This is a genomic window from Pseudomonas bubulae (assembly GCF_900618535.1).
GTDB classification, from domain to species: domain Bacteria; phylum Pseudomonadota; class Gammaproteobacteria; order Pseudomonadales; family Pseudomonadaceae; genus Aquipseudomonas; species Aquipseudomonas bubulae.
The window spans coordinates 1,381,153-1,436,292 of the sequence record NZ_UYJA01000001.1 but is presented as its reverse complement, the minus strand read 5'-3'; the positions used below and the strand labels follow the sequence as shown (position 1 = coordinate 1,436,292).

Genomic DNA, 55,140 nt, shown 5'->3' with positions numbered 1-55,140 from the left:
TCAAGGCCGATGCCCTGGAGCGCGTGCCGGAACCGCTGATGCTGGCTTTTGGCAAGCCGATCCACGCCTTTGATCTGGTGCTGACGCCCGAGCGCAAGCTGTCGCGCGAAGACATCACCAAGGTTCTGGAAAACCTCGAGAGCCAGGGCTATCACCTGCAAATGCCGCCGGCCGAAGACGAATACATCGAGCACTTGCCTGAAGAGCTGTTGCGTCGCAACGACCCGATGTAAGTGCGGCGCCAGGTGCCCGGTTCCGGGCGCCTGTCTGAAACGGACTCATTTTGATTGGCGCTGGCCGAACGCGACGGGGCAAACCTCGGCGACGGGCGCTGGCAGTGTTTTGGAAAGGTTAGAAACATGCGCGTCCTGATTGCCGAGCACGATTACCCGCTGTACACCCAACTGCTGCAGCGCCTCGCCCCGGATCTGCAACTGCAGTCCAGCGGCGATTCCGAGGAACTGTCGCGCATGGCCGGTGAATGCCCGGTGTGGCTGGGCCAGCCGGACCTGCTGGCGACCCTGCTGCGCCAGGGCCACAAGCCTGCGTGGTTGCAGTCGACCTGGGCGGGCATCACGCCGTTGTTGGCCGAAGGCCTCAAGCGTGACTATCGACTGACCCGCGCCGTGGGTATTTTTGGTCAGGTGATGGCTGAATACGTGCTGACCTACATGCTCGGCCACGAGCGTGAAGTCATGGCCCGGCTGGTCAGCCAGGTCGAGCGAAAGTGGGATAACCGCATGGGCCAGAGCCTGGTCGGGCGTAAGGTGCTGATCGTCGGGGCCGGGGATATTGGCCAGACCGTGGCGCAGTTTCTGCTGCCTTTTGGCGTTGAGTTGCATGCCATCGCCACAACCGCCCGCGAGCTGGCACCGTTCAAGGAAGTGGGTGTGCTGAGCGACTTGCCGCGCCTGGTGGGGCAGGTGGATTACGTGATCAACCTGTTGCCCAACACCCCGGACACCCATGATGTGTACGATGCCGAGCTGTTTGCGCAGTTCAATCCCAATGCCGTATTCATCAATGCCGGGCGCGGTGTGTCCGTGGTTGATGCCGATCTGGTCGAGGCTTTGCGCGTGGGGCATCTGGCGGGCGCGGTGATTGACGTCTGTCGTCAGGAGCCGCTGCCGGCCAAGCATCCGTTCTGGACGGCCTGGGGCTTGCTGTTGACCGGGCACAGCTCGGCGCCGACCTCGCCACCGATGATGGCCCAGCTGTTTGTCGACAATTTGCGTGCGTATCAGGCGGGTGAGGCATTGCGTGGCGAAGTGGATTTCGACCGCGGTTACTGATCCTGTAGATACTCTGTTGCCGGTCAAACCACTCCTGTGGGAGCGAGCCTGCTCGCGAAGGCCATTCGCGAGCAGGCTCGCTCCCACAGATGAAGTATTCCTGTAGCCGGGTTACAGGCTGAAATCGCCTTCAGCCACCAGCTTGCTCAGCGGTTCGCGCTGGCTTGGCACTTCCTTGGCTTGCAGGTAATCCACCAGGCTCGACTTGTCACCGATCTTGCCGATCGCAACCATTGCCTGAACTTGGTAGCCCTCAGGGATTTTCAGCTCCTGGCGCGCCCGTTCAAAATCCAGCCCGCTCATGCCGTGGGTATGCCAGCCGCTCAGGTGGGCCTGCAGGGCCAGGTGGCCCCAGGCGGCGCCAGTGTCGAAGGCGTGGGTCGGTGCGGGTTTTTCTTCGGTGGTGCCCGGTGCCGCGAAGGTGGTCTTGGACACAATCACCACCAGTGCTGCTGCATGCTTGGCCCAACCCTGGTTGAACTCCACCAGCAGGCTCAGGTAACGGTCGAACTCCGGGGTGCGGCGCAGGGCGAACAGAAAGCGCCAGGGTTGTGCGTTGTAGGCCGACGGTGCCCAGCGTGCCGCCTCAAAAAAGCTCAGCAGGGTGGCTTTGTCGATGGTCGCATCGGTAAAGGCGCGGGGCGACCAGCGCTGGGTAAATTGCTCGTGAATGCTGTGATCGGCTTTACGGCTGCTAGCAGGCATGGCGGTTTCCTGAGGTAAATGTAACGGCTCAATTCAGGGGCTAAAACTACTGGGATGCCGTCAAGCTGACAAGTCTGACGACAAGCCCTTGGCCCGCGGGGTCTTGGGCACTAGACTGGCGGCCTTTTCCACTCCCTGATGTTGATGTTTGAACCATGGCCGCAATCGTTGAACCGTTCTGGATCCGCAAAACCCTCGATCAACTTGATCAGGAGGAATGGGAGTCGCTGTGCGACGGCTGCGGATTGTGCTGCTTGCAAAAGCTCGAAGATGAAGACGACAACAGCGTCTACTACACGCGCATCGCCTGCAAACTGCTCGATCTGAAAACCTGCCAGTGCACCGACTACCCTAATCGTCGTGATTCAGTCCCTGACTGCATTCAGCTGTCGCCGGGCAAGGCCGAAGAGTTCAAGTGGCTGCCGCCGACTTGCGGCTACCGGCTGGTGAGCGAGCGCAAGGACTTGCCGCTGTGGCATCACCTGGTGTGTGGCGACCCGGACGCTGTCCACCATGAGCGCATTTCACAGTCCGGGCGCATGCTGGCCGAAGGCAGCGTGCCTGAAGATGACTGGGAAGATCATTTGATTTTCCGCGCCGGTTAAGTGCCGGAGCGGTTTGCAAGGAGTGTGTATGCCGCTGCGTTATCGATTGCCCCTGGGTTTGCTGCTGTTGCTAGCGGCGGGCCCGCTGTGGGCTGGGCAAAAAGTGGCGCTCGATTACCACGTACAGTTGTTGCCCAAAAGCGATCAGGCCGAGGTGCGGATCACCCTGGCCGAGGGTTCTGCTGTGCGCAGCCTGGATTTCGACCTGGGCGCGCCGGGCAGTTACAGCAACTTCAAGGCCGACGGGCAATGGCAACTGAGCCCCGACCCGGTCCATAGCCGGGGCCTGTGGCATCCGCCAGCGGGCAGTGCCAGCCTGAGTTACCGCGTCCGCCTGAACCAGCCGCGCAAGAACGGCACGTACGACACCCGGATCACGCCTGACTGGGCGTTGTTTCGCGGTGAACAACTGATCCCGCCTGCCAGCCTCGATCAGCAGGATGGGGTCGAGCTGGTGTCGCGGCTTGAATTCGAACTGCCTAAAGGCTGGAAAAGCGTTGAAACCGCCTGGCCGCGTATCGGTAAAAACCGCTTTCGTATCGATGATGTGTCGCGTCTGTTTGATCGCCCCACCGGCTGGATGCTCGCGGGTAACCTGGGCAGCCGCCGCACCACCCTGGGCGAAACCGAGGTCACGGTGAGCGCACCCAAGGGGCAGGGCATGCACCGCATGGATGTGCTGACCCTGTTGACCTTTGTGTGGCCGCAGGTGCAGGCGGTGTTTCCGCGCAACCCGCCCAAGCTGCTGATCGTCGGCGCGGGCAGCCCGATGTGGAAAGGCAGTGCAGCGGGGCGCAACTCGATCTACCTTTATAGCGGTTTGCCGCTGGTCAGCGAGAGCGGTTCAAGTCCGTTGTTGCGCGAAGTGGTGCAGTTGTTCAGCGGCATCAACGATGAGCCGGGGCATGACTGGATCGGCGAGGGCCTTGGCGAGTACTACGCCATCGAACTGCTGCGCCGCGCCGGCGGCATGAGTGATGAGCGTTACCAGACCCTGCAGCACAAGCTCAACGCTGCCGGTAAAAACGTGACCCGCCTGCGCGGTGAACAGGCAAACGCGGCCATGGTTGCGCGGGCAGTCACGCTGCTGCAGGCACTGGACCGTGAAATCCGTTTGCAGACCCACAGCAAGCGCTCGCTGGATGATGTCAGCCAGGCGCTGATGCGTATGGACAAGGTCAATACCGCGAGCTTTATCCAGCTGAGCGAAAGCGTGCTGGGCGGCGCCTCCGAGGTACTGGACAGCCCGCTGTTGCGCTGATCCTAACCCACGTGTAGCAGCTGCCGAGGGGCGAAGGCTGCGTCCGGCGGCGTAGCCGTCGTCAATTTGGCCAATGCGGTTTGTCAGTTACACCGCATCTAGATGATTTACGACCGCTTCGCGCTCGAACGCAGCCGCGTTCCTTCGCCAGCTGCTACGGCAGGCATCGCTGCTTTTTTACACCTTCTTTACGCCCCCGCATCCCTCTCGATCTCGATCCTTTACGCCCTGATTCCCCACACTCTCTTCCTACGCGGCAGGTGCCGCCTGGGGAGAGTTGTCATGGGCATTCTGGATGGGGTGTCGCTGCTGCTGGCAGTGGCGCTGTTCGTTTATCTGCTGGTTGCGCTGTTGCGCGCAGACCGGAACTAGGAGCGGGTATGCACAGTTATGACTATGGGCTGATGCTTGCCTTTTTTGCCCTGGTGCTGTTGCCCGCACCCTGGCTGGGGCGTTTTTACTACAAGGTGATGGAGGGACGGCGGACCTGGCTGAGCCCGGTATTGGGGCCCGTCGAAAAGGTCTGCTACCGCATCGCCGGGGTTGACCCGGGCAGTGAGCAAAGCTGGCAGAAGTACACCCTGGCCCTGCTGGTTTTCAACCTGACAGGCTTTGTGTTGTTGTTCGCCATTTTGCTGTTTCAGTCGTACTTGCCACTCAACCCCCAGCAGTTGCCGGGGCAGGAGTGGACGCAAGCGTTCAATACCGCGGTGAGTTTTGTCACCAACACCAACTGGCAGAGCTACAGCGGTGAAGCCAGCCTGAGCTATTTCAGCCAGATGGCCGGGCTGACCGTGCAGAATTTTGTCAGCGCCGCCACCGGCCTGGCCGTGCTGGTCGCCTTGTGCCGTGGTATCAGCCGCCGCTCGGCGCACACGCTGGGCAACTTCTGGGTCGACATGACCCGGGCCACGCTCTATGGCCTGCTGCCGTTGTGCCTGGTGCTGGCGTTGCTGCTGGTGTGGCAGGGCGTGCCGCAAACCTTTGCCCATTACGTCAATGCCGTAACCCTGCAAGGTGCCGATCAAGTAATCCCGCTGGGTCCGGCTGCCAGCCAGATTGCGATCAAACAACTGGGCACCAACGGCGGCGGCTTTTTCGGCGTGAACTCGGCGCATCCGTTCGAAAACCCGAGCGCCTGGAGCAACTTGTTCGAAATGGCCTCGATTATTCTGATCCCGGTGGCGTTGGTGTTCACCTTCGGCCATTACGTCAAGGACCTGCGTCAGAGCCGCGCAATCATCGCCTGCATGCTGGCCTTGTTCCTGATCGGCGGCGGCACCGCGCTGTATGCCGAGTACCAGCCGAACCCGGCGCTCAACAGCCCGCTGGTCGAGCAGAGCGCACCGCTGGAAGGCAAGGAAGTCCGCTTCGGCACCACCGGCAGTGTGCTGTGGACCGAAACCACGACCTCGGCCTCCAACGGCTCGGTCAACGCCATGCACGACAGCCTCAACCCGCTGACCGGGATGGTGGCGCTGCTCAACATGATGGTCGGCGAAGTGATCTTCGGTGGCGTCGGTGCCGGGCTCTACGGGATGTTGCTCAACGTGTTGATCGCGGTGTTCCTCGCCGGCCTGATGATCGGCCGCACCCCTGAATACCTCGGTAAAAAACTCCAGGCCAGGGAAGTCCAGCTGCTGGTGGTGACCTTGCTGGTGATGCCGGTGGGGGTGCTGGTGCTGGGCGCGATTGCCGCCGTACTGCCCAGTGCTGTGGCCTCGGTCAGCAACCCCGGGCCCCATGGTTTCAGCCAGATCCTGTATGCCTTCACCTCGGCCAGTGCCAACAACGGCTCAGCTTTTGCCGGGCTTAACGCCAACACGCCGTTCTACAACCTGATGCTGGGCCTGGGCATGTTGATCGGACGCTTCGGTTACATCCTGCCGGTGCTGGCATTGGCCGGCAGCCTCGCGATCAAGAAAAGCGCGCCGATTGGCCAGGACAGTTTTCCGACCCACGGTCCGCTGTTTGTCGCGCTGCTGACCGTGACCATCTTGCTGGTGGGCGGCCTGACCTTCCTGCCGACCTTGGCCCTTGGCCCCATCGCTGAACAACTGACCCAGGGCTTCTGAGGAGACGAAGATGACTATGCCTGCTCCTGTTTCAAAGTTGACGCCAACGCCTGAAGCCAGGGCCCCCGAGTCGCCGAAGACTTCGTTCGCCGATATCTGGCGTCCGGCGCTGTTGCAAGCATTCGTCAAACTCGACCCGCGCCAGCTGAAACGCTCGCCGGTGATGCTGGTGGTCGAGCTGACCGCGATTTTTACCACGGTGCTGTGTTTTATCCCCGAGCCTGCAGTGCCCACCGGGGTGGCGGTGCAAATCGCTCTGTGGCTGTGGTTTACCGTGCTGTTCGCCAACTTTGCCGAAGCCCTGGCCGAGGGGCGCGGCAAGGCTCGGGCCGATAGTCTCAAAGCTGGCAGTGTGGGCTTGAGTGCGCGTCGACGCACTGCCACGGGCGGCTTTGAAATCGTCCCGGCCACCCGCCTGCGCAAAGGTGATGTGGTGCGCGTCGAAGCGGGGGAGATGATTCCCGGCGACGGCGAGGTGATTGAAGGGATTGCCGCGGTCAACGAAGCGGCGATTACTGGCGAATCGGCGCCGGTGATCCGTGAGTCGGGCGGTGATCGCTCGGCGGTGACCGGCAATACGCGGCTGGTCAGTGACTGGTTGCTGGTGCAAATCAGCGCCAACCCCGGCGAGTCCACTCTGGACCGTATGATCGCACTGGTCGAAGGGGCAAAGCGGCAGAAAACCCCTAACGAGATTGCCCTGGATAATCTGCTGATCGGCCTGACCCTGATCTTTCTGATCGTGGTCGTGACCTTGCAGCCGTTCGCTTACTTTGCCGGTGGCAGCTTGCCCCTGGTGTTTCTGGTGGCCCTGCTGGTGACGCTGATTCCGACCACCATCGGCGGCTTGTTGTCGGCCATCGGTATTGCCGGCATGGACCGTCTGGTGCGCCTCAACGTGATTGCCAAGTCGGGGCGGGCGGTTGAAGCCGCGGGCGATGTGCATGTGCTGATGCTCGACAAGACCGGCACCATTACCTTTGGCAACCGCCGCTGCACGGCGCTGTATGCCTGCCCCGGCGTGACCGCCAAAGAGCTGGCAGAGGGCGCGTTGCGCGCTTCGCTGGCGGACGAGACGGCGGAGGGCAAGTCCATTGTCGAGTTTGTTCGGGGCCAGCACAGCTTGCCCGAGTTACCCGTGTCGGACTTCACGGCCGTACCCTTTACCGCTGAAACCCGCCTGTCGGGTATCGACCACAACGGTCGGGTGTACCGCAAAGGGGCCGTGGATTCAGTGCTGGCGTTTGTCGGCCTCAAACGCGGCGAGCTGTTGCCGGCCCTGTCCCGGGAAATCGACAAGATCGCCCAGAGCGGCGGTACCCCTTTGCTGGTCTGTGCCCAGGGCAAGCTGCTGGGCGCCATCCACCTCAAGGACGTGGTCAAGCCGGGTATTCGCGAGCGTTTTGCCGAGTTGCGCAAGTTGGGCATCCGCACCGTGATGGTGACGGGCGACAACCCGCTGACCGCCGCGGCCATTGCCGCTGAAGCCGGGGTGGATGACGTGCTGGCCGAGGCCACACCGGAGAAAAAACTGGCGCGCATTCGCCATGAGCAAAATGACGGCCGCCTTGTGGCGATGTGCGGTGATGGTGCCAATGACGCTCCGGCCCTGGCCCAGGCCGATGTGGGCATGGCGATGAACGACGGCACCCAGGCGGCCCGTGAAGCCGCGAACATGGTGGATCTGGACAGCGACCCCACCAAGCTGCTGGATGTAGTGCAGATCGGCAAGGAGTTACTGGTGACCCGTGGCGCATTGACCACGTTCTCGATCGCCAACGACGTGGCCAAGTACTTCGCGATTCTGCCGGCGCTGTTTGCTTCGATCTACCCGCAACTGGGCGTGCTCAACGTGATGGGCCTGCAGAGCCCGCAAAGCGCGATTGTGTCAGCCATCGTATTCAACGCGCTGATCATCGTGGTGCTGATCCCGCTGGCATTGCGCGGTGTGCGGGTGCAGGCGGCCAGTGCGGCGCACCTGTTACGCCGCAACCTGCTGATCTATGGCGTGGGCGGGCTGGTGGTGCCGTTTGTGGGCATCAAGCTGATCGACATGCTGCTCACCGCGTTGCATCTGGTTTAAGCATTGGAGGGTTACACCATGAGCACTTTTTTACGTCCGGCCCTGAGCCTGATGCTGTTGATGACCGCCATTACCGGCGTGATCTACCCGCTGACCGTCACCGGCATTGCCCAGCTGGCGTTCCCCGAACAGGCCAATGGCAGCCTGGTCCGTGACAGTGCCGGCAAGGTGCTGGGGTCGGCATTGATTGCGCAGGATTTCAGCGGTGACAGCTGGTTTCACCCACGGCCATCGGCGGGAGCGTTTGCCACCGTGGCCAGTTCGGCCAGCAACCTGGCACCGAGCAATCCGGCGCTGGCGACACGGGTCAAGGACAGTGCCGCCCAGCTTGCCGTGCCGGGCCAGGGGCCGGTGCCCCTGGCGCTGCTGACCACCTCGGGCAGCGGGCTGGACCCGCACTTGCCACCAGAGGCAATACGCTATCAACTAGCCCGTGTCGCTGCTGCTCGCAGCTTGCCGGTACAGGCTGTTGAACAGCTGGTGGCGGAGCATATCGAGCGGCCGCTGGTGGGGCCGCCGGTGGTTAACGTGCTGCTGTTGAACAGGGCATTGGCGCAGTTGAAGAGCCCCTCTCCCGGAGGGAGAGGGGACTGACCGCACGCGGCTTCAAGAAAACCGCATATCAGCTCCCTCTCCCTCCGGGAGAGGGCTGGGGTGAGGGTAAAGCTTTCAGTCACACAATTTATCAGGAACCCCCCATGACTCATTCCGCCCGCGCCGATGCGTTGCTAGCCGATCTACCGCGCGCAGGCCGTGGCCGGCTTAAAGTGTTTCTCGGCGCGGCACCGGGCGTGGGCAAAACCTACGCCATGCTGCAAGCGGCTCACACGCAACTGCGCCAGGGTGTCGAAGTACTGGCCGGGGTGGTCGAAACCCATGGCCGCGCCGAGACCGAGGCCTTGCTCAATGGCTTGCCCCAGCAGCCCATGCTGCGCTCGGATTATCGCGGCGTGCAGCTTGAGGAAATGGACCTCGACGGCCTGCTTGCCGCCAGACCCAAGCTGGTACTGGTCGATGAGCTGGCCCACAGCAATGCCCCCGGCAGCCGTCACGCCAAGCGCTGGCAGGATGTGCAGGAATTGCTCGCGGCCGGGATCGATGTGTACACCACGGTCAACGTCCAGCATCTGGAAAGTCTCAACGATCAGGTGCGCGGCATCACCGGGGTCCAGGTGCGTGAGACCCTGCCGGACTGGGTTGTGCAGGAAGCCTACGAACTGCTGCTGATCGACCTGCCGCCCCGGGAACTGCTGGAGCGGCTGCGCGAGGGCAAGGTGTATGTACCTGAGCAGGCACGGGCAGCGATTGATGCGTTTTTCAGCCAGACCAATCTCAATGCTTTGCGCGAACTGGCAATGCAGACCGCTGCGGTGTATGTCGACGATGAACTGGACAAGGGCTATCGCCAGCAGGGGCAATCGGCCCCGGCGCTGCGCGGGCGTTTGCTGGTGGGGATCGACGGCGATACCCATGCCGAGCGCCTGGTGCGGCATGCCAGCCGGGTCGCGGAGCGTCGGCATCTGCCCTGGAGTCTGGTGCATGTGGATAACGGCACGGCGCGCGACGAGCAATCACGCTTGCGTCTGCAAAGCGCCCAGCAACTGGCTGAGCGCCTGGGTGGCGAGGTGGTGTTGCTGCGTGCCGGTGAAGTGGCCAAAACCCTGATCCAGCATGCCGGCGAACGCCGTGCCAGCTTGCTGCTGGTGGGTCAGTCGCGGTTGACCTGGCGCCGTCGCCTGTTTGGCGGCGGACTGGCGGCGCGCTTGTTGCGTGACGCCCATGGCCTGGAAATCAACGTGCTCGACAACGAGCAGTCCCCTGTACCTGTCACCAACCGCCCGGAACACTCACTGGTGTGGTTCGACTACGGCCTGGCGCTGCTTGCCACGCTACTGGCCAGTGCCCTGGCCTGGGGAGTATCCAGCGTACTGGCGCTGCCCAATATCTCCCTGGTGTTTCTGGCTGCCGTGCTGCTGGTGGCCGTGCGCAGCAGCCTGGGGCCAGCATTGGCCTGTGCGGCGCTGTCATTTCTGGCCTATGACTTCCTCTTTATTCCGCCCAATTTCTCGTTCAGCATCCAGCGCGAAGAAGATGTGCTGACGTTGTTGTTCTTTCTGTTGATGGCGGCGCTCACTGGCAAACTGGCGGCTCGCCAGCGCCGGCAGTTGCAGGCCTTGCGCGACACTCAGCACGAAACCACCGAGCTTCTCGACCTGTCACGCAAGCTTACCGCCGCGACCGACCGCAAGGCTGTGGTCAATGCTGCCGGGCAGCATTTGAGCGGCTGGAAAGAGCTGGACATATGCCTGCTCAATCGCGATGGCAATGGCGGCTGGGACGTTGAAAGCGGCGGGCCGTTACAGTTCTGCGAAGCGGAGCGCGCCGCTGCTGACTGGGCCTGGGCCCACGACCAGCCTGCAGGCAAGGGTACGGGCACTTTGCCGATGGGCCGTTGGTGGTGGTGGCCGATCAGCGCCGAGGAGGGGCCATTGGCCTTGCTCGGCGTGTGCACCAGGCAGGGCCATTCACTAAGTGGCCAGCGTCGTCGGCTACTGATGGCTTTGAGCCAACCCCTGGCCCAGGCACTGGCGCGCGCGCGCTTGGCCCAGGACCTGGAAGCGGCCCGCCTGCACGGCGAAACCGAGCAGTTGCGCAGCGCACTGCTCGCATCGGTGTCCCATGATCTGCGCACACCGCTGACCAGCATGCGCGGCAGTATCGACACCTTGCTGGCCCTGGGCGAGGCGATCCCGTTGAGCGATCGCCGCGAGTTGCTCGAAGGCACCCGCGATGAGGCCGAGCGTCTGGACCGCTACATCCAGAACCTGCTGGACATGACCCGCCTGGGCCACGGTGCGCTCAAGCTGGCGCGCGACTGGGTGTCACCTGCCGACATTGCCGGCAGCGCCTTGAACCGCTTGCGTGCGGTGCTGGCGCCCTTGCAGGTGCAGGTGGATGTTGCGGCGCAATTGCCGCTGTTGCACGTGCATGGCGCCCTGATCGAGCAGGCGCTGGTCAATGTGCTGGAAAACGCTGCGCGCTTTTCACCTCCCCATGGCCAGTTGCAATTAACGGCGGGAGCCGATGAAAGCGAATTGTGGTTTGCCGTCAGTGACCAGGGCCCGGGGATCCCCGAGGAGGACAGGGTGAAGATTTTCGATATGTTTTATACCGCCGCACGGGGCGATCGCGGCGGGCAAGGCACGGGCCTGGGGCTCGCCATCTGCCAGGGCATGGTGGGGGCCCACGGCGGGCGGGTCAGCGTCGGCGAAGGCATCGGCGGGCAGGGTACGTGCATTACCCTGTATTTGCCGTTAAGCCTTCAACCGTGCCCCGAGAATGAAGGGCTGGAAAGTGAAGACTGATATTCTTTGGCTATCCCTCTATTGCGGTAACAAGTCATGAGCCAGAGCGCGACCATTTTGGTCATCGACGATGAACCGCAGATTCGCAAATTCCTGCGTATCAGCCTGGTGTCCCAGGGATACACCGTGCTGGAGGCCGCGACCGGGGCCGATGGCTTGAGCCAGGCAGCGCTCGGACGGCCCGATGTGCTGGTGCTCGACCTGGGCTTGCCGGACATGGATGGCCAACAGGTACTGCGCGAGTTTCGCGAGTGGTCAAATGCGCCGGTACTGGTGCTCTCGGTGCGCGCCAGCGAAGCGCAAAAAGTCCAGGCACTGGACGGCGGGGCCAACGATTACGTGACCAAACCCTTCGGCATCCAGGAGTTTCTGGCACGAATCAGGGCCTTGTTGCGCCAGGCGCCTGTGGGCGAAACCCGGGAGTCGGCGCTTGAACTCGGCCCCTTGACCGTCGACCTGGCGTTCCGCCGTGTGCTGCTCGAGGGCGTCGAAGTGGCGCTGACCCGCAAGGAATACGCGGTGCTGGCGCTCTTGGCGCGTCATCCGGGGCGGGTCATTACCCAGCAGCAATTGCTCAAGGATATCTGGGGCCCGAGCCATGTCGAAAACAGCCATTACCTGAGAATTGTCGTTGGCCATTTGCGCCAGAAACTGGCGGATGATCCGACCCGGCCACGGTATATCGTGACCGAAGCCGGGGTTGGCTACCGGTTGTTGGACGCCTCGTCCTTTTCGTAACGGTCCAGGGTGTCTTTTGCAATCAGGCGACCCAGGGCGATCAGCTCCTGGGCTTTGTAGAACTCGAAAAACCGGCACACCCGCTTGGGCACGTTGATCAGGATATCGGGCGGGTAACCGGCGATCTTGTATTGCGCCAGTGAAGTCTGCATGACCTCGAAGCTCTGGTTGATCAAGTCCAGCAGCGAGGCCGGGCCGACGTTGTCGATGATCACCGAGCCGGTGGCTGACTTGGGCGAGCCCTCTTCAGCGGCAGGGGAGGCGGTTTGCGGTGTGTCGAGCCAGGGATTGGGCTTTGCCTGGGCCAGCGGCTCGGCCTGGGGGTTGAGCAGTTCCTGTTCGAGGTTGAGCAAGTGCTCGGCCTGTTTGTTGCGAAACGGCATGCGCGAGCCCAGCGAACTCATCAGGTTGTCAAAACGCCCCTTGAAAGCCGCCGGGCGCTGGATCACCGGCAACTGGTAGTGGCTCTGGTGGGTGGAGTTGAGGTTGACGGCGACGATCAGGTCGCAGTGGCTGGACACCACCGGCACGATGGGCAGCGGGTTGAGCAGGCTGCCGTCCACCAGCATGCGGTTGCCCTGCATCACCGGGGTAAACAGGCTGGGGATCGCTGCAGAGGCGCGCATGGCCTGGTGCAGGCAGCCCTCCTGAAACCAGATTTCCTGCTGGTGGGTGAGGTCGGTGGCGACGGCGGTGTAGGGGATGCGCAGGTCCTCGATATTGATTTCACCGACCATATTGCGGATCTGGCCGAAGACCTTTTCACCGCGAATCGCTCCAAGCCGGAAGCTGACATCCACCAGGCGCAGCACATCGAGGTAGTCCAGGCTTTGAATCCAGTCCCGGTACATGTCCAGTTTGCCGGCGGCGTAAATCCCGCCCACCACTGCGCCCATCGAGCAACCGGCGATACAGGCGATTTCATAGCCGCGGCTTTCCAGCTCTTCAATCACGCCGATATGGGCATAGCCCCGGGCACCGCCGGAGCCCAATACCAATGCAATACGTTTTTTCATGAACCCCACCTTCGCCTGACAGTCACTCACAATGCCTTTTTGTGACCCTGAGTGACAGCTTTTGGCATGAACGCGTATCTACCAGCTAGGCTAGTGCCTTGTAGCAATGACGGGTAGGTGTTGCCGGTTTTTTTGATTTTTACGTTGTGGCACTTTTATGCAGGTTGTTCGTCTGAGATTGCACTGAACTTTAATTTCTGAGGAAAACAACATGAAAGCATGGATTTGTGTACCGCTGATCGCGCTGGCGTTGGCAGGTTGTGCGGGGACCAAGGCGTATCGCGACAGTTGTGCGACGAACCTGGATTCGGCCTGGCATGAACTGGACCTGGCCAAGGCGGAAGGCTTCGCCGGGACTGTCAGCTACTCCAAGGCCTTGTCCTTGTTGACGGCGGCCAAGACCCAGCAGCAATTTGAAGCCTTTGAGGGTTGCACCAAAAAAGCCGAGAAGGCGCGTTTCTATATTCGTGAATCCCGCGCCGGGCGTTGAAGCGCAGCGGTAAAGGGGGAGGGTGAGGATGTCTGAGCTGGTTGACCGGATAGTGGCAAACATCGTGCGTCTGGAGGTCAGGTTACTGGCCTGTCAGGCGCGTCTGGAAGCCGATACGGACCCGGAGGCCCTGCACGACCTGCGCACCACTGTGCGCCGCTTGCGCAGCCTGTTGCGGCCTTTGCGCGGGTTGCCGGGGGTTGTGCAACTTGAAATGTCTGCATCCCAGGTTGGCGTGTTGACCACCCCCCTGCGTGATCTTGAAGTGCTGGCGGCACATTTGCAGGCGCACGGCTACACGGCGCAGGCGCAACGCCGCACGCAACAGTTGGCCGGCAGTTATGCCCGGGTGGCCGACAGTGAGCAGTTGGCTCAACTGTTGATGATCCTCGAGGTGTTTCCGCGCTTTTTGCGTGCTGCCGAGCGAGAAGGCCTGCTGCGTGGTTTGCGCCAGCGGATTGCAAAGGTCCTGGAAAAACAGTGGCAAACCCTGGAGAACGCTCTCAATGACCCGGGCCATGACCGCCATCGCGTGAGGTTGCTGATCAAGCGCGTACGCTATGCCGCCGAAGCCTACCCGGAGTTGAACCAGCTGCCGCCCTTGGTGCTGGCGCGCCTCAAGGGGGCACAGCAGGCGCTGGGCGAGTGGCACGATGCCTGGCAATGGTTGCTGCAGGCCGGGCAACACGCCGACTTGCAACCCTGTGTGGCGCAATGGCAGGCCACCCTTGAGCACGGCGAAAAACGCGCTGACAAGGCGTTGGTCAAATTAAGTGCGGCTTGCTTTCACTCCTGATCTTTGGCCGATACAGCACTGTGCAGAGTCAGATGGATGGGTAGTATCCCGTCATATTTATCTGTTTCGAGGTGCTTATGCAGTTTTGCGAATTGGTTGCGTCGGTGCGCAACACGCCTTTGGACGTGACCATCCCGGCCGATTGGGGCCAGGGCCGTGCCAGCTTTGGCGGCCTGTTGGTGGCTTTGCAGTACGAAGCCATGCGCGCCCATGTGCCTGTCGAGCGGGCGTTGCGCTCATTGGCAGTGAGTTTTGTCGGGCCGGTGGCCGCCGATGTACCGGTGCGTTTCGAGGTTGAGGTGCTGCGCGAAGGCAAGGCGGTCAGCCAGGTGCTGGGGCGGGTGGTACAGGACGGTCAGGTCATGACCCTGGTACAAGGCAGCTTTGGCGCTGCGCGGGAATCAGTGGCGAACGTGGACGGCTTGCCTGCGCCTGAGATGAAGGCGCCCGAAGATTGCCCGCTGTTGCCCTATATCAAAGGCGTTACCCCGGAGTTTATGCGTCATTTGTCCATGGCCTGGGCCGTGGGCGCACTGCCGTTTAGCGGTCGTGGAACGCGGGAAATGGGCGGCTGGGTACGTTTTGATGGCGGTGTTGAGGACGAACCTCTGACAGAAACCCATTTGCTGGCGCTGGTCGATACCTGGCCGCCTGCACTGCTGCCGTTACTGAACAAGCCGACAGCAGGCAGCACGCTGACCTGGACCATCGAGTTCGTGCAGCCACTGCCTAAGGTCAGCACGTTGCAGTGGTGCAAGTACCTGGCCGTCATCGAACATGCGCGGGATGGCTACGGCCATGTGGCGGCCAACCTGTGGGGCCCAGGCGGCGAGCTGATTGCGCTCAGCCGCCAGACCGTAGCCGTGTTCGGTTGATCAGAAGGTCTGGCTGTTATCCGTTGCGCTGGTGGCCTTGTGGCCCTGGCGTTGCAGGATCAGGGCCGCAAACAGGGCAACCAGACCGATCACTGCGCTGGTGGCGTTTTCACTGAAGACGCCCGACACCAGCAACAGAAAAGCCACCACCATCATCGGCACTGCGATCAGGTTGATTGCCTGATACGCGGTGTTTTGCTGGCCGTGCGGGTTGGAGCGCCATTGCCAGGCCGGTAGATTTGGATGACGTTTGCCCATGATTGCTCTCCTTGTTCGAGGGTTCAGCCTGGGCTGAACCGGATAAACAAATCATAGATTTATGGTCACCCTGCGGCGAATCAACAATGGCTATTGGCCTTATAGCTTTAGTTGACCAATCGCCCGATTCAACTCGCCTGCCAGGGTTGCCAGTTCATTGCTGGTAGTGGCCGAGTCGACGGTCTGTTGCACGGTGTTTTCGGTGACATCGCGGATGCTCACCACTGCCCGGTTCATCTCTTCCGCGACCTGGCTTTGCTGCTCGGCGGCCACGGCAATCTGGGTGTTGCTTTCGCGCATTTGCGCCACGGCGTGAGTGATCTCGGCCAATGCCGCGCCCGCTTCCTGGGCCTGCTGCACGCAGTCGTCGGCCTTGAACGAGCTTTCCTGCATAAAGTCCACGGCGTCGCGGGTGCCCGCCTGCAAGGCCGAAACCATGGCGGTGATTTCGTCCGTGGATGTCTGCACGCGTTTGGCCAGGTGCCTCACTTCATCGGCGACCACGGCAAAGCCACGACCCATTTCACCTGCGCGAGCCGCTTCGATGGCCGCGTTCAACGCCAGCAGGTTGGTCTGTTCGGCGATGCTGTGAATCACACTGACCACGCCGTTGATCTTCTGGCTGTCCTGGGCCAGTTGCTGGATCATTTCTGCAGTGGTTTGCACCCCGGTGGACAGGCTGGCGATTGACTGTTGCACGCGGCTGACCACCTGCTGGCCACTCCCCGCCAGGTTGTCTGCGGTTTGCGACAGGTCGCGGGTAGCCCCAGCGTGTTGCGCAATATGGTAGACCGTGGCCGACATTTCATTGATTGCGGTGGCGGCCTGGTCGGTCTCGCTTTGCTGGCCGAGCATGCCGTGGCGCACCTCGTCCATGCTGCTGGCCAGGCGCGCGGCCCCGGCATCCAGTTGCGCGGCGGTTTGGGCCACGGTGTTTACCACCCGCTGGTAACCGGCCTGCATGGCATTGAAGGCGCTGGCCATCTGCCCGACCTCATCGGTACACGCCAGGGGCACCCGGGCGGACAGGTCACCGGTTTTCTCCACATGCAGCATCACGTCCTTGAGGGTGTTGAGCTGGCTCAGCAGGAAGCGGATCAGCAACTGCGAAGCGCAGAGCATGGCCAGCATCAGGATCAGCACGGCGGCGGCATAGTTGGGCAGCCGCTCGACAAACACCTGGGCCAGGCTAGGTGTATGGGCCAGCACGGCGATTTTTTGTCCGTCGTCGCGGGTCAGTACCTCGGCGCCCAGCAGCAGATTGTGGCCGAACAACGGCATGGGATTGATTGAGACCCAGCCGTTGGCGTTGCCCAGTTGCGGCAGGGCTTGATCGTTGACGCTGGCGATCTGGTCGGGCGCCAGGGGCAGCAATTGGCTGGCCTCGGGCAAGGGCTGCCCGGCAGGCCAGGCACTGAGCAATTGCGCCTGGGCCCGGGCGTTGGCCTGGGCGGCGTTGCTGCGCGATTGCTGTTCCAGCTGCACGGCGTAGAGCACCAGCAGCAGTGTGGTGACAAAAGCCACCGCGTTGACAGCCCAGAATTTGTATTTGAGCGAGATGTTGCTAAGCCAGGTGCCCATGGGAGGTCTTCTCTGAATTGGCGCAAACAATATTGGCAAGGTGCCATCATTGTGCCGCTATTCAGTGACAATCTTGTTGATGTGGGTCAAAAGAGGCACTGCGTGGGAGCGGGCGTCAGTCTGTCAGTACCGGCAACCCGTAAAACGCCCGTGCACACGCGGTGGTGTGTTCGGCCAGGTCCTGCTCGCTTTCGCCACGGTGCACGGCCACTTCGCGCAGCACATCGGTCAGGTAGGCCGGTTCGTTGCGACCATTTTTCGGTTTGGGCCGCAGGGTGCGGGGCAACAGGTACGGCGCATCACTTTCGAGCATCAGGCGACCGCGCGGGATATCACGTACCAGCGGGTGCAGGTGGGTACCGCGGCGTTCGTCGCAGATCCAGCCGGTAATGCCGATATGCAGGTCAAGGTCGAGGTAGCTGAACAGCGCCTTTTTCTCGCCGGTAAAGCAATGCACCACAGCAGCCGGCAAGCGGTCGCGAAAGTCGCGCAGGATTTCCAGCAAACGCTGGTTGGCATCACGCTCATGCAGAAAAACCGGCAGTTGCAGGTCAACAGCCAGCGCCAGATGTTCTTCCAGCACTTTCTCCTGCTGGGCGCGGGGCGAAAAGTCGCGGTTGAAGTCCAGCCCGCATTCACCCACCGCACACACGCCCGGTTCCTTGAGCAGGGCAAGCAACTGGCGGGCGCTGTCGCCGTTCCAGTCACTGGCCGAGTGCGGGTGAATGCCGGCCGTAGAGAACAGCCGCTGGCCGCTTTCGTCCAGCTCGCGGCACAGTTGCAAGGCCTGTTCGCTGCCTTCGACGCTGGTGCCGGTCAACACCAATTGGCACACCCCGGCCGCGTAGGCACGGTCCAGCACGGCCTGGTGTTTGCCGTCAAAGCTTGGGTTGGTCAGGTTGACGCCGATATCAATGAGTTGCATGGTTTTACCTCAGGCCACAGGCCTCGCAGCATATCAGAGCTGTAGATTTACAAGAAAAACCAAGAACTACAGACAGTTATGGTTGTCTTTGAATGCCGCAACAACGCAATGCCCGGTTGTTTAAAGGACGCATTGACTGTTTTGCGCGCTGATTCCAGCGCTTGAAAGCCTCACTTGAGGCAACCGGTTGTCGGGAAACCGACCGGGTGCTGGGCTGTATTCTTTCCGGAGAACGGATGACAAGACCGACGCTATTGATTGCGCTGTGCCTGCTGCTGTTGCCGCTACCGGCACTGGCACGCCTGACCGGACCTTTACAGGTCGGGCAGCCAAGTCAGGTCCGCGATCTGGCGCAAATCCGCAGCAGTCAGGTGTTGCGGGTGCTGGTCAATCAAAGCCGCAACAGCTCGGGCGAGGTGCAGGGGCAGGCGATTGGCGTTGAATACCATCGTCTGCGTGCGTTTGAACGCTACCTCAACAGCCATGCCCGCGATGGCCAGGAAATAACACTCAAGATCATCCCTAAAGCCAAGGATCAACTGCTGGGCGCATTGTCCCGGGGTGAAGGCGATGTAGTTGCCCCGGGTGAGTTGATCGATTTCAAGCCCAGCCGCGCCATCAGCGCCAGTGATCCGATCGTCGACGATGTGCCCTTGCTGTTGGTGGGGGTCAAGGGCGAGCGGCGCTTTACCCGCCTAGAGCAACTGTCGGGCCGCACCGTGGCGTTGACCACCGGCAGTGCGGCGGGAGCCTCGGTCAATTTGATCAATCAAAAACTGGCCCTGCGCAAACTGCCCCCGGTGAAGATTGAGTGGGTAGATCCGACCCTGGCGGTGGAGGATGTGCTGGAGATGGTGCAGGCCGGGATTTTTCATTTGACCATCGTGGAGCGCCCGATTGCCGAGCGCTGGGCCACGCTCATGCCCAAGCTGCGTTTTGACCGCAAGGTGCTGGTCAGCGAGCCCGAGGCCATGCACTGGTATGTACGCCGTGATGCGTCGATGTTGCGGGCCAGCATCGACCGGTTTCTCGATGGCTACAAGGCCCCGGCCGATCAGGATGTGGCCTTTGAGCGGGTATACCGACGTTTGTACCGGGTGCATTACCCGTTGGCCCGGGCCGATCGCCAGCAGCTTGAAAAACTGCGCCCGGTGTTGCAAAAACATGCCCGGCAACAGGGCATGGACTGGTTGAACCTGGCAGCGCTGGCATTCAAGGAGTCAACCCTCAACCCTGAAGCCAAAGGCAGCGGCGGGGCGACAGGGCTACTCCAGATTACCCCCTCGGCCGCCCGGCGGGTGGGGGTCAACAATATTCAAAACGTCGATAGCAATGTGCAGGCCGGTGCCCGGTATCTGTCGCTGATCCGCCGCAAGTTCTTTGCCAGCCCCAAGCTCAACGAGCGTGAGCGCATGGCGTTTGTGCTGGCGGCTTACAACATGGGGCCGGAGCGGGTGCAGGGCATGCGGGCTGAAGCCAGGCGACGCGGCCTGAACCCCAATCAATGGTTCTTTCAGGTGGAACGTATTGCCATGGAGCAGGTGGGAATGGGGGCTGTCAGCTATGTTAATAGCGTGAATAAATACTATTTGGCCTTTGACCGGGAGCGGGATTCCCTGGAACCGGCAAAAGCTGAACTGGTCACACGCAAATAATCGAATAATTTGATTGTTTTGTCAGGTTTATTCGACTTTTAACATTATAAAAACTGATTAGTATGGCGAGCATTCCCCAACTGATGACCTAAAGGATTCCATCATGAGCAAATTGATCCATACCGTACTGGGCAGCCGCGCAGGTTATGGTTTGACGGTCTTGCGTATTTTCGTCGGTATTATCTTTGCCGCCCATGGTTCGCAAAAACTGTTCGGCTGGTTTGGCGGCGGGGGCCTGGCGGGCACGGCGCAATGGATGGAGAGCATTGGCCTGGCGCCGGGCATGTTGATGGCAGTGCTGGCGGGCGGTACCGAGTTTCTGGGCGGTCTGGCGCTGATTATTGGCTTGCTGGCGCGCCCTGCAGCCCTGGGCCTGTCGTTTACGTTGCTGGTGGCGATCTTCTCGGTGCATATCAGCAATGGCCTGTTTATGGCCAACAACGGCTATGAATTCGCCCTGGCCTTGCTGGGTGGTACCGTGGCAGTGCTGATCGAAGGTGCAGGCAAGTTGTCGATCGATCGTGCACTAGCTGACTGAAAACCCGATGCCAGTGAAAAGGCCCGCCCAGAGCGGGCCTTTTTCGTTCCAGATGATTGTTGACAGTAGTAAGCAGGTTTATCTAGGATGTTTTCTTGCGCCGATTTAAACAGCTACTTGCGGGGCGCCAGAGGGTCACAGACCGTCTAAGAGGCTTGAAACAGGCCTTGAAATACCGCTAAAGCGCTGGTTCGGTGTTGCCTCTCACCTGCCACGCAGAATCTTGAGGCGGAGAACCGATACATGAGTCACCCACGTCCCCTTGTACGTCTTGCGCCGATCTCGGCCAGCCCAACCTTGCGCAACCCAAAAATCCTCCTGGGCGGTAAGCATCAGCCTACGTTGCTGCGCTATCTCGATGGCTGGCCACGCCGCAAAGGGCGGCCTACGGCGTTTCTGATCCAGTTTGTGGAAGAGGGCGATCAACTGGCGCGATTTGCCGCTGACAGTTTTGACCTGGCGGTGATCCAGTCCCCCGATGCTGAAAATGCCGAGCGGGTGATTCACAACCTCACCCGTGTTTGTCGGCAGGGGTTGATAACCCTGCGCTGAGGCTCCAACCCCGTAGCAGCCTCGTTCCTACGGCAGCTGCTACGGATGGGATCAGAAACGTTCCAGCCGGTAAGGGTGCAACTCAGGCAGCGCGTGGGCACTGGTTGCCCCCGCCAACTGCGCGATCAGTTCAGCCGTTACCGCTGCCTGGGTCAGGCCCAAATGCTGATGGCCGAAGGCAAGCAGTACCTTGCCGTCGCACACCCGGTCGATGATCGGCAGTGAGTCCGGCAACGACGGGCGAAAGCCCATCCATGGCGTCGCGTCTTCAGCGCTAAGGTCATGGCGCAACAACCCTTTGCTCAGGCGATGCAGCTGCCAGGCGCGCTCCATGCTCGGCGGCGCTTCCAGGCCGGCAAATTCAACTGTACCCGCCAGCCTCAAGCCATCGCTCATCGGGGTCATGATGAATTTGCGTTCCAGTGAGGTGACGGCAAAGGGCAGCCGGTCATGCTCGTGGGGCAGCATCAGGTGGTAACCGCGTTCGGTATCCAGCGGAACGTGCTTGCCGGTCAGGGTTGCGGTGAGTTTGGCCGAGTGGGCGCCGCAGGCGATCACGACCCGGCGGGCGGACACCTGGCCCTGGGCTGTCATCAGAGAAACTCCGGCCTCACTCAGTTGCCCGCCTGTGACCTGTTGCTTGAGAAACTGCACACCGCACTTTCTGGCAGCCTCTACCAGTTCGCAAACCACGCGATAGGGGTCGATAAAGTGCCCCGTGGCCGGAAAAAACAACCCGCCCTGAATCTGCTCGCTCAGTTGCGGCGCTGCCTTGTGTATGGCCCTGGCCTCCCAGAACTCGACCGGTACCTGCTGCTGGCGCATGCGTGCCTGCAGTGCCAGAAGTGGCTGCCGGGACTCGGAACGTTCGTATACCAGCAACGAACCGTCTTCGCGCATCAGGCCCGGGCAGTCAATGCCCTCCAGTAGCCTGTGCCAGGCACCCAGGCTGCTTTCGTTAAGGGCCCGAATACCGGCTACAGTGCGCTGAAAGGGCGCCTTGCGCAGGTTCAGCAGCAGACGCGTGAACCACGGCAGGGCCCGGGGCATATATTTCCAGTCCAGGCGCAGGGGGCCCATCGGGTCCATCAGCATGGCCGGCAAGCGCTTGAGAATTGACAGGTCGGCAATCGGGAACACCTGTTCGGTGGCCAGGTGCCCGGCATTGCCTAATGAGGCGCCATGGCCCGGCTCCTGCGGGTCGATGACCACCACCCGCTGGCCTTGGCGCGCCAGTTGCAGGGCACAGGCGACGCCGATGATTCCGGCGCCGACCACGGCAATGTCAGCTGTGTTTCCAGCGAAGTGATCAGGCATTTTCCAGTACTTCTCTGTGGCCATCGAGCAGGCGGCGCAAGTGCAGCGGGTTGGCGTGCTTGAGTGCCGTCGGCAACAGGCTGTCAGGGAAGCCCTGATAGCAGACAGGACGCAGGAAGCGCTGGATGGCCGCAGTGCCAACCGAGGTGGTACGGGTGTCCGAAGTCGCCGGGAAAGGCCCGCCGTGGACCATCGCGTCGCACACCTCAACCCCCGTTGGCCAGCCATTGACCAGCAAGCGACCAGCCTTGCGTTCCAGGGTCGCAAGCATGGCCCTGGCACTATCGAGGTCGGCTTCATCCAGTTGCAGGGTGATGGTCAATTGGCCTTCAAGGTGCTCGAGCACCTGGCGGATCTCCTCGTCATCGGCGCATTGCACCACCAGCGCCGCAGCACCAAAGACTTCGGCCTGCAATGCAGGGTCGGCGAGGAAGTCCCCGGCCCGGGTCACAAACAGATGGGCCTGGCACTGGTTGGGTGTCTCCCCCCTCAAGCCGGCAGCGGCCTCTTGAGCACTGTTCAGTTCCTGCAAAGAGCCAATACCGGCTTCATAGGCCTGGAAAATCCCGGGAGTGAGCATCGTCTGGGCCGGGCTTTGCTGGACCAGCCGGGCAGCTGTGCTGATAAATCTATCCAGTGCCGGCCCTTGATGGCCGATAACCAGACCCGGGTTGGTGCAAAACTGGCCTGCCCCCTGGGTCAGAGATGCAACAAAGCCCTGCGCCAGTGATTCGCCGCGAGCCTGCAGCGCAGCGGGGAACAGCAGTACCGGGTTGATCGAGCTCATCTCCGCATACACCGGGATGGGTTCGGGGCGTGCTGCTGCCACTTTGCACAAAGCCATGCCGCCACTGCGCGAGCCGGTAAAGCCGACTGCCTTGATGCGTGGATCGCTGACCAGGGCAACACCGACTTCACGGCCGGAACCGAACAACAGGGAAAAGACCCCTTCAGGCAGGTTCGATTCTTTCACCGCACGGGCAATCGCATGGCCAACCAGTTCGCTGGTGCCAGGGTGGGCGCTGTGGGCCTTGACTACCACCGGGCAGCCGGCCGCCAGCGCCGAGGCAGTGTCGCCACCGGCCACGGAGAAGGCCAGCGGGAAGTTGCTGGCGCCGAATACTGCCACCGGGCCCAGTGGCACCTGGCGTTGGCGCAAATCTGCACGGGGCAGTGGTTGGCGCTCGGGCAGCGCGTTGTCGACCCGCACATCCAGCCATTCTCCAGCGCGTACGGTACGGGCAAAGGTACGCAGTTGCTGGCAGGTACGTGCGCGTTCACCGACGATGCGCGGGCGTGGCAGGCCTGATTCGCTGACGGCGCGGTCAATCAATTCATCGCCAAGGGCTTCGATTTCAGCGGCGATGGTTTCCAGAAAAGTGGCGCGAGTTTCCAGTGAGGTCTCGCGAAAGCTGTCAAAAGCCTCCTGGGCCAGGGTGCACGCCTGCTCGACATGTTCGCTGCCGCCGCCAAGGTAGGCCGGTTCGAGCACAGTGCCGGTGGCGGGATTGATCGCCCGGATCGCTTCGCGGTTACCGGTGATGGCTTGCTGACCGATCAGCATGTTGCCTGTCAGAGTCATGGCGTGTTCCTAAAAATGGGTTGGCTGGAACAAGGCGGCGCACATGATGTGCGCCGCTGTTCAGGGATGCAGGGCTGCGCTGCGGGTCAGGCGACGTTCTGTTCGGCGGACCAGGTTTTGTACCACTGGCGGAACAGGCTGTACTGGTTCTCGGCGTAGTGGCGTTGGGCATCGCTCAGCGCATCGGTGTCGTTGAAGTGCAGGCTGTATTCTGTGTCGCCATTGAGCACCATCAGGTGCTTGTAGTAGAGCACCAGGTCAGTGCCTTCATCGAACGACGAGAGCACCGCCAGGGCGGCTTCCAGCTCGCGGGCCAGGCGACGGGCTTTAGGGTCGCCCTTGGCCGCTTGCTTGCTCAGGGCCACCAGGTGCAGCACTTCGCGAGGCAGGGCGTTGCCGATGCCGGTAATGGCGCCGGTGGCGTTGCAGTTGACGAAGCCATGCACAACCTGGGTGTCGACGCCGACCATCAGGGTCACATCATCGTCTTTGGAAGTGATGTGTTCGGCGGCGTAACGCATGTCGGCAGCACCGCCGAACTCTTTGAAGCCGATCAGGTTCGGGTATTGGCTACGCAGTTCGAAGAACAGGTCGGCGCGGGTGGCGAAGCCGTAGTACGGGCTGTTGTAGATAACCGCCGGTAGCTGTGGAGCGGCTTGCAGGATGGCGGCGAAGTGAGCTTTTTGCGCAGCAGGCGAGGCTGCACGGGACAGCAGGCGTGGAATCACCATCAGGCCCTGGGCGCCAACTTTGGCAGCGTGTGCCGCATGGGACACCGCTTCGCGGCTGTTTACGGCGCCGGTGCCGACGATGGTTGGGATGCCCGCAGCTACCAGGCGTGCCACACCTTCCTGGCGCTCGGCTTCGGTCAGCAAAGGCCAGTCACCCATGGAGCCGCAGTACACCACGGCACTCATGCCGATATCGATCAGTTCGCGGCCCTTGGCCACCAGCGCGTCGAAGTCCGGCTTGCGCTCGGCGGTGCAAGGGGTCATCAGGGCAGGCATGCAACCGGTGAAAATGTTATCGCTCATTGTTCTAACTCCTCGAGTCGTTTATTCGGATGTGTTTACGGCGAAGGGCTTAAATGCCCCACGCGAAAGGATCTCTTTCGTCGATCAGCAGCATGCTGTCGGCGGTCATATAGGCCTGGCCGGTAATGAACGGGCGAATGCGCTCGCCGTCCCATTGATAACTGCCGACAAACTGGCTGGCGGTGATGCTGGCCTGCACCCAGGGTTGGCCTGGAGCCAGCTTGCCGTCGGCGGCCAGGCACGCCAGCTTGGCGCTGGTGCCGGTGCCACAGGGCGAGCGGTCATAGGCCTTGCCCGGGCACATGACAAAGTTGCGGCTGTCGGCCTTGTCGTCGTCGGCAAACAGTTCGATATGGTCGATCAGGGCACCGTCTTCGCCGTGGATACCCTGTGCCTCAAGGGCCTTGAGCATGGTCCAGGTGTACTCGGTCAGGGCTTCGACATTGTCCAGTTGCAGTGTCTTGCCGTGATCGGAGACCAGGAAGAACCAGTTGCCGCCCCAGGCAATATCGCCCTGCACACGGCCATGCCCCGGCACCTCAACGGCGACCTGCTGGCGATAGCGGTAGGAGGGCACATTGCCTACGGTGACCTTGCCATCTGGATGCAGGGTGGCGGTGACCGGGCCGACCGGGGTGTCGATCTTGTGCTCGCCGATCTCGATCTGGCCCAGGTGATGCAGGGAGGCGATCAGGCCGATGGTGCCGTGGCCGCACATGCCCAGATAACCGGCATTGTTGAAGAAGATCACCCCGCACGTGGCATCCGCCGACACGGGCTCGCAGTACAGTGCACCGACCAGTACATCGTTGCCTCGGGGCTCCAGCAGGCAGGCCCGGCGCCATTGGTCATGCTGGTCGCGCAGGGTGTCGCGCTGCTCGGCAATGCTGCGCCCGGCCAGTTGCGGGAAGCCTTTGATCACCACGCGGGTGGGTTCGCCGCCGGTATGTGAATCAATGATATGGACTTGCTTCATGAACGTATCCCTTGGAAGAGAACAACGGCTCGGAGGACTACTGTGGTTAACGGTGTCTCAGGATGAAGTCTGGATAAACGCCCCCGTGGCGTGGCTGGCCGGGGTGTTACTGGCAAGTTCCGGGGCTTCTTCGCTGTCCTCGTCGTCTTCCAGCCGGACCAGATGAGCCGGCACGCCGGTGGCCGCGCCCCAGTAATAGATGCCCGTCGCACAAGCTGCGACGACCAGGGTGTCAAACGGGTGGGCAAGTACGCCCAGGCCGCCGAAAGTGCCGAGTTTGGACAGCACCATGGTTACGGCGTAGAAGCCGATCAGCCACAAGGATGAGCGTACTTGCTGGCCTAGGCTCAGGTGGTTGGTCGGTACGAATCGCGAACACAGCAGGTACACCACGAACATCACGATTTGCAGGCCGAGCAGCCAGGACACGGTGTTCCAGCCTGACCAGTAAACAATCAGCGCAGCGACGATAAATGACAGCGGCCCCATCACTCCCATCCACTTGACCCGGAACGGGCGCGGCATGTCTGGGGCATTGCGGCGCAATGCGGCCACGGACACCGGTGCCACTGCGTAGCTCAGTACCAGGGCGGCAGATACCACGCTGATCAGGGCTTCCCAGGACGGGAAAGGCAGGGTCCAGAACACCGACAGGCCAAAGGTCAGCCACAGTGCCGGGCGCGGGATGCCGGACTTTTCATCGATGCGGGTGAAAATCTTGAAAAACGTGCCGGTTTGCGCCCAGCCATAAATCACCCGCGGTGTGGCATTCATGTAAATGTTGCCGCAGCCGCTTGGCGAGATCACCGCATCAGCCACCACCAGATAAGCCAGCCAGCCCACACCCAGAGCCAGGGCGATGTCGCGATAGGGCAATGCCAGTTCCTTGGTCACGCCGGCCCAGCCGTTGGACAGCATTTCAGTGGGTACGCCGCCGAGGAAGGCCACTTGCAGCAGCACATAAATCACGGTCGACAACAGGACCGACAGGATCAGGGCAATCGGGATGGTGCGTTGCGGGTTCTTCACTTCACTGGCCACCGAAATGATCGGTGTCAGGCCCAGATAGGCGAAGATAATGCCGCCTGCAGAAACGGCCATCTGCACACCCGACAGGCCGAACGGGGCGAAGCCCTGGGCGTAGAGATTTTCCGGTTTGAAGAAGGTGAACAGCACGCCGATGACCAGCAGCGGCACGATAAATTTGAATACGCTGACCAGGTTATTGGCCATGGCGAAGGTCTTCACGCTTCGGTAGTTGAGCATGAAAAACAGGCACAGCAGGCCGAACTGCAGGAGCCAGCCCAGGATCGAAGGGTCACTGGAGCCGGCCTTGGTCAGCTCGGGGAACCATGCCGCGGCGTATTGGCGGGCGGCGACCACTTCAATTGCCACCAGGCTGGAGAAGGCGATCAGGGTGATAAAGCCCATCAAGTAACCGAGCAACGGGCCATGGGAGTAAACCGGGTAACGAATGACGCCACCGGCGCGCGGCAGGGCAGCGCCCAGCTCGCAGTAAACGATGCCTAGCAACAGCACGGAAAAACCGCCCAGCAGCCAGGAAAAAATCCCAGCCGGGCCAGCGATCGCCGACACATGACTGGCTGCAAACAACCAGCCGGAACCGAAGATGGCACCCAGACCGATAAAGGTCAGGTCCATCAGTGAGAGCTGTTTCTTGAATTTGCCTTTACCTGACATAGCGTCGCCTTTTTGTGAGTTATTGGTTAGGCAGGTGTGATGTCATTTGCCATTGCGCCAATACGGTTGGCGGGTGTGCAATGGCGCTAGATTGAACGTCGGGGAAAGTTTGCGATTGATCTTTTCCATTGAAGCCGATGACGAAATCAGCACAATGCACCCAGGCGGCCGATACCTGGCCAGTGGTGGGAGAGTGAGTTTGATGACGCAGAATGCTTTTGCAATCCTGAGCCAGGGCAGCGAGTTGAGCCGCCCCGAGAGTCTTGAGCAGTTGCTCTCGGGGGTAGCCCTGTTGCTACCGATGCTCGATGCCATCCCCAATGCCGCGATCTTCATCAAGGACAATGCCGCGCGCTATGTACTGGCCAACCGCACCCTGGTCCAGCGCTGCGGCCTCAAGCAGTTGCAACCCCTGCTCGGCAAAACCAGCGCCGAGGTATTCCCCGCGCAGTTGGGGCCGGGCTATACCGAGCAGGATCGCCAGGTGCTGGAGCAGGGGCTGGTGCTTGAGGACCAGCTGGAACTGCATCTGTACGGGACCCGGGAGCCTGGCTGGTGCCTGACCCACAAGCGCCCGCTGTACAATCTCCAGGGCGAGATCATCGGCCTGGCCGGGATCTCCGTGGACTTGCAATCAGCCAGCGATACCCACCCGGCGTACCAGCGGCTGGCGGCGGTCGATGAGCACATTCGCACGCATTTCAACCGCCGCGTTACCCTGGGTGAGTTGACCCGTATTGCCGGAATCTCCGTGGCGCAACTGGAGCGCTACTGCAAGCGTGTGTTTCACCTGACGCCACGGCAGATGATCCAGAAGGTGCGTCTGGAACACGCCCATCGGCTGTTGCTGACCGATATTCCGATTACCCAGGTGGCCCTGCAGTGCGGATACACCGACCACAGCGCATTCACCCGCCAATTCAAGGCATTGACCGGCTTTACCCCGCGCCAGTATCGCCAGGCCACGGCACAGTGAGAGTGTCGCCGCGCTTGTGATTTTTATCAGCGCCTCTATGTATTTCGTCGCGCCGGGGTGCTAAGAGTCTGCCCTGGCCAATGCAACCTGCTGGAGAACGACCGCGAGTGAGTACCAACATCATCACCAGGCAAGGCCATGAAGCCCTGAAGCAGGAGCTTGACTACCTGTGGCGGGAAAAGCGCCCGGATACCACACGCAAGGTGACCTGGGCAGCATCACTGGGTGATCGCAGCGAAAACGCTGACTACCAGTACAACAAGAAGCTGCTGCGCGAGATTGACCGACGGGTGCGCTACCTGCGCAAGCGCCTCGAGGATGTACGGGTGGTTGATTACTCGCCGGAGCAGGAAGGCCGGGTGTTTTTTGGTGCCTGGGTCGAAATTGAAAACGAGGCCGGGGACGTCAAGAAATTCCGCATTGTGGGTTACGACGAAATCTACGGACGCAACGACTACATCTCCATCGACTCACCGATGGCCCGTGCGCTGTTGAAGAAAGAGGTGGGCGACGAGGCAGTGGTGCAGACCCCGAGCGGGGAAGTGCTGTGGTGGATCAACGAGATTTATTACGAAAAGAGTTAGCGCAAAATTTGTAGCCGTTGTCGCTGTTTGGTTCAACGGGTACACATCCGGCATCTGCGTTTAACTGGAATATTGGTTTCGCCCTTACGGCGAGTCACTTTTTCCAGACGCCGAAAAAGTAACCAAAAAGGCTTGCCCCTGGCGTACGGCCTTCGCTGCGCTCAGGTTCCCTCGTTCCGGTCCCGCTCCGTGGGCCCGCCGCCACGGGCCATCCATGGCCCATCGCGGCTCTCCCGGCATCCATGCCGGTCGACCCACTGCGCAGAACCTCCTCTCGGCCTCCCGATGGGGCGGGTAGATCAAGATCAAAAGCCGTCGAGGCGGCCGACCGGCCGGCCTGTTTGAATGCAGGATTTTCGACCGACATATCTCCCTGTGGGAGCCGGGCTTGCCCGCGATGCAGGCACCTCGTTCTATCTGGAGGAACAAAGTGCTGCCATCGCGGGCAAGCCCGCTCCCATAACAGAGCCGGAAGGAGCCGGCGAACCTTGGCGAATCGGCCGAATGGTAGGGCGAGGACCTTTTGGTTCCTTTTGGGTCCTTTCAAAATGGACTCGCCGTAAGGGCGAAACCAATATTTCAGTTATACGCAAATGCCGGATATGTACGCGGCGTAACAGTTGATTCCCAAAACGACGATCGCAGCCTCGCTGCGCTCGTCAACGCCAGGATTTATAGTGTCTGGCCATATCAACCCTCGCGCAACACCGTCAACGGGCTGGCATTCAGCGCCCTGCGTGTGCCAAACACGCCCGCACCGCCCACCATCACCGCGCCCAGCACCGGCAACAGCAACAACCACGGATGTGGGTGCCACGGCAGGTCAAAGGCAAAGCGGTAAAGCACCAGACTGACCAGTTCGGCCCCCAGCGCCGCCAGCAGGCCGCTGGTGGCGCCCAGCAAGCCGAACTCGATGCGCCGGGCCTTCACCAGCAGTTGCCGCTCGGCCCCCAGCGCGCGCAGCAGGGCGCCCTGGCGAATGCGTTCATCCAGGGTGGATTGCAAGCCGGAAAACAGCACCGCCATGCCCGCCGCCAACACAAACAGCAGCACGTATTCCACAGCAATGGTCACTTGCGCCAGGATGCTGCGCAGTTGCTCCAGCAATGCATCGATAGGCAAGATGGTCACGGCCGGGAAGGTGCGCGACAGTTCGATGATTTCCTTGTCGTGTCCCGGTGCCAGGTAAAAGCTGGTGAGGTAGGTGGCCGGCAAGTCCTGCAAGGTGCCAGGCTGGAAAATCATGAAAAAGTTGGGCTGGAAGTTGTCCCAGTTGATGCTGCGCAAACTGGTGACCCGTGCTTCGCGATTGACACCGGCAATGGTGAAGGTCATCAGGTCGCCCAGCTTCAGCTTGAGGCTTTCGGCGACTTTGGCTTCCACTGAAACGCCCGGCACATCGCCTTCGGGCTTCGGGCCCCACCAGCTACCTGCTGTCAGCTGGTTTTCGGCAGGCAGGTCAGCCGCCCAGGTCAGGCTCAGGTCGCGCTGGATGGCCTTGTCGCCACTGGAGTCCTTGCTGACGATGTCCTGCACCGGTTCGCCATTGATGCTGATCAGACGCCCCGGAATGACCGGGTACAGCGGCGCAGCGCGGGCCTGAAGGGTCATCAGGTGGGCGCCGAAAGCCTCCTTGTCGGCCGGCAGGATATTCAGCGCAAAGTAGTTGGGTGCATCTTTGGGCAACTGGTTTTGCCAGGTGTCGAGCAATTCGCCGCGCAGCAGGGCGATCAGGGCCATCGACAGCAGGATCAGGCCAAAGGCCAGGGCCTGGCCCGCCGCGGCCAGCGGATGGCGCAGCAACTGACCCAGCCCCAGGCGCCAGGGCAGTGAGGCACGGGCCAGCAGGCGGCGCAGACTTTGCAGGCCCAGCAGCAGGATTCCGCCAAGCACCACGGCGGCAATCACGCCACCCCCGAGCAGGGCGAAAGTCAGCACCAGGTCCAGGCTCATGCGCCACATGATCAGCCCCAGTGCCAGCAGCGCCGCGCCGTAGACGGTCCAGGTGCTGGCCGGAATCGGCAGCAAATCGCGGCGCAACACCCGCAGTGGAGGTACGCGGCCCAGTGCCGCGAGCGGCGGCAAGGCGAAACCAGCCAGCGCCACCAGCCCGGTACCCATCCCGGCAATCGCCGGCATCAGGCCGCCGGGCGGTACGTTAGCCGGTAGCAGGTCATGCAACAGGGCGAACAGTCCAAGTTGCGCGAGCCAGCCGAGAAAGGCGCCGGCGAGGCTGGCCAGCAGCCCGAGCACACTCAGTTGCAGGGTAAACAACCAGAGTGTTTCGCGCCGTGACAGGCCGAGGCAACGCAGCAGGGCGCTGGCATCGAAACGCCGATTGGCAAAGCGGGTGGCAGACAACGCTACGGCCACGCCCGCCAGCAGCACCGCCACCAGGCTGGCCATGTTCAGGTAACGCTCGGCCTTGCCCAGCGCACCGCCGATCTGCTGGTTGCCGTCACGGCCGTCCAGGAGGCGCTGGTTGGCGTCCAGGCCAGGCTTGATCACCTGGCGATACGATTCCAGCGCCGGTGCTTCACCGCGCCACAGTTCGCGGTAGGTGACACGGCTGCCCGGTTGTACGATGCCGGTGGCGGCAAGGTCGTCCAGATTGATCAGTACTCGTGGGGTCAGGCTGTAAAGGTTGCCGGCCCGGTCGGGTTCGTAAGTCAGCACGCGGGTGATACGCACGGTTTTTGAACCGACATCGATTTCATCGCCGACCTTCAGGTCCAGCGCGGTCAGCAGTCGGGCTTCGGCCCAGGCCTCACCGGATTTGGGACCGCCCCCAGGCTGTTCTTCGGCATAGGGCTGCGGGGCGCTTTTCAGTTCGCCGCGCAACGGGTAGGCATCGTCTGCCGCCTTGATGCTGGAGAGCTGAATGCCATTGTCGGTGGCAATCACGCTGGCGAATTCGACCACCCGGGCGTGTTCGAGGCCCAGGTCGTTGCCGACCTTGATTTGTTCTTCACGGGCCGGGGCCGTGCCATCAAGCACCAGGTCGGCGCCGAGGAACTCGGTGGCACGCAACAACATCGCGCCATTAAGACGGGCACCGAAGTAGCCGATGGCCGTGCTGGCCGCCACGGCGACCAGCAGGGCGAAGAACAGCACCCGCAGCTCGCCGGCGCGGACATCGCGCAGTAATTGGCGTACGGCCAGACTCAGCATGCGCAACAGCGGCAGACGTGCCATCAGGGCTCCAGAGGGCCGACCAGATGGCCAGCTTCAAGACGGATCAGGCGCCGGCAACGATGGGCCAGGCGTTCGTCATGGGTCACCAGCACCAGGGTGGTGCCGTTTTCCTTGTTCAGTTCAAAGAGCAGGTCGGTGATGCGCTCGCCAGTGTGGCTGTCCAGGTTGCCGGTGGGTTCATCGGCAAACAGCACGTCGGGATTGGCGGCAAATGCCCGAGCAATGGCGACCCGTTGCTGCTCGCCGCCGGACAGCTGGCGTGGCGAGTGACTCAGGCGCTGGCCCAGGCCGACGCGTTCCAGCAGGTGGCGGGCATGCTCGCGGGCATCCTTGCGACCCTCCAGCTCCAGAGGCAGCATGACGTTTTCCAGGGCATTGAGGCTGTCGAGCAGTTGGAATGACTGGAACACAAAGCCCACGTGTTCGGCCCGCACCCGGGCGCGCTGGTCTTCATCCAGGGTGCTCAGGGCCCGCCCGGCCAGGATTACTTCGCCCTGGCTGGGCAGGTCGAGGCCGGCGAGCAGGCCCAGCAGCGTCGATTTGCCTGAACCTGAGGCGCCGACAATCGCCAGGCTGTCGCCCTTGCTCAGTTCGAGGCTCAAGGAGTGCAGGATGGTTAACTCGCCTTCCGCGCTGGGAACCACTTTGCTAAGGTTCTGCGCGGTGAGAATACTTTCGCCCATGGAGAATCCAATGCGTGTGTGGTTTTTAAGTGTTGCTCTGGCCCTGATGTGCGTGGCACAGACGGCAACGGCGGGAACTATCTTGATCGTCGGCGATAGTATCAGCGCGGCTTTCGGCCTGGATACCCGTCAGGGATGGGTGTCTTTGCTCGAACAGCGGCTCAGGGAGCAAGGCTACGACGACAAGGTGGTCAATGCTTCGATCAGTGGCGACACCAGCGCCGGAGGGCTGGCGCGGCTTCCTGCGCTGCTTGCAGAGCATAAACCGGATGTAGTGATTGTCGAGCTGGGTGGCAACGATGGCCTGCGCGGGCAGCTCCCTGCGCAATTGAAACAAAATCTTGCAGGAATGATCGATGCCTCGCAGCAGGCGGGTGCCAAGGTGTTGCTGTTGGGGATGCAATTGCCGCCCAATTATGGCGCGCGTTACACCCGGGCTTTTGCTGCGGTGTACAGCGAGCTGGGCAAGGAAAAAAACGTTGCCCTGGTGCCGTTTTTGCTTGAGGGCGTGGGCGGCAAGCCCGAACTGATGCAGGCCGATCGCATCCACCCGGCAGTCGGTGCGCAGGGGCTTTTGCTGGATAATGTGTGGCCGGCGTTAAAACCCCTGCTTTGATGCTTTTCTAGTGGCAGTGTTTCGGCTAAGGTGGCGCCCCCCCGATTTGGAGCCCTCGATGTCGCGTCCTGCCTGGTCTTTATATGCCTATCAACTGATCGAGCCCGATGAGCAGCTCGATCTGTTCGCCTGCCAGGAGGTACGGGTGCATCTGGTGACACGTCAACTGGAGCTGGGAGGCACCATTGACCGCACCTTGTGTGGCTCATTGCTGCCGGCGCAACCGCGTTGGTCGGATGTCACCCGCAAGGTGTTTCAGGACCACCGGTTATGCCCGCTGTGCCGGGCAATCATCGAGTCGCAGCGCCGGGGCACGGAGCCCATCTGGCCAGAGTTGCGCTTTGAACTATGATCTTACCTGTTTGATGCCCTGACCGGCTCACGCTCCCCGTGGGCGCGGTGTACACTCCCTTTTTTTGTCCCCCGTTGATTATGCGAAGGATGTTCCGGATGTTGTCGCGCCTACCTGCAGTTACCCGCTACCTGTCCGTTGCCGCACTTTGTGTTGCGGGTCCCGCGGTCGCGCTTGAATTCCCGCTGCCACCGCCTGGCGAAGATGTCGTTGGCGAAGTGCAGGTGATCAAAGGCAAGTACGAAGACTCCTTTGCCGACCTGGGTAACCAGTACGAGCTGGGCTATTCGGAAATGATCGCTGCCAACCCCGGGGTAGACGCCTGGCTGCCGGTCAAAAAGAACCCGGACGGCACCCTCGTCGATACCGATATCGTGTTGCCGACCCAGTTCATCCTGCCGCCGGGCAAGCGTGAGGGGATCGTGATCAACCTCGCCGAATACCGCCTGTATTATTATCCCAAGGACCAGAACAAGGTTTACACCTTCCCGCTGGGGATTGGCCGCGAAGGTTGGGGATCGCCCCTGGGGCAAACCAAAATCACCGCAAAGACGCCCAATCCGACCTGGACACCGCCGGCTTCGATCAAGGCCGAGCACGCCAAAAATGGCGACCCGCTACCTAACGTGGTGCCCGCAGGCCCCGATAACCCGCTGGGTCCGTTCAAGTTCACCCTCGGCATGCCGGGCTACCTGATCCACGGCTCCAACGCCAAGTTCGGCATTGGCACGGGCACCAGCCACGGCTGCTTCCGCATGCTTAACCAGAACGTGCTGCAAATGGCGCAGATGGTGCCGGTGGGTACGCCGGTGCGGATCATCAACGAGCCGTACAAAATTGGCGTCAGTGGCGGCAAGGTGTTCCTTGAAGTTCACGAGCCGTTGAACGTGAAGGATGGTTCGTTGCTGGCCGTGAGCGACAAGTCGCACTTGACCCCTGAAGACTTGCAGAACAAGTACGCAGGCTTCATGAACTTCCTGCTCAAGCATCAGGACCTTGAAAACAGCATCCAGATAGACAAGGATCTGGCATTCCCGGTAGTGGGAGCAGAAACCGGCATACCTGCAGTAATCGGCACAACCAATACCGGTATGGCTACTGGCCAGTCGCTGGATTATGTGCAGTAAGCCGTACTGAACAAGCGCAATAAAAAGCCGCCCTGGTTAATACCCCTGGCGGCTTTTTTATTGCCTGTTTAGTGACCGGCAGGCAATAAAAAAGCCGACCTATAAATAGGTCGGCTTGATAACAGTACCGAAGGACTATTACTTGCGGCTTGCTTTTTCAAGCATGCGCAGAGCGCGCTCGTTAGCTTCGTCAGCAGTCTGTTGTGCTTTTTGAGCAGCAGCCAGAGCTTCATCAGCTTTACGGTAGGCTTCGTCAGCACGAGCCTGGGAGCGAGCTGCTGCATCTTCAGTTGCAGTCAGACGGGCTTCAGTTTCTTTAGATACGCTGCTGCAACCGGTAGCCAGAACTGCGGCCAATGCCAGAGCAGAGAATTTCAGAACGTTGTTCATCGTGTTCCCCTTCAAGGACTTTCTAATTGAAGCTGTTCCTTCAAAGTGAGGAAACAGCCGGCGTACATAGTACCCATTACTTGTAGTAAGTAAAATGACCTAGCGCAAGAACCAAAAAAAATAATTGGCTGGCAATCTCGGTAGGCTAGCTTTAACAGATTGTGTTTGTAAAACAGTCAGTTTGGAGTGCACGAAGTGGCATCAGAGTGATGGCGCAGCGTGACTTTAAGTGCGGTTGTACGTCATAGCCTCAACCTTCCGGAAAATGTTCAGGGCCGGGTCAAGGATGTCGGGCCGGCGAAACGTTTGGGCGGGCCTGATCTGCTGACAACTGGCTGCCCCGGGAAGTGAACATTTGCACTAGAGTGGCTACTCTCTAATCAGGCCTGCCGGCACATCCCGGGCTGGCAGCGCGTGCGTGATGGCGTAGTAGTTCCCTCGGCGGAAAAACATCAGTAAGGTAGGGGTCACACTACAAGACCCGCGAGGAGCAATGATGAGCGAGGCGTTGTCTATCCACCATGACCAGGCAGGTCACCAGTTTGAGACCACTGTCGACGGTCATCGTGCTTACCTGACCTACATGGATCTGGGCAAGCAGACTCTGGATATCTATCGCACGTTTGTGCCTAACGCCCTGCGTGGTCGGGGTATTGCGGCAGCCTTGACGGAGCAGGCGCTCGATTACGCAGACAAGATGGGCTATGAGGTGATTCCCTCGTGTTCATACGTTGAGCGCTATATGGAACGCCACAAGCGCCCTCAGGCCAATACCTGAAGAACACGCACACAAAAACGCCGGGCATGCCCGGCGTTTTTGTGTGCGTCTGCAACCGTGCGGAACTGGCGCCAAACTATTGTGGGAGCGAGCAAGCCCGCTCCCACATGGGCTGTTAGCCGCGGGTGCGCTTTGGCAACACATCCTTGAGCTTGGCATGCATGCTGCGCAAGGTGGTCTCGGTAGCCGACCAGTCGATGCAGGCATCAGTGATCGACACGCCGTACTGCAAGTCTTCAAGGTTTTTAGGAATTGCCTGGCAGCCCCAGTTCAAGTGACTCTCAACCATCAGGCCGATAATCGACTGGTTGCCCTCGACGATCTGGTTGGCCACGTTTTCCATGACCAGCGGCTGCAGGGCCGGGTCTTTGTTGGAATTGGCGTGGCTGCAATCGACCATGATGTTCGGGGTGATCCTGGCCTTGGTCAGTGCCTGCTCGCAGAGCGCAACGCTGACGGAGTCATAGTTCGGTTTGCCGTTGCCGCCGCGCAATACCACATGACCGTAGGCATTGCCCTTGGTGGTGACGATCGACACGCCGCCTTCCTGGTTGATACCCAGGAAACGATGCGGGCTTGAAACCGACTGCAAGGCATTGATCGCAACCGTCAGGCCGCCATCGGTGCCGTTCTTGAAGCCTACGGCCGAAGACAGGCCGGACGCCATTTCACGGTGAGTCTGGGACTCAGTGGTGCGTGCGCCGATGGCCGACCAACTGATGAGGTCCTGCAAGTACTGCGGGGAAATCGGGTCGAGGGCTTCAGTTGCGGTTGGCAGGCCCATTTCGGCCAGGTCCAGCAGCAGCTTGCGACCAATATGCAGACCGTCCTGGATCTTGAACGAGTCGTCCAGATACGGGTCGTTGATAAGGCCTTTCCAGCCCACTGTGGTACGGGGCTTTTCGAAATAAACCCGCATGACCAGATACAGCGTGTCGCTGACTTCAGCCGCAAGCACCTTCAGGCGCTCGGCGTATTCATGGGCAGCCTTGAGATCGTGAATCGAGCAAGGCCCGATGACAACGAACAGTCGATGGTCAGTGCCATCCAGGATGTTGCGAATCACCTCGCGCCCTTTGGTCACGGTCCGCAGCGCTGTTTCGCTGAGAGGAATCTCGCGTTTGAGCTGTTCAGGGGTGATCAGGGTTTCGTTGGAGGCAACGTTTAGGTCGTCGATCGGTAAATCAGCCATCGTGTTACTCGTCAGGTCACGGGTGCCGGCCGCCAGCGATCCCCGTGCGGCGGAGCACAGCTTGATTGAGCGCATCGGGGAGCCGAACCTTAACGCGTTATCCGGTAGGTCGACAATGGGCAGGTACAGCTTTAATCCAGCACGGCCTGCGCCATTGCGTGGTCCATGGTGGCTTGCGAGAACTCCACGGCGTGATGAGTGACCCATTCCAGAGCCAGGGCTTGCAGGTCCTGGGGGCAGGGGCTTTGTTGCTGCTGCAGGCGTGAGAAGTGTTCGATCTGACAGACCTGTTCGCCCATTCGCGCACCAAACAGGGTTTGTTCATCAATCAAGGCAACGCCGATGCGGTAACCCTCCTTGCGCTTTTCGCACCAGGCTATATAGCCCGGATAACGTGCGTTTTCCCCCAGGGTAGGCATGGACATATCAACGGCGGTGCCGCATCGCCAGCTTCTGTCGCTGTTGCATGCCACGCCGCCGAGGCTGATAGAGTGCAGCTTCTGGCGCGGCAGTGAAGGTTGGTTGCGTAGCGTTATCTCAACGGGAATATCATCTGGGTGAGGTAAAAAACGACCCATGAATTCGGACTCCAGGTGCCATTAAATTAGTATTGTCTTATGAGTATAGTGACTGCGATGGAACTGACTGACTTTGATGCCGACCAGCTACTGCTGGCACTTCCCGGCACCTCGCTGGTCATCTTTACAGGAGCGGGCTGTTCGGCGTGCCGGGTGGCCCGGCGCATGCTGCCCGGCATGCAATTGCCCGTTGAACGGTTGTGCTGGATTGATGCCGGCAACAACGGCGGGTTGGTCGAGCGCTACGAAATTTTCCATCTGCCTAGCCTGTTTGTGGTGCACAACGGGGCCTTTTACGGTGAGTTGAAATCGCGCCTGAGCGAAGGTGAGCTGGCACATCATGTTCGGCTGGCCTTGATGCTTGAGCCTGACGAGCTACCGTGAAGCAACGTTTGAACCCGCTTTAGTGCTGTGGAGGCGATATGAGCAAAGGCTTAAAGGGCAAGCTGGTGCTGGCCATTTCTTCTCGGGCCCTGTTCGACTTGAGCGATAGCCATCAGGTGTACCTGGCCCAGGGGATCGAGGCGTACCGGCAATACCAGATCGAACATGAAGATGAAGTACTGGCCCCGGGGGATGCCTTTGCGCTGGTCAAGAAGCTCCTGAGCTTTAATGCCAGCCTTGGCCGGGAGCGGGTCGAGGTGGTGCTGGTCTCGCGTAACAGCGCCGATACCGGGCTGCGGGTGTTCAATTCGATCCAGCATTACGGCCTGAATATTTCCCGGGCAGCGTTCTCGGGCGGGCGCAACCCCCATCCCTATCTCAATGCTTTTGGTTGTGATCTGTTTTTGTCGACCCATGCCGAGGATGTGCGCAGTGCCCTGGATGCGGGTTTTGCAGCAGCAACCATTCTCTCGGGTGGCTCACTGCGTGCCGAAAGCAATGAACTGCGGATTGCCTTTGACGGTGATGCGGTGCTGTTTTCCGACGAGTCGGAGCGGGTTTTCCAGTCCGGAGGCCTGGAGGCATTTCAGTCCCTTGAGCGCGAATCTGCGCGCAATCCGCTGCGGGGCGGGCCCTTCAAGGGCTTTCTGGAGGCTTTAAACCTGTTGCAACGCGAGTTCCCCGATGACAACTGCCCGATTCGCACTGCGCTGGTCACTGCCCGTTCGGCTCCTGCCCATGAACGGGTGATCCGCACGTTGCGTGACTGGGACATTCGTCTGGATGAATCGCTTTTTCTGGGCGGGCTGGATAAATCGGCCTTTCTCGAAGCCTTTGCTGCGGATGTATTTTTTGATGACCAGGCCGGTCATTGCGAGAGGGCGCGCCAGGTGGTTGCGACCGGCCATGTGCCTCACGGCATCAGCAATGAATCCAGGGATTTCGCCCCCGAATAAGCATTGCCGGCGAGTTGCCGAGCGGAGCATCGCACTTGTCCCGACGCTGCTAAGCTCAACTTACTTCGTATATTGACGCTGTCGGGAAGGTCGCATGATTCGCTCAATCCTGTACGCCACTGACCTCGGCATTTACGCGCCCGTTGTGATGCAGCATGCGCTTGGAATGGCCCGCAGTTTCAGCGCCGATCTGTTTGTGTTGCATGTGGTTGAGCCCATGGGCCTGTTTGCCGAGTCGGTACTGCAGAGCTATCTCGATGAGCAGGCGTTGAGCGAGCTGCACCAGCAGGGCATGAGCACAATGCTTTCCAATATCGAGTTGCGGGTATTGGAGAGTCTTCGCGAAGAGTTGGCGGGGTGGGAACAGGAACTGGCCTTGATCCGATCGGTCAAGGTTATTCAAGGGGAGCCTTCACACGTCATTCTGGAGCAGTCGCAAAAGCTTTCAGTAGACCTGCTCATACTGGGCAGTCATGCCCAGCCCTCGGGGGGCGAATCGCATTTGGGGCGTACGGCCGCCCGAGTTATCGAGCTGGCCAAGATACCGGTGTATCTGGTGCCCCTGATGCAGCGCCGGCGCAGTGCTGATGTGTAAGGCTGATGAATCAATAAAAATGATAAAAAAGTTCTAGATTTCTTATTCCAACCTTCCATATAGTTATATATCGCCGCCGATGCCTTGGCGCCTATCAGCTTTGAGGGATGCATATGAAGCTTCAACAATTGCGCTACATCTGGGAAGTGGCGCACCACGACCTCAACGTTTCGGCCACCGCGCAGAGTCTTTACACCTCACAGCCGGGTATCAGCAAACAGATCCGCCTGCTTGAAGACGAACTGGGCGTCGAGGTGTTTGCCCGCAGCGGCAAACATCTGACTCGCGTCACTCCGGCTGGCGAGCGCATCATCACGACCGCTGGCGAGATCCTGCGCAAGGTCGAAAGCATCAAGCAGATCGCCCAGGAATTCTCCAACGAGAAAAAGGGTACGCTGTCGATTGCCACCACCCACACCCAGGCGCGTTATGCATTGCCGCCGGTGATCAGCAACTTTATCAAGCAGTATCCGGACGTAGCCCTGCATATGCACCAGGGTTCGCCCATGCAGATCGCCGAGATGGCCGCCGATGGCACTGTCGATTTTGCCATTGCCACTGAAGCCCTTGAGCTGTTCGGCGACCTGGTGATGATGCCGTGCTACCGCTGGAATCGCTGCGTCGTGGTGCCTCAGGGTCACCCGCTGACCAAACTGCCAAAGCTGACCCTCGAAGCGCTGGCCGAATACCCGATCGTGACCTATGTGTTCGGCTTTACCGGTCGCTCCAAGCTCGACGAGGCGTTCAGCCATCGTGGCCTGACCCCTAAAGTGGTATTTACCGCTGCCGACGCCGACGTGATCAAAACCTATGTGCGTTTGGGCCTGGGTGTTGGCATCGTGGCCAAAATGGCCGTCGACACCAATCTGGATAAAGATCTGGTGGTCCTTGATGCCAGCGAGCTGTTCGAGTCCAGCATCACCAAAATCGGTTTCCGTCGTGGCACTTTCCTGCGCGGATTCATGTGCGACTTTATCGAAAAATTTGCCCCGCACCTCACCCGTGAAGTGATGGCCAAAGCGATTGCCTGCCACAACAAGCAAGAGCTGGAAGAGCTGTTTGAAGGCGTGGAATTGCCGGTTCACTGATTCGCCGGCCCTGAACTACCCCTGTGGGAGCGGGCTTGCCCGCGATGGCATCGACGCGATCTGATTCAAGGATCGCGCCGTCTGCATCGCGAGCAAGCCCGCTCCCACATTTGGTTCGCACCCGTTGTCGAATGAGCGGGTTATTGCTGCTCGGCGTTGCGTGCGTGGCGATAGTCGCTGACCGCGTCATACACCGCCTTGCGCAGGCGGTTGATCCCGCCAATCGGCCGGTGTTCCTCAATGCCATGCCATGGGCTGAACGACAGGTTGTCACAAGCCAGATTCTGGCCTGGTGTGTCAAAGTCCTGGGCTGGCACCTTGACCCGTGCGACGGTTTCAAAGGGCGTGTCCGATTCTTTCCACTCGATGCTGGTGTCTTCGATCGGCATAAAACGATTGGCGTCCTGACGCTGGATCTGCAGCACAAAGCAGGCGGGCACCCGATCCGTTGACAGTTGCTGGTTCAAGGCGTTACGCAAAAAATTGGGCAGCGCCTCATTCTGCTTGGGCAGGCTGTAAGCCGGGCAACTGTCGGGGTCAGGGGCTACGCGGTACTTGGCATTGGCTGTGCCGAACTTGTAGGGCGACACAGAAAAATATGTCGTTTGTGTCGGGCTGGTCGGGGCAGGCGCCAGGGTAGCCAGGGCGATAAACAGATGGCGCACTTGCCAGCTGCGCGGGTCCCAGGACGGGAAGAATGCCAGAACCTTTTTGCCATCAGCCTGCGCGCCGATGTTCTGGCGGTATTCAGCGACATCGCTGACAAAGAAATTGGGATGGTTGAACATCACAAAGTCCTGCTCGGTGCGCCCTTGCTGGCCTGGCATCAGTTGAGTGCCGGGCACGTCCTGCAACTTGATGGCCATGCCGCGGGCATCGCGAATGCTGTCGAACTGCGGGTAGGCGTTGCCATTGGACAGGCGCATCACCGCTTGCCAGGTTTTGCCCGGCGTGGCAAACACACCCTGGCGCAGCGCCGGGTCGAGGTCGGCTAGTACCTCGACTTCGGCCTTGACGCAGCCGTGGGCCTTGGCATGGGCATCGCGCAAGTAGCGGGTGTTTTCGCGGTGCTGGTCGACGATGCGGATTGCGGTCTGGATGGTGTCCCGGGTCATGGCGGCTTCACCGTCCGGGATTTGCTCGCGCGCCGAAACCGGCCCGCGATGTTGCCAGGCGTACCAGCCGGAGGCCAGCGCCCAACCGAGCAAGCCCAGGGCAATGAGCAGTAAAAGCAGCTTGCCCAGCCATTTGCCGAGTCGAAGCCAGAAAGTGGTCAGCATGCAAACATCCTTTTAGCGATTTTTTTCAGATGACGGAGATCTTTCATGGCTGTGGCAATTCCTGCTCGAGAGGGCCGCCGAGCACTTTCAGGTACTCCAGCAATGCCCAGCGTTCTTCGGGTTGCAGCAGCCGCCCGATGACCCCGTTGCCGCGAGGGCCGGCGCGGAACTCGTGACCGCTGTTGTGGTTGCCGCTGATGCGGGTATCGAGTACAAAACCGCCGTCAAAGGCCTCGGTGCGATAGCCCAGGTGGCGCGGGTCATATTCAAAACTGCCGCGATAAAAGGTCTGATCACGCTCGGCCTGAGGCGAGAGCAATTGGTACACCGTAGGCACCGAACCATTGTGCAGGAAGGGTGCTGTGGCCCAGATCCCGTCCAGCGGCCGCGCCTTGTAGGCACGCACCTCCAATACGCCGATCGGCAAGCCAAAGCCGTTGAGGCGATCCTGTTCTTCGGGGCCGATATTGGCATCGTGATAGGCACGCTTTTCAACAAAGGCGGTGACATAGGCCAGGCCCTTGGCCACAGACAGCTTGCTCATGTCCAGAGGTGCGTCGGTCCTGGGGTACAGGTCGACGTTCATCCTGGCCAGCTCCTCTGCGTCCCATTGCAGCGCACTGAGGTCGTAGCGGTTGTCGGCGATATTATTGGCGGTATTGGGGTCGGTACCGATCACTTCCACAGGCAGCAACTTGAGTTGCTTGACCATCCGCCCGTTTTCTTCAACTTCAGGCGGCACATGGCAACCGGCGCAGTTTTCGCTGAACAGGGTTCGACCCTTGGCCGCCAGTGGGCGGTCAATTTTACCGAACAGCGCTTCAGGCCAGACCGGTGGTTTGAGCTTTTGCAGGGTTTCTTCGATCAGGTGCAGATCGTTAACGCGAACACTGGACGGATAACGGGAATCGCCCTGCAGGGGTTGGCCATGTTTGTCGAAAAAGTTCAGGGTCGCGCCCACGCCAAGCGCCTCACCGATGTTGCGTGCCATCGGCTGCTTGGCTGACCCGTTCCACTGCACCCAGTCGAAGGTCCACATGTCCCACAGATGCGGATAGTCTACCGGGGCATTGGCCACGCGATAGTTGTCGGGGGAAATCGCGTCGCCGAAACTGGCGTTGGCGATCCGGCCGAAGGCATCGGTACGGCCCGGGCCTTCGAGTGTCGGATAAAGGCCGCGATGGGTATCGTTCCAGGCCACGCCAAGGAAGGTGTCCAGGGATGCCTTGAAGTCCTTGCGCAGTTGCTGGTGCTGCGCATCATATTGATCGCCCAGTACGGTGCGGGCGAATCGTTCGAATTTCCACGGGTTGTAGTAGGTCGCTGCGAGGCTGGCGACCAGCGCCTGGCCGAAGCTGCCGCCGCGCAGGGTTGGCACGCTCGATGGCAGCACATGCTGTGCCGGAGCCCCGTCAATGCGCACCGCCTGGCCTTTGAAACGCAATTCGCCGGTGTGGCAGGCCGCGCAGGTGATATCCAGATACTCCACGTTGCTGCCGGGGTTCTGGTGGCGGGTAAAGCCTACTGGCAGGTTACCCGGGTTGGCAGCACTGGCCTGCTGCTTGGGGTCCACCAGAAAGCCGAAGCGCGCCAGGTACTCGGGGGCCGCGAAGGGTTGTTTGGAAAACGGCAGCTCCAGGGCGCTGAACCAGTCGTAATGCAGGCCTTTAACCTGAGTGCCCTGGGGGGTGTAGTAGTAGGTCTGGCGCTCAGCAGGACTCCACTGATCCAGGTAGTGCAGTTGCTGCACAGGCTGGTAGGCCGGCAGTTTTGGATTGGCGACAAAATAGATCACCAGGCCAAGGCCCATGGCTACAGCCACCAGCAGCCCCAGCAGAACACGGTAAAACAGACGCACAGTAACGCTCCTTGTAAAAATAATTACAGCCTTATGCCTCAGCTGCGGTCAGGCATCAAGAGAGCAGGGGGGTGCATTGCCGGGTTTACCGATGTGTTAACAAAAGTTGCGGCTAAAATGAATTGTTATTAATGCATGAACTTATCCACCAATTGCCTCTCTTATGCCGGTAGCCATTGGTCGCGGCCGCCTGATAAGCTCGCGGCTTTATTCGATTGCCCATTTGGCGCATGAACAAGGAAATAGCATGAAACAGCATCGGTTGGCGGCAGCTGTGGCCCTGGTAAGCCTGGTACTGGCGGGTTGTGATTCGCAGACCAGCGTAGAGCTGAAAACTCCGGCGCAAAAAGCCTCGTACGGCATTGGCCTGAACATGGGCAAGAGCCTGGCTCAAGAAGGCATGGATGATCTGGATTCCAAGGCCGTAGCCCAGGGCATCGAAGATGCCGTCGGCAAAAAAGAGCAAAAGCTCAAGGATGACGAACTGATCGAAGCGTTCGCAGCCCTGCAAAAACGTGCCGAAGAACGTCTGACCAAAATGAGTGAAGAAGCCTCTGCGGCAGGCAAAAAATTCCTCGAAGAAAATGGCAAGAAGGCCGGTGTTGTCACTACCGCTTCCGGCTTGCAGTACGAAGTTATCAAGAAAGCCGATGGCCCTCAGCCAAAAGCTACCGACGTAGTCACTGTTCACTACGAAGGCAAACTGATCGACGGCAAGGTGTTCGACAGCTCGGTTGAGCGCGGCAGCCCGATTGATCTGCCGGTTAGCGGCGTGATCCCGGGTTGGGTTGAAGGCCTGCAACTGATGCACGTTGGCGAGAAGTACAAGCTGTATATCCCTAGCGAACTGGCTTACGGCGCGCAAAGCCCGAGCCCGGCTATCCCGGCCAATTCGGTGCTGGTATTCGACCTGGAGCTGCTGGGCATCAAAGACCCTGCAAAACCGGCACAAGACGCTGCCCAGTAAGCAGCTTCTGGTACAGGCAACGCCCCGTCTCGACGGGGCGTTGTCGTTTATGTAGTCCACCTTTTGTTTCTGTAGGCTTTGTCCTGCAGTATTTTCAATACCCATAAGTTCTCTTGGCTAGTAGTTGCTGACTGCCAAGTCAATGAATTTATGGGTTTTTTTATGTGTGTAAAAAATGCCCGATCTGAGTACAGCCCTTATGGGACGGGCCTTTCAGGGTTGAAAAACAGCTCTGTTCACAAGGTTATCCACAATTTGTGTGGATAACATTTTCAGCAAATGACGGCTTTTTCGGTTGTTTTCACAAATTATTCACTTTTGAGTGAAAACCCCAGAGACCTTCGCGGCTGATAGGATTAAGCTCAAAGGGAAAGTTCTGACTCGATTTACGAAAAAAGTCTGACGGGGTTTAGTAATGGATCTTCAAATCATCAAGCGTAATGGTGAGCCTGAATACGCCGTTCTTTCATGGGAGAGTTATCAGGCACTGCTCAAGGCTGCTGGAGTCCAGGAGCCAGTTGCCGAGCCTGACAAGGATCTGCAGCCACCGGCACCCGAGCAGGTGCACCCCGGACTCGATCAGTTGCGTCACTTGCGCGAGAACAAGGGCCTGGCCCTTGAGGTGCTGGCACGCACGGTAGGCATTAGTCCGTCATATCTGGGAATGATCGAAACCGGCGAGCGTCTGCCAGACCTCGCTATCCGTCGCAGCTTGGCCTGGGAGCTTGGTATCGCAGGCTGGAGGGAAGCATCATGAACGTGCGCATCAGTCGTCAACACTGGGATGGGTTGTTGGCTGAACTCGATCAGGCGCGTCGACAGCGCCACTTGCTGACTTACCGTGCATTACTGGAACGGTTGCAATTGCCGAGCCCCGCCATGTTGACCCTCACCGCCGCACTTGAACATCTGGCGGCGATGGATGCCAAGGCCGATCAGCCATTGCGCAGTTCGTTGGTGATCAGCCAGGGTGCAAGCCGTCTGCCACGTACCGGTTTTTTCGAATGCGTGGAGCGCCTCGGGCGTTTCCCCGGCCCGCCGGACGGGATTGCCGCTGCGTCCTGGCATGCCTCAGAGGTGGTGCGGGTGTTCGAGTATGTTTACGAGCACGAGGAGGCTTGAGTGCTCTGGCGGCTCAAGGCGCGCCTGAGTTACTGGCTGGCGCGCAAGTTGTTTCACTGGCCATGGTGTGTCCGTCAGCCGCGTATCTGGCGCTGGATGGAGAGCCAGTTCGCACGCATGGCCAACCTCGGCAGCACCAGTGCCCGAAGTTTCTACGGCCATATCCTGGCCTTTCGCGGTCAAGGGATGGGCGCCAGGGAGGAGGGGGTGCGTTTGTTGCGTCTGGCGGCACTCAGTGGTGACGCCAAGGCAGCCTACCAGGTAGGCGTTTTCAGCCTGGCAGGGACGCTGAGCAAGACGCCTGACGCTGCCGAGGCTGCACGCTGGTGGACGATGGCGGCAAAAGCCGGGCACCCGCTGGCAGGGCACAAGCTGGCGGTGCTGTATCAACAGGGTGGCCCGGGGTTGATGGCTGACCCGCAGATGGCCAGGCTTTACCGTTAGCCAATAAAAAGGGCGGCCCGCATCATGCGGGCCGCCCTTTTTTTACCGGCCTGGCTTACTTCTTGGCCACCTGTGAGGTGAGCTTGAGGTAGTCCAGCAGAATCCGCCCGGTTTCACTCAGATAGGCGTCATCTTCCGGCTTGGTCTTTTCAGGCTCGACCGGCAGTGCATCTTCGTCTTCTTTCTTCATTTCCTTGAGCGGCGCTTCGCCCTTGGCCTGGCGGCGGGCGTTTTCCATCACCAACTGCTTGGCATCGATATCGGCGTGCTGGGCGCGACGCTCGGCTTCGTTGAGGCTGACGGTCTTTTCGGCCATCAGCTTCTCGGCCAGGGCCAGTTTGTCACGGATAAAGATGAACTCGGCATCCTTGGCCACCCGGGCTTCGTGCTCGGCCTTGAGCTTGTCGATATAAGGCTTGAACGGGTCGACGGCGGGCTTGATCGCAGGACGGATAGTGTCCCACGGCATGGCTTCGGGCAGTGCGCTTTCGCCGATTTCCTTGGTGTCGATAATCGACGGGAAGGCGACGTCAGGCAGAACGCCCTGATGCTGGGTGCTCTGGCCGGAAACCCGGTAGAACTTGGCCAGGGTCAGTTTCAGCTCACCGTGATTCAGCGGCTGGATGGTTTGCACCGTGCCCTTGCCGAACGTCTGGCCGCCGATAATCAGCGCGCGGTGGTAGTCCTGCATGGCACCGGCGAAGATCTCCGAAGCCGAAGCCGACAGGCGGTTGACCAGCAATGCCATCGGGCCTTTGTAGAACGCCCCCGGGTTTTCGTCTTCAAGCACGTCGACCTTGCCGTCTGCATTACGCACCAGCACGGTCGGGCCCTTGTCGATAAACAGGCTGGTCAGTTCGGTGGCTTCCTGCAACGAGCCGCCACCGTTGTTGCGCAGGTCGATAATCACGCCATCGACTTTTTCTTTCTGCAACTCGGTCAGCAGTTTTTTAACGTCACGGGTGGTGCTCTTGTAGTTCGGGTCGCCAGCACGGAACGCCTTGAAGTCCAGGTAGAACGCCGGAATTTCAATCACGCCCAGCTTGTAGTTCTTGCCATCCTGCTTGAGGTTGAGGATCGACTTTTTCGCCGCCTGCTCTTCAAGCTTCACCGCTTCACGGGTGATGGACACGATCTTGCTGGTCTGGTCATTGGGCGCGTTGCTCGCCGGAATCACTTCCAGGCGCACCACGGAGCCTTTAGGGCCACGAATCAGCTTGACCACTTCATCCAGACGCCAGCCGATCACGTCGACCATCTCTTTGTCGCCCTGGGCAACGCCGATGATCTTGTCGGCCGGTGCGACCTGCTTGGTTTTATGGGCCGGGCCTGCCGGCACCAGACGGACAATTTTTACCTGGTCGTTATCGCTCTGCAACACGGCGCCAATGCCTTCCAGCGACAGGCTCATATTGATATCGAAGTTTTCCGCGTTATCTGGCGACAGATAGTTGGTGTGCGGATCGTAAGACATGGCGAAGGTGTTGATATACGCCTGGAAGATGTCTTCGCTGCGGGTCTGGTCAAGGCGCGACAATTGATTCTTGTAGCGCTTGGTCAACAGTTCCTGGATTTTCGCAGGCTCTTTGCCGGCGATTTTCAGACGCAGGACTTCATCCTTGATGCGTTTGCGCCACAGGTTGTTGAGTTCGGCTTCGGTCTTGAGCCATGGAGCGTCCTTGCGGTCGATCTCCAGGGTTTCCTTGGCATTGAAGTCCAGCGAGTCAACGCCCTTGTTCAACTCGGCAAGCGCAAAGTCCAGGCGCGATTTGACGCGATCCAGATAGCGTTTGTAGATAATGAAACCGGGGTTCAGATCGCCGCTTTTGAGGAAGTCGTCAAACTGGAATTTCCATTTGTCGAATTCGGCAATATCGCTGGCCAGAAAGTAACTGCGCGAAGGGTCGAGCAGCTTCAGATAGCTGTCATAGATGATTGCCGAGCGGGCATCATCCAGTGGCGGCTTGCTGTAATGATGGCGCTTGAGCAGCTCAACAACGTTAAGACTGGCAATTACCTCATCACGATCGGGCTGAAGGTTATCCCAACTGTTAGCGGCGAACGTATTGGCCGAAAACGGCAAAACGCCTAGGCCAATGAATAGGGCAAGTGCGGTGCTAGGGAATAAATGCTTCATGCTGATTCGACGCGGGGGCAATTGATAACGCATATTAGGCCGTCTTTGAAGTCGCCGGTTCCATCAAGGACCGGTCGCATAATGCAAAAAGCCCGGTGCAACAGCTCCGGGCTCAGTCCAGACTCACTATGGAGGCACTGTGAAAGCATTGCAAGGCGTTGAAGGTCAAGTGAAGTGGGTTGAAGAGCCAAGCCCCACCTGTGATGTAGGGCAAATCCGTATTCGTGTGGCGGCAGCCGGACTCAATCGGGCCGATCTGTTGCAAAGCGCCGGCTTGTATCCGCCGCCGCCGGGGGCCAGTGAGGTATTGGGCCTGGAGTGTTCAGGTGTGGTCAGCGAAGTAGGCCCAGGGTCGTCCTGGCAAGTGGGTGATCGCGTCTGTGCCTTGCTGGCCGGGGGTGGCATGGCCGAGGAAGTGGTGGTTGATGCCCGTCATGCACTGCCGGTGCCTGAAGGTTTGTCGCTGCTGGAGGCTGCGGCATTGCCCGAGGTGTACAGCACGGCATGGCTGAACCTGTTTCAACTGGCCGCGCTCAAGCCGGGCGAAAAAGTATTGCTGCACGCGGGGGCAAGTGGTGTTGGTTCAGCGGCCATTCAGCTGTGCAAAGCCTTTGGTAGCCCGTGCTGGGTGAGCGTGGGCTCGGCCGAGCGCCTGGCTTACTGCCAGGCGCTGGGTGCCCAGGGTGGCGTGGTGCGTACCGAGGGGCTGGACAGTCTCAAGGCGCTGGGGCCTTTCGACGTGGTGCTGGACCCTGTGGGGGCCAACTATGCCGAATCCAACCTCAAACTGCTGGCCCAGGACGGGCGCTGGGTGTTGATTGGCCTGATGGGCGGGCGCAAGGCCGAGCTGGATCTGGCGCTGGTCCTGGGCAAGCGTATTCAGTTGCTGGGCTCGACCCTGCGCAGCCGCAGCGATCAGTTCAAGGCGGATTTGCTCAGTGATCTGGGGCAGCAGGTATGGCCATTGTTTACCGAAGGCCGCCTGAGTCCGCAACTGGCCAAGACCTTCCCGATTGAGGACGCGCAGGCAGCGTTTGCCGAACTGGCCAGCAACCAGGTGTCGGGCAAGCTGGTGCTGGTGATCGACAGCAGCTTAACCTGATCCTCTGCGGGAGCTGGCTTGCTTGCGATGCAGGCGATAGGGTCTGGCAGGCAAATCGTGGTGATGCCATCGCGAGCAAGCCCGCTCCCACAGTTTCAGGGGGTCATTTCCAGTGATGAATCGGCCACCCGGCCTTTTCAGCCTGTTCGCGCAGCACCGGGTCCGGGTTTACCACATGGGGGTGATCGACCTTGAGCAGCAGCGGCAAGTCGTTGCGCGAATCGGAGTAAAAGCTCGCGCCTTCCAGGTTTTCTTCCTGCTCATCCAGCCACTCCAGCAGGCGCGTAATCTTGCCTTCGCGGTAAGTCAAAGTGCCCACCGTGTGCCCGGTATAAAAGCCGTGAGCCACTTCCAGCTCAATGCCCAGCACTTCATCGATACCCAGGCGCTCGGCAATGGGTTTGACCAGGTGGGTGCCCGAGGCCGAAATGACCAGGATCCGGTCGCCCGCCTTGCGGTGCGCGGCAATGGTTCTGGTTGCGTCACTGAAGATGATCGGTTCGATATAGTCCTCAACCCAGGGCTCGACCAGGTGCGCGACTTCTTCGGGGCTGCGGCCGATCAGCGGCTCCAGGCTGAAAGCCATATAGTCTTCCATGGCCAGCTCGCCCCGGCTGTAGGCGGCCATCAGTTCGTTGTTGCGCTGCATGAACGACACCGGGTCGACCCAGCCCAGGCGGCCCATCTGCTCGCTCCAGAGGGTGGCGCAGTCGCCATGAATCAGGGTTTCGTCCAGATCAAAAATTGCCAGGGCCATCAGCGCAACTCTCTCTTCAGTGAATTCAGGAACATCAGGCTACCTCACAAAGGGTGCTCGAATCGATGGATAGCGCAACGGCTTGGCCGTCCGGGTACAAATCGCCCGGCGCACGGTTGAGTACGTCGACGATCAATTGCACGCCACGCACCTCGACGCGATAGCGGATCACGTTTCCCAGCAGGCTATGACTCAGAATGACCCCGTCGGGTTTACCCTGCACACTCAACCCCAGGGTTTCCGGGCGAATGGCGATGCGGCTGCTGACCGGGCGCTGCAACAGGCGGCTGGCAGTTTGCGCGTCCAGCAGGTTGTAGTTGCCGATAAAACCTGCGGCGAAGGCATCTGCCGGGGCTGCATAGAGGGTCTGAGCATTGCCGCTCTGCACGATATGACCCTTGTTCATCAGGAAAATGCGGTCGCTCATCACCAGTGCTTCTTCCTGATCGTGGGTCACGAAGATAGTGGTCAGGCCCAGCTCGCGCTGGATGGTGCGGATCTGCTCGCGCAAGTGCTTGCGAATTCGCGCATCCAGCGCCGACAGCGGCTCATCCAGCAGCAGCAGGCGCGGACGCGTCACCAGTGAGCGGGCCAGGGCCACACGTTGGCACTGACCACCGGACAACTGGTGCGGATAGCGCTTGGCGAAGTCATTCAGCTCCACCAGTTGCAAGGCTTCGGCCACGCGTTTGTGGCTGTCATCGGCCTTGACCTTCTGCATGCGCAGGCCGAAGGCCACGTTTTGTTCGACAGTCATGTTGGGGAACAGCGCATAACTCTGAAACACCATGCCGATGCCACGCTTTTGCGGGCTCACTGGCACGATGTCCTGGCCATCGAGCAGGATCTTGCCGCCATCTACCGGCGTCAACCCGGCGATACAGCGCAGCAGCGTGGACTTGCCGCAACCGGACGGGCCTAGCAGGGTGACGAATTCGCCCTTGGCGATGCTGCAGTTGATATCACTGAATACCGGGGTGCCGGAATAGGATTTTTGCAGGTGTTCAACGCTGACGAAGCTCATTGGCTTTTGTCCTTGTTCAGGAAGGTGGCAACCCAGGTCAGCACCAGTACAAAGAGGAAATAGGAAATGACCAGCGCGCTGGTGAAGTGGCCGCTGCTGTTGCGCATATTGTTCAGGAACACCTGCAAGGTCTCGTAGCGGGTGCCGACCAGGATATTGGCGAACACAAACTCGCCAAACAGGAACGAGAATGACAGCAGCAGGGCTACCATCAGGCCTTTACGCAAATTGGGCAGCACCACCAAAAATGCCGCCTGCCAGGTGCTGGCACCCAGCAGTTGGGCCGCGTCCATCAAGTCGCGCAGGTTGATCGCCTGCAAGTTGTTGGTGATCGCGCGGTACATGAACGGCAGTGCGACGGTGAAATAACAGCCGATCAGGATCCACGGCGTACCGACCATTTGCAGCGGGCCGGAACCATAGAGTTGCAGCAAGCCTACCGATGACACCACCGGCGGCACGGCGAAGGGCAGCAGGATCAGGATGTTCATCAGCGCATCCAGCTTGGGGAAGTGGTAATGCACCACAAACAGCAGCGGCAGGATCAGCACTACGGACAGCACCAGCGCCGCGACGCAGACCAGCAGCGACTGGCCGAAGGCCTTGAGGAAGCGCGGGTCGCTCCACAGCTGGTCATACCACTTGAAGGTAAAGCCGCTGGGCAACACCGTGGCTGACCAACTGCTGGCGATGGAGTAGATAAACGTGCCCAGCAGCGGTAGCAACAAAATCAGAAACAGCAGCCAGACCACACTGCGGTGGTACAGGCTGGCGGAAGTGGTTTCAGCGCGCGACATGGTAGCTCCTCTTTAACAGCCACTGATGCACCAGGGTTACCAGGGTCATCAGCCCCACCAGGATCACCGCCAGGGCGCTGGCCATGTTCGGATCCAGGCTGATATCGCCTGACACCATCGCGGCGATGCGGATGGGCAGTACGTTGAAGTTGCCGGTGGTCAAGGCATACACCGTGGCATAGGCCCCCAGGGCGTTGGCCAGCAGGATAACGAAGGTGCCGAGCAGTGCCGGGGTCAGTACCGGCAGGCCGATAAACCGCCAGAACTGCCAGCTGTTGGCGCCCAGCAGGGAGGCCGATTCGCGCCAGTCCTCGCGCAGGGCATCGAAGGCAGGGTAAAGCAGCAGCACGCCGAGGGGGATCTGGAAGTAGGTGTACAGGATGATCAGGCCGGTTTTCGAGTAGAGGTTGAAATCCTCGATGATCCCTGCCTGTTTGAGCATGATCGTGATACTGCCGTTAAAGCCCAGCAAAATGATGAATGCGAAGGCCAGCGGCACACCGGAGAAGTTGCTGGTCATGTTGGCGAATGCGTTGACGAAATTGCGCAGCCGCGAATCCACCTCGCGCAGCGAATAGCTGCCCAGTATGGCAATGATGATGCCGAACAGGCTGGACCAGAAACTGATCTCCAGGCTGTGTTGGATGGCCTGCAGATAGAATTTGGAGTTGAAGATCTTGATGAAGTTGGCCAGGCCCCAGCCACTTTCTTCCGATTGCACACTGTGGATCAGCACCCACACCAGCGGGGCGATCTGAAACACGATAAAAAATACCGCGAAGGGCACCAGGCACAGAACTGCAAGCCATTTGCCCCGGGTCATGGCGCGGGCCTCAGCAGCTCGCGGCACAGCGGTTTGTCGTGAGCTACGCCAAGCAACTCGCAGATCGTGCCGCACAACTCGAGCTGTTTTGGCATGACATCCGGGTTCAGGCTGAACGCATCGCCCAGCACAAACAGTGGCACTTCACGCTCTTCGGGCAGCAAGCCGTTATGGGAGCGATCGTTGTTCATGCCGTGGTCAGCAGTGACCAGCACTTGGTAGCCGGCCTGCAGCCAGCCTTGCAGATAGTCGGCCAGGATAATGTCGGCCGAACGCGCACTGTTGCGGTATTGCGCGGTATCGAGGCCGTGTTTGTGTCCGGCATCGTCAATATTCATGGGGTGGACCAGTAAAAAATTCGGCTTGTGTGCCACCCGCAGGCTTTCTGCGTCGGCGAACAGGTGGGAGTCAGGGTAATGATCACTCCAGTAGAAATGCCCGTATTGGATTGGCAAGTCCCCAGCCAGGGTATGGCGATCCCGGGCAATCACGAATGGCGAGCGGTTATAGAGCTCACTGATCCAGTGATAGGCCGCTGCCGCTGTGCTCAACCCGGCATCGCGAGCGTAATGGAACACGCTGCGCTGGTTGGACAGGCGCGAGACATTATTGTGGACAATGCCGCTTTCAATCGGCGGCACGCCGGTGAGGATGCACTCGTAGAGCGGGCGCGACAGGGCTGGCAACTCGCAGGTGAGCTTGTACAGTGCGGCCCGTTCTGCACTGACATAGGCCTGCAGATGGCCCATGGCAAGGCGGGCGACCTCAAAGTTCAAGCCGTCGAGCACTACCAGAATGACGTTGTGTTTCATGTAAGACTCCGCTGGCGCAGCGCAAAAGCTGTTGTTGGAGCGGGCTTGCTCGCGATGGGTACAACCCGGCACATCAGATGGATCGAGTCGATGGCATCGCGAGCAAGCCCGCTCCCACGCAGATCAAGGCGCAGGGTTACTGCATATTGATGATGACTTCTTCCTGCCACAGCTGCGGCAAGGCCTTGGAGGTCTTTTCCCAGGCGTCGGCGTCTTTGATCGGGGTGACATTTTTGTACTGGTCGTTGGACAGCAGCTTGGCCTGCACGTCAGCCGGCAGCTTCAGGTGCTCGGCACGAATCGGCCGTGCATTGCCCCGCGCCAGGTTGGTTTGCCCGGCATCGCTGAAGATGAATTCACGGGTCAGCTTGGCGGCGTTCGGGTGTTTGGCGTATTTGTTGATGATGGTGGTGTAGCCCGAGATCACCGAACCGTCGGACGGGATCAGCACCACATAGTCATCCGGGTTGGCCATTTTGGCTTTGTAGCTCAAGCCGTTGAAATCCCAGACCACGCCGACTTCCACTTCACCCTTTTCCATCGTGGCGATGGTCGGGTTGGCCAGTGACAGGCGGCCTTGCTTGGCGATGTCGGCAAACATCAGCAGGGCCGGTTGCACGTTCTTTTCATCGCCGCCATTGGCAATGGCTGCAGCCAGCACGCCATTGGTGGCCTGGGCCGCGGTGCTGACATCACCGATCGAGACCTTGTATTTACCCGACTTTAGGTCAGCCCATTTGGTCGGCACTTCAGAGCCGTGCAGCAGCTTCTTGTTGACGATAAACGCAATGGTGCCGGTGTAGGCCAGAGCCCAGTTGCCGTCTTTATCCTTGGCCCAGTCCGGGATCTGTTCCCAGGTGGTTGGCTTGTACGGCTGGGTTACGCCTTTGGCCACGGCAATCGGGCCAAAGGCGGCGCCCACGTCACCGATGTCGGCACTGGCGTTGTCTTTTTCCGCGGCAAACTTGGCCACTTCCTGGGCCGAACTCATATCAGTGTCGATGTGCTTGAGGCCGTAGAGCTTGTTCAGATCGGCCCAAGTGCCTTTCCAGTTGGCCCAGTCATCGGGCATGCCGACGCTGTTGACCGTGCCTTCAGCCTTT

At 60.2% G+C, this 55,140-nt stretch carries 55 protein-coding genes (2 of these 55 cut by a window edge); 31 read left to right on the top strand and 24 right to left on the bottom strand.

The features are described from left to right. Together PPTH39_RS06320 and PPTH39_RS06315 are read left to right on the top strand one after the other, a co-directional pair. Positions 1-233, top strand: the 3' portion of a protein-coding gene (locus PPTH39_RS06320) for a YcgL domain-containing protein (RefSeq protein WP_095002174.1). Its footprint begins 61 nt before the window's first position; 233 of the gene's 294 nt are visible here — the last part of the coding sequence; its start codon lies beyond the left edge, outside the window; the stop codon is at positions 231-233. Between the two features lie 126 nt (positions 234-359). Next, the gene (locus tag PPTH39_RS06315; RefSeq protein WP_095002173.1) at positions 360-1,292 is read left to right on the top strand and encodes a D-2-hydroxyacid dehydrogenase; all 933 of its coding nucleotides are present in this window, start codon (positions 360-362) and stop codon (positions 1,290-1,292) included. Positions 1,293-1,403: 111 nt separating this feature from the next. Here the strand turns inward: PPTH39_RS06315 and PPTH39_RS06310 are convergent, their stop codons facing one another. Continuing rightward, complete coding sequence (locus PPTH39_RS06310; RefSeq protein WP_130871771.1) at positions 1,404-1,997, bottom strand: nitroreductase family protein; 594 nt, start codon at positions 1,995-1,997, stop codon at positions 1,404-1,406. Between the two features lie 155 nt (positions 1,998-2,152). Here PPTH39_RS06310 and PPTH39_RS06305 point away from each other — a divergent pair, with 155 nt between their 5' ends. The 8 genes from PPTH39_RS06305 (at position 2,153) to PPTH39_RS06270 (ending at position 12,124) form a co-directional block, all read left to right on the top strand. Beyond that, complete coding sequence (locus tag PPTH39_RS06305) at positions 2,153-2,602, top strand: YcgN family cysteine cluster protein (RefSeq protein WP_016780096.1); 450 nt, start codon at positions 2,153-2,155, stop codon at positions 2,600-2,602. Positions 2,603-2,630: 28 nt separating this feature from the next. Further along, a complete protein-coding gene (locus tag PPTH39_RS06300; protein ID WP_130871770.1) occupies positions 2,631-3,863 on the top strand; it encodes a hypothetical protein in 1,233 nt (410 codons plus the stop codon). A gap of 282 nt (positions 3,864-4,145) precedes the next feature. Beyond that, positions 4,146-4,235, top strand: coding sequence for a K(+)-transporting ATPase subunit F (kdpF, locus tag PPTH39_RS06295; RefSeq protein WP_016780098.1), 90 nt, complete (start codon positions 4,146-4,148; stop codon positions 4,233-4,235). An 8-nt stretch (positions 4,236-4,243) separates the two neighbouring features. Further along, complete coding sequence (gene kdpA, locus PPTH39_RS06290) at positions 4,244-5,938, top strand: potassium-transporting ATPase subunit KdpA (protein ID WP_095002171.1); 1,695 nt, start codon at positions 4,244-4,246, stop codon at positions 5,936-5,938. 10 nt (positions 5,939-5,948) lie between these two features. Continuing rightward, the gene (kdpB, locus tag PPTH39_RS06285; protein WP_130871769.1) at positions 5,949-8,021 is read left to right on the top strand and encodes a potassium-transporting ATPase subunit KdpB; all 2,073 of its coding nucleotides are present in this window, start codon (positions 5,949-5,951) and stop codon (positions 8,019-8,021) included. Between the two features lie 18 nt (positions 8,022-8,039). Further along, positions 8,040-8,615, top strand: a complete 576-nt coding sequence (gene kdpC, locus PPTH39_RS06280) for a potassium-transporting ATPase subunit KdpC (RefSeq protein WP_095019342.1) — start codon at positions 8,040-8,042, stop codon at positions 8,613-8,615. Between the two features lie 104 nt (positions 8,616-8,719). After that, positions 8,720-11,386, top strand: coding sequence for a sensor histidine kinase (locus tag PPTH39_RS06275; protein WP_130871768.1), 2,667 nt, complete (start codon positions 8,720-8,722; stop codon positions 11,384-11,386). Between the two features lie 36 nt (positions 11,387-11,422). Next, on the top strand, positions 11,423-12,124 hold the full coding sequence (locus PPTH39_RS06270; RefSeq protein ID WP_095019093.1) for a response regulator: 702 nt from the start codon (positions 11,423-11,425) through the stop codon (positions 12,122-12,124). Here PPTH39_RS06270 and PPTH39_RS06265 read toward each other — a convergent pair. Continuing rightward, a complete protein-coding gene (locus tag PPTH39_RS06265; RefSeq protein WP_095002166.1) occupies positions 12,091-13,140 on the bottom strand; it encodes a patatin-like phospholipase family protein in 1,050 nt (349 codons plus the stop codon). The genes PPTH39_RS06270 and PPTH39_RS06265 overlap by 34 nt on opposite strands. A 211-nt stretch (positions 13,141-13,351) precedes the next feature. Between PPTH39_RS06265 and PPTH39_RS06260 the strand changes: the two genes are divergently transcribed. From PPTH39_RS06260 to PPTH39_RS06250, 3 genes are all read left to right on the top strand, one after another. After that, the gene (locus tag PPTH39_RS06260; protein WP_095002165.1) at positions 13,352-13,630 is read left to right on the top strand and encodes a hypothetical protein; all 279 of its coding nucleotides are present in this window, start codon (positions 13,352-13,354) and stop codon (positions 13,628-13,630) included. A gap of 28 nt (positions 13,631-13,658) precedes the next feature. Then, positions 13,659-14,426 carry a CHAD domain-containing protein gene (locus PPTH39_RS06255; protein ID WP_095019094.1) on the top strand — a complete coding sequence of 256 codons (768 nt, stop codon included), beginning with the start codon at positions 13,659-13,661 and terminating at the stop codon, positions 14,424-14,426. A gap of 77 nt (positions 14,427-14,503) precedes the next feature. Further along, positions 14,504-15,301, top strand: a complete 798-nt coding sequence (locus tag PPTH39_RS06250) for an acyl-CoA thioesterase (protein WP_130871767.1) — start codon at positions 14,504-14,506, stop codon at positions 15,299-15,301. Here the strand turns inward: PPTH39_RS06250 and PPTH39_RS06245 are convergent, their stop codons facing one another. The 3 genes from PPTH39_RS06245 to PPTH39_RS06235 all read right to left on the bottom strand — a co-directional run bounded on the left by PPTH39_RS06245 (position 15,302) and on the right by PPTH39_RS06235 (position 18,065). Beyond that, positions 15,302-15,559 (bottom strand): terminase, encoded by a 258-nt coding sequence (locus PPTH39_RS06245; RefSeq protein ID WP_095002162.1) that lies wholly within the window; start codon positions 15,557-15,559, stop codon positions 15,302-15,304. Between the two features lie 99 nt (positions 15,560-15,658). Then, positions 15,659-17,140, bottom strand: a complete 1,482-nt coding sequence (locus PPTH39_RS06240) for a methyl-accepting chemotaxis protein (protein WP_095002161.1) — start codon at positions 17,138-17,140, stop codon at positions 15,659-15,661. A 115-nt stretch (positions 17,141-17,255) separates the two neighbouring features. Continuing rightward, positions 17,256-18,065 (bottom strand): TatD family hydrolase, encoded by an 810-nt coding sequence (locus tag PPTH39_RS06235; RefSeq protein ID WP_016780110.1) that lies wholly within the window; start codon positions 18,063-18,065, stop codon positions 17,256-17,258. A gap of 236 nt (positions 18,066-18,301) precedes the next feature. Between PPTH39_RS06235 and PPTH39_RS06230 the strand changes: the two genes are divergently transcribed. The 3 genes from PPTH39_RS06230 (at position 18,302) to PPTH39_RS06220 (ending at position 20,810) form a co-directional block, all read left to right on the top strand. Next, the gene (locus PPTH39_RS06230) at positions 18,302-19,720 is read left to right on the top strand and encodes an MltF family protein (protein ID WP_095002160.1); all 1,419 of its coding nucleotides are present in this window, start codon (positions 18,302-18,304) and stop codon (positions 19,718-19,720) included. A gap of 103 nt (positions 19,721-19,823) precedes the next feature. Next, positions 19,824-20,258 carry a DoxX family protein gene (locus PPTH39_RS06225; protein ID WP_095002159.1) on the top strand — a complete coding sequence of 145 codons (435 nt, stop codon included), beginning with the start codon at positions 19,824-19,826 and terminating at the stop codon, positions 20,256-20,258. A gap of 243 nt (positions 20,259-20,501) precedes the next feature. Next, on the top strand, positions 20,502-20,810 hold the full coding sequence (locus PPTH39_RS06220; protein WP_095019095.1) for a hypothetical protein: 309 nt from the start codon (positions 20,502-20,504) through the stop codon (positions 20,808-20,810). A 51-nt stretch (positions 20,811-20,861) separates the two neighbouring features. On the opposite strand, the gene PPTH39_RS06215 is transcribed toward PPTH39_RS06220, so the two are convergent. The 5 genes from PPTH39_RS06215 to PPTH39_RS06195 form a co-directional block, all read right to left on the bottom strand. Further along, entirely contained in the window at positions 20,862-22,127 is a 1,266-nt protein-coding gene (locus PPTH39_RS06215) for an NAD(P)/FAD-dependent oxidoreductase (RefSeq protein WP_130871766.1), read from the bottom strand. Further along, a complete protein-coding gene (locus PPTH39_RS06210; protein ID WP_130871765.1) occupies positions 22,120-23,709 on the bottom strand; it encodes an aldehyde dehydrogenase (NADP(+)) in 1,590 nt (529 codons plus the stop codon). The genes PPTH39_RS06215 and PPTH39_RS06210 overlap by 8 nt, the downstream gene beginning before the upstream one ends. A gap of 86 nt (positions 23,710-23,795) precedes the next feature. After that, the gene (locus tag PPTH39_RS06205; protein WP_095002155.1) at positions 23,796-24,743 is read right to left on the bottom strand and encodes a dihydrodipicolinate synthase family protein; all 948 of its coding nucleotides are present in this window, start codon (positions 24,741-24,743) and stop codon (positions 23,796-23,798) included. A 49-nt stretch (positions 24,744-24,792) separates the two neighbouring features. After that, the gene (locus PPTH39_RS06200; protein WP_130871764.1) at positions 24,793-25,719 is read right to left on the bottom strand and encodes a 4-hydroxyproline epimerase; all 927 of its coding nucleotides are present in this window, start codon (positions 25,717-25,719) and stop codon (positions 24,793-24,795) included. Between the two features lie 57 nt (positions 25,720-25,776). Continuing rightward, the gene (locus PPTH39_RS06195) at positions 25,777-27,420 is read right to left on the bottom strand and encodes an APC family permease (protein WP_130871763.1); all 1,644 of its coding nucleotides are present in this window, start codon (positions 27,418-27,420) and stop codon (positions 25,777-25,779) included. A 202-nt stretch (positions 27,421-27,622) separates the two neighbouring features. Here PPTH39_RS06195 and PPTH39_RS06190 point away from each other — a divergent pair, with 202 nt between their 5' ends. Both PPTH39_RS06190 and greB read left to right on the top strand, forming a co-directional pair. Then, a complete protein-coding gene (locus PPTH39_RS06190) occupies positions 27,623-28,396 on the top strand; it encodes an AraC family transcriptional regulator (RefSeq protein WP_095002272.1) in 774 nt (257 codons plus the stop codon). 107 nt (positions 28,397-28,503) lie between these two features. Then, positions 28,504-28,980: a transcription elongation factor GreB gene (gene greB / locus PPTH39_RS06185; protein ID WP_029611319.1), complete on the top strand. Its 477-nt coding sequence runs from the start codon at positions 28,504-28,506 to the stop codon at positions 28,978-28,980. A gap of 690 nt (positions 28,981-29,670) precedes the next feature. On the opposite strand, the gene PPTH39_RS06180 is transcribed toward greB, so the two are convergent. Both PPTH39_RS06180 and PPTH39_RS06175 read right to left on the bottom strand, forming a co-directional pair. Continuing rightward, positions 29,671-32,175: an ABC transporter permease gene (locus PPTH39_RS06180; protein WP_130871762.1), complete on the bottom strand. Its 2,505-nt coding sequence runs from the start codon at positions 32,173-32,175 to the stop codon at positions 29,671-29,673. After that, on the bottom strand, positions 32,175-32,858 hold the full coding sequence (locus PPTH39_RS06175) for an ABC transporter ATP-binding protein (protein ID WP_095002151.1): 684 nt from the start codon (positions 32,856-32,858) through the stop codon (positions 32,175-32,177). Before PPTH39_RS06175 ends, PPTH39_RS06180 begins: the two co-directional genes overlap by 1 nt. A 10-nt stretch (positions 32,859-32,868) precedes the next feature. On the opposite strand from PPTH39_RS06175, the gene PPTH39_RS06170 reads away from it, so the two are divergent. The 3 genes from PPTH39_RS06170 to PPTH39_RS06160 all read left to right on the top strand — a co-directional run bounded on the left by PPTH39_RS06170 (position 32,869) and on the right by PPTH39_RS06160 (position 34,953). Continuing rightward, the gene (locus tag PPTH39_RS06170; RefSeq protein WP_095019100.1) at positions 32,869-33,474 is read left to right on the top strand and encodes an arylesterase; all 606 of its coding nucleotides are present in this window, start codon (positions 32,869-32,871) and stop codon (positions 33,472-33,474) included. Positions 33,475-33,532: 58 nt separating this feature from the next. Then, entirely contained in the window at positions 33,533-33,826 is a 294-nt protein-coding gene (locus PPTH39_RS06165; protein WP_003446817.1) for a hypothetical protein, read from the top strand. A gap of 98 nt (positions 33,827-33,924) precedes the next feature. Then, positions 33,925-34,953: a L,D-transpeptidase family protein gene (locus tag PPTH39_RS06160; RefSeq protein ID WP_095002149.1), complete on the top strand. Its 1,029-nt coding sequence runs from the start codon at positions 33,925-33,927 to the stop codon at positions 34,951-34,953. A gap of 138 nt (positions 34,954-35,091) precedes the next feature. On the opposite strand, the gene oprI is transcribed toward PPTH39_RS06160, so the two are convergent. Further along, the gene (oprI, locus tag PPTH39_RS06155) at positions 35,092-35,343 is read right to left on the bottom strand and encodes an outer membrane lipoprotei OprI (protein ID WP_003172710.1); all 252 of its coding nucleotides are present in this window, start codon (positions 35,341-35,343) and stop codon (positions 35,092-35,094) included. 496 nt (positions 35,344-35,839) lie between these two features. On the opposite strand from oprI, the gene PPTH39_RS06150 reads away from it, so the two are divergent. Then, entirely contained in the window at positions 35,840-36,121 is a 282-nt protein-coding gene (locus PPTH39_RS06150) for a GNAT family N-acetyltransferase (RefSeq protein WP_019827604.1), read from the top strand. 115 nt (positions 36,122-36,236) lie between these two features. On the opposite strand, the gene PPTH39_RS06145 is transcribed toward PPTH39_RS06150, so the two are convergent. Both PPTH39_RS06145 and PPTH39_RS06140 read right to left on the bottom strand, forming a co-directional pair. Then, complete coding sequence (locus PPTH39_RS06145) at positions 36,237-37,313, bottom strand: 3-deoxy-7-phosphoheptulonate synthase (protein WP_095002271.1); 1,077 nt, start codon at positions 37,311-37,313, stop codon at positions 36,237-36,239. 131 nt (positions 37,314-37,444) lie between these two features. After that, positions 37,445-37,891: a PilZ domain-containing protein gene (locus tag PPTH39_RS06140; RefSeq protein WP_095002147.1), complete on the bottom strand. Its 447-nt coding sequence runs from the start codon at positions 37,889-37,891 to the stop codon at positions 37,445-37,447. Between the two features lie 57 nt (positions 37,892-37,948). Between PPTH39_RS06140 and PPTH39_RS06135 the strand changes: the two genes are divergently transcribed. From PPTH39_RS06135 to cysB, 4 genes are all read left to right on the top strand, one after another. Next, a complete protein-coding gene (locus PPTH39_RS06135; protein ID WP_095002146.1) occupies positions 37,949-38,275 on the top strand; it encodes a YbbN family protein in 327 nt (108 codons plus the stop codon). Positions 38,276-38,313: 38 nt separating this feature from the next. Next, positions 38,314-39,231 (top strand): 5'-nucleotidase, encoded by a 918-nt coding sequence (locus PPTH39_RS06130; RefSeq protein WP_095002145.1) that lies wholly within the window; start codon positions 38,314-38,316, stop codon positions 39,229-39,231. A 94-nt stretch (positions 39,232-39,325) separates the two neighbouring features. Further along, positions 39,326-39,826, top strand: a complete 501-nt coding sequence (locus PPTH39_RS06125; RefSeq protein ID WP_095002144.1) for a universal stress protein — start codon at positions 39,326-39,328, stop codon at positions 39,824-39,826. Between the two features lie 113 nt (positions 39,827-39,939). Next, on the top strand, positions 39,940-40,914 hold the full coding sequence (cysB, locus tag PPTH39_RS06120; RefSeq protein WP_016780131.1) for an HTH-type transcriptional regulator CysB: 975 nt from the start codon (positions 39,940-39,942) through the stop codon (positions 40,912-40,914). Positions 40,915-41,054: 140 nt separating this feature from the next. Here cysB and PPTH39_RS06115 read toward each other — a convergent pair whose 3' ends face one another. Together PPTH39_RS06115 and PPTH39_RS06110 are read right to left on the bottom strand one after the other, a co-directional pair. Next, the gene (locus tag PPTH39_RS06115) at positions 41,055-42,194 is read right to left on the bottom strand and encodes a catalase family protein (protein ID WP_130871761.1); all 1,140 of its coding nucleotides are present in this window, start codon (positions 42,192-42,194) and stop codon (positions 41,055-41,057) included. 43 nt (positions 42,195-42,237) lie between these two features. After that, positions 42,238-44,052 carry a di-heme-cytochrome C peroxidase gene (locus PPTH39_RS06110; protein WP_130871760.1) on the bottom strand — a complete coding sequence of 605 codons (1,815 nt, stop codon included), beginning with the start codon at positions 44,050-44,052 and terminating at the stop codon, positions 42,238-42,240. A 247-nt stretch (positions 44,053-44,299) separates the two neighbouring features. Here PPTH39_RS06110 and PPTH39_RS06105 point away from each other — a divergent pair, with 247 nt between their 5' ends. The 4 genes from PPTH39_RS06105 to PPTH39_RS06090 all read left to right on the top strand — a co-directional run bounded on the left by PPTH39_RS06105 (position 44,300) and on the right by PPTH39_RS06090 (position 46,585). Beyond that, the gene (locus PPTH39_RS06105; RefSeq protein ID WP_095002141.1) at positions 44,300-45,019 is read left to right on the top strand and encodes an FKBP-type peptidyl-prolyl cis-trans isomerase; all 720 of its coding nucleotides are present in this window, start codon (positions 44,300-44,302) and stop codon (positions 45,017-45,019) included. 415 nt (positions 45,020-45,434) lie between these two features. Beyond that, complete coding sequence (locus PPTH39_RS06100; protein ID WP_095019103.1) at positions 45,435-45,776, top strand: helix-turn-helix domain-containing protein; 342 nt, start codon at positions 45,435-45,437, stop codon at positions 45,774-45,776. Then, on the top strand, positions 45,773-46,141 hold the full coding sequence (locus PPTH39_RS06095) for a hypothetical protein (RefSeq protein ID WP_095002139.1): 369 nt from the start codon (positions 45,773-45,775) through the stop codon (positions 46,139-46,141). Before PPTH39_RS06100 ends, PPTH39_RS06095 begins: the two co-directional genes overlap by 4 nt. Continuing rightward, positions 46,142-46,585 (top strand): SEL1-like repeat protein, encoded by a 444-nt coding sequence (locus PPTH39_RS06090; RefSeq protein ID WP_130871759.1) that lies wholly within the window; start codon positions 46,142-46,144, stop codon positions 46,583-46,585. 55 nt (positions 46,586-46,640) lie between these two features. Here the strand turns inward: PPTH39_RS06090 and PPTH39_RS06085 are convergent, their stop codons facing one another. Next, positions 46,641-48,722, bottom strand: coding sequence for a carboxy terminal-processing peptidase (locus PPTH39_RS06085; protein WP_198417396.1), 2,082 nt, complete (start codon positions 48,720-48,722; stop codon positions 46,641-46,643). Positions 48,723-48,861: 139 nt separating this feature from the next. On the opposite strand from PPTH39_RS06085, the gene PPTH39_RS06080 reads away from it, so the two are divergent. Beyond that, complete coding sequence (locus PPTH39_RS06080; protein ID WP_095002136.1) at positions 48,862-49,824, top strand: NAD(P)H-quinone oxidoreductase; 963 nt, start codon at positions 48,862-48,864, stop codon at positions 49,822-49,824. Between the two features lie 103 nt (positions 49,825-49,927). Here PPTH39_RS06080 and PPTH39_RS06075 read toward each other — a convergent pair whose 3' ends face one another. From PPTH39_RS06075 to PPTH39_RS06050, 6 genes are all read right to left on the bottom strand, one after another. Then, the gene (locus tag PPTH39_RS06075; protein WP_095002135.1) at positions 49,928-50,581 is read right to left on the bottom strand and encodes an HAD family hydrolase; all 654 of its coding nucleotides are present in this window, start codon (positions 50,579-50,581) and stop codon (positions 49,928-49,930) included. 34 nt (positions 50,582-50,615) lie between these two features. Further along, positions 50,616-51,605, bottom strand: coding sequence for an ABC transporter ATP-binding protein (locus PPTH39_RS06070; RefSeq protein WP_095038534.1), 990 nt, complete (start codon positions 51,603-51,605; stop codon positions 50,616-50,618). Then, positions 51,602-52,402, bottom strand: coding sequence for an ABC transporter permease (locus tag PPTH39_RS06065; RefSeq protein WP_095002133.1), 801 nt, complete (start codon positions 52,400-52,402; stop codon positions 51,602-51,604). Before PPTH39_RS06065 ends, PPTH39_RS06070 begins: the two co-directional genes overlap by 4 nt. Beyond that, on the bottom strand, positions 52,389-53,225 hold the full coding sequence (locus PPTH39_RS06060) for an ABC transporter permease (RefSeq protein WP_130871757.1): 837 nt from the start codon (positions 53,223-53,225) through the stop codon (positions 52,389-52,391). The genes PPTH39_RS06065 and PPTH39_RS06060 overlap by 14 nt, the downstream gene beginning before the upstream one ends. Then, a complete protein-coding gene (locus PPTH39_RS06055) occupies positions 53,222-54,037 on the bottom strand; it encodes an alkaline phosphatase family protein (protein WP_095019108.1) in 816 nt (271 codons plus the stop codon). The genes PPTH39_RS06060 and PPTH39_RS06055 overlap by 4 nt, the downstream gene beginning before the upstream one ends. 136 nt (positions 54,038-54,173) lie before the next feature. Next, positions 54,174-55,140, bottom strand: partial view of an ABC transporter substrate-binding protein gene (locus PPTH39_RS06050; RefSeq protein WP_095002130.1) — the 3' portion only. 101 nt of this gene lie beyond the right edge of the window; only the last 967 of its 1,068 coding nucleotides appear in the window; the start codon falls outside the window, past its right edge — the gene reads right to left on this strand; it ends in the stop codon at positions 54,174-54,176.

Excerpts from the sequence above, each read along its gene's own strand:
- PPTH39_RS06315 (WP_095002173.1), top strand. The coding sequence starts at position 360 with ATGCGCGTCCTGATTGCCGAGCACGATTACCCGCTGTACACCCAACTG.
- PPTH39_RS06310 (WP_130871771.1), bottom strand. The coding sequence starts at position 1,997 with ATGCCTGCTAGCAGCCGTAAAGCCGATCACAGCATTCACGAGCAATTT.
- PPTH39_RS06305 (WP_016780096.1), top strand. The coding sequence starts at position 2,153 with ATGGCCGCAATCGTTGAACCGTTCTGGATCCGCAAAACCCTCGATCAA.
- PPTH39_RS06300 (WP_130871770.1), top strand. The coding sequence starts at position 2,631 with ATGCCGCTGCGTTATCGATTGCCCCTGGGTTTGCTGCTGTTGCTAGCG.
- kdpF (WP_016780098.1), top strand. The coding sequence starts at position 4,146 with ATGGGCATTCTGGATGGGGTGTCGCTGCTGCTGGCAGTGGCGCTGTTC.
- kdpA (WP_095002171.1), top strand. The coding sequence starts at position 4,244 with ATGCACAGTTATGACTATGGGCTGATGCTTGCCTTTTTTGCCCTGGTG.
- kdpB (WP_130871769.1), top strand. The coding sequence starts at position 5,949 with ATGACTATGCCTGCTCCTGTTTCAAAGTTGACGCCAACGCCTGAAGCC.
- kdpC (WP_095019342.1), top strand. The coding sequence starts at position 8,040 with ATGAGCACTTTTTTACGTCCGGCCCTGAGCCTGATGCTGTTGATGACC.
- PPTH39_RS06275 (WP_130871768.1), top strand. The coding sequence starts at position 8,720 with ATGACTCATTCCGCCCGCGCCGATGCGTTGCTAGCCGATCTACCGCGC.
- PPTH39_RS06270 (WP_095019093.1), top strand. The coding sequence starts at position 11,423 with ATGAGCCAGAGCGCGACCATTTTGGTCATCGACGATGAACCGCAGATT.
- PPTH39_RS06265 (WP_095002166.1), bottom strand. The coding sequence starts at position 13,140 with ATGAAAAAACGTATTGCATTGGTATTGGGCTCCGGCGGTGCCCGGGGC.
- PPTH39_RS06260 (WP_095002165.1), top strand. The coding sequence starts at position 13,352 with ATGAAAGCATGGATTTGTGTACCGCTGATCGCGCTGGCGTTGGCAGGT.
- PPTH39_RS06255 (WP_095019094.1), top strand. The coding sequence starts at position 13,659 with ATGTCTGAGCTGGTTGACCGGATAGTGGCAAACATCGTGCGTCTGGAG.
- PPTH39_RS06250 (WP_130871767.1), top strand. The coding sequence starts at position 14,504 with ATGCAGTTTTGCGAATTGGTTGCGTCGGTGCGCAACACGCCTTTGGAC.
- PPTH39_RS06245 (WP_095002162.1), bottom strand. The coding sequence starts at position 15,559 with ATGGGCAAACGTCATCCAAATCTACCGGCCTGGCAATGGCGCTCCAAC.
- PPTH39_RS06240 (WP_095002161.1), bottom strand. The coding sequence starts at position 17,140 with ATGGGCACCTGGCTTAGCAACATCTCGCTCAAATACAAATTCTGGGCT.
- PPTH39_RS06235 (WP_016780110.1), bottom strand. The coding sequence starts at position 18,065 with ATGCAACTCATTGATATCGGCGTCAACCTGACCAACCCAAGCTTTGAC.
- PPTH39_RS06230 (WP_095002160.1), top strand. The coding sequence starts at position 18,302 with ATGACAAGACCGACGCTATTGATTGCGCTGTGCCTGCTGCTGTTGCCG.
- PPTH39_RS06225 (WP_095002159.1), top strand. The coding sequence starts at position 19,824 with ATGAGCAAATTGATCCATACCGTACTGGGCAGCCGCGCAGGTTATGGT.
- PPTH39_RS06220 (WP_095019095.1), top strand. The coding sequence starts at position 20,502 with ATGAGTCACCCACGTCCCCTTGTACGTCTTGCGCCGATCTCGGCCAGC.
- PPTH39_RS06215 (WP_130871766.1), bottom strand. The coding sequence starts at position 22,127 with ATGCCTGATCACTTCGCTGGAAACACAGCTGACATTGCCGTGGTCGGC.
- PPTH39_RS06210 (WP_130871765.1), bottom strand. The coding sequence starts at position 23,709 with ATGACTCTGACAGGCAACATGCTGATCGGTCAGCAAGCCATCACCGGT.
- PPTH39_RS06205 (WP_095002155.1), bottom strand. The coding sequence starts at position 24,743 with ATGAGCGATAACATTTTCACCGGTTGCATGCCTGCCCTGATGACCCCT.
- PPTH39_RS06200 (WP_130871764.1), bottom strand. The coding sequence starts at position 25,719 with ATGAAGCAAGTCCATATCATTGATTCACATACCGGCGGCGAACCCACC.
- PPTH39_RS06195 (WP_130871763.1), bottom strand. The coding sequence starts at position 27,420 with ATGTCAGGTAAAGGCAAATTCAAGAAACAGCTCTCACTGATGGACCTG.
- PPTH39_RS06190 (WP_095002272.1), top strand. The coding sequence starts at position 27,623 with ATGACGCAGAATGCTTTTGCAATCCTGAGCCAGGGCAGCGAGTTGAGC.
- PPTH39_RS06180 (WP_130871762.1), bottom strand. The coding sequence starts at position 32,175 with ATGGCACGTCTGCCGCTGTTGCGCATGCTGAGTCTGGCCGTACGCCAA.
- PPTH39_RS06175 (WP_095002151.1), bottom strand. The coding sequence starts at position 32,858 with ATGGGCGAAAGTATTCTCACCGCGCAGAACCTTAGCAAAGTGGTTCCC.
- PPTH39_RS06170 (WP_095019100.1), top strand. The coding sequence starts at position 32,869 with ATGCGTGTGTGGTTTTTAAGTGTTGCTCTGGCCCTGATGTGCGTGGCA.
- PPTH39_RS06165 (WP_003446817.1), top strand. The coding sequence starts at position 33,533 with ATGTCGCGTCCTGCCTGGTCTTTATATGCCTATCAACTGATCGAGCCC.
- PPTH39_RS06160 (WP_095002149.1), top strand. The coding sequence starts at position 33,925 with ATGTTGTCGCGCCTACCTGCAGTTACCCGCTACCTGTCCGTTGCCGCA.
- oprI (WP_003172710.1), bottom strand. The coding sequence starts at position 35,343 with ATGAACAACGTTCTGAAATTCTCTGCTCTGGCATTGGCCGCAGTTCTG.
- PPTH39_RS06150 (WP_019827604.1), top strand. The coding sequence starts at position 35,840 with ATGAGCGAGGCGTTGTCTATCCACCATGACCAGGCAGGTCACCAGTTT.
- PPTH39_RS06145 (WP_095002271.1), bottom strand. The coding sequence starts at position 37,313 with ATGGCTGATTTACCGATCGACGACCTAAACGTTGCCTCCAACGAAACC.
- PPTH39_RS06140 (WP_095002147.1), bottom strand. The coding sequence starts at position 37,891 with ATGGGTCGTTTTTTACCTCACCCAGATGATATTCCCGTTGAGATAACG.
- PPTH39_RS06135 (WP_095002146.1), top strand. The coding sequence starts at position 37,949 with ATGGAACTGACTGACTTTGATGCCGACCAGCTACTGCTGGCACTTCCC.
- PPTH39_RS06130 (WP_095002145.1), top strand. The coding sequence starts at position 38,314 with ATGAGCAAAGGCTTAAAGGGCAAGCTGGTGCTGGCCATTTCTTCTCGG.
- PPTH39_RS06125 (WP_095002144.1), top strand. The coding sequence starts at position 39,326 with ATGATTCGCTCAATCCTGTACGCCACTGACCTCGGCATTTACGCGCCC.
- cysB (WP_016780131.1), top strand. The coding sequence starts at position 39,940 with ATGAAGCTTCAACAATTGCGCTACATCTGGGAAGTGGCGCACCACGAC.
- PPTH39_RS06115 (WP_130871761.1), bottom strand. The coding sequence starts at position 42,194 with ATGCTGACCACTTTCTGGCTTCGACTCGGCAAATGGCTGGGCAAGCTG.
- PPTH39_RS06105 (WP_095002141.1), top strand. The coding sequence starts at position 44,300 with ATGAAACAGCATCGGTTGGCGGCAGCTGTGGCCCTGGTAAGCCTGGTA.
- PPTH39_RS06100 (WP_095019103.1), top strand. The coding sequence starts at position 45,435 with ATGGATCTTCAAATCATCAAGCGTAATGGTGAGCCTGAATACGCCGTT.
- PPTH39_RS06095 (WP_095002139.1), top strand. The coding sequence starts at position 45,773 with ATGAACGTGCGCATCAGTCGTCAACACTGGGATGGGTTGTTGGCTGAA.
- PPTH39_RS06085 (WP_198417396.1), bottom strand. The coding sequence starts at position 48,722 with ATGAAGCATTTATTCCCTAGCACCGCACTTGCCCTATTCATTGGCCTA.
- PPTH39_RS06075 (WP_095002135.1), bottom strand. The coding sequence starts at position 50,581 with ATGGCCCTGGCAATTTTTGATCTGGACGAAACCCTGATTCATGGCGAC.
- PPTH39_RS06070 (WP_095038534.1), bottom strand. The coding sequence starts at position 51,605 with ATGAGCTTCGTCAGCGTTGAACACCTGCAAAAATCCTATTCCGGCACC.
- PPTH39_RS06065 (WP_095002133.1), bottom strand. The coding sequence starts at position 52,402 with ATGTCGCGCGCTGAAACCACTTCCGCCAGCCTGTACCACCGCAGTGTG.
- PPTH39_RS06060 (WP_130871757.1), bottom strand. The coding sequence starts at position 53,225 with ATGACCCGGGGCAAATGGCTTGCAGTTCTGTGCCTGGTGCCCTTCGCG.
- PPTH39_RS06055 (WP_095019108.1), bottom strand. The coding sequence starts at position 54,037 with ATGAAACACAACGTCATTCTGGTAGTGCTCGACGGCTTGAACTTTGAG.